The following is a 57,671-nucleotide window of genomic DNA, read 5'->3' on the forward strand; positions in this document are numbered from 1 at the left end:
TCTCTAGTGAAGGTGCTTTTAAATACTTTGGAAAAGCATATGATATGAAGACGGGATACATTTGGGAAATTAACTCAGAAAACCAAGGTACGCCAGACCAAATTAGAGATGTTGTAAGTGTAATTCAAACAAACAAAGTGCCAGCGTTATTTGTTGAAACAAGTGTAGATCGACGTAGCATGGAAACTGTTTCAAAAGAAACAAACGTGCCGATTGCAGGGACAATTTTTACAGACTCACTAGGTAAATCAGGTGAGGACGGAGATACGTATTTGAAAATGATGAAATGGAATATAGATACAATTATTAATGGGTTACAAAAGTAAATAAAATGGTTTTGTTAGATGGTGGTTATCATCATGGTAAAATGAATGCAAAATATTTTGCGGAGCTATATAAAGGTGAGAAAGAAGGAGAGTGCCCACCTCGGTCATTAGAAGAAGAAATCACCCATTATGAGAAAGATTTTGATGAATATATTTTTGACAGTAAAGAAGCGTTCATCCAATCAGAAAAAATGGTTTACACTAGATGGTCGCCATTAATAGAGCGTGCGGTTTATGATTTAATGAGAGAAGAAGATAATAAAGTGAAATGGCATGCTACTGGCGATACCGCTAGAAGTGTAATTAAGTTTCAATATACGGTGTATAAGACATTGAAATCGCATAAAATTAAAAACGATATTTTACTATTGTATTGTGATCTTCCAGATAATTATTTAGAAATAAGAGAATTGTAGATCGCGGAATTTAGGAAGCATATTGATATTACGCCTAAGCTTTATACAAATACAGGGCACTTAATGCATTGGGATAGACCGGAAGAGATTGCCGAGGATGTTTTACATTGGTTCATATAAAGAAGGTCCGTTGTTCGAATTTGAGCAACGGATTTCCTTTTGAAAGACCTAATGTAGTTGTTATAGCCAGTTCCTTGTAAATAGACATAATAAAACCTAGTGATAAGTTCAAAAGGTTGTAAGCCTAATATTCATGTATCTCGGCTGTACCTCATCACCATCAAGCTAATATTTTAAAGTACCCACTAAACAAAAATAGCACCAAAGTTCACTTTTACCGTTTTAGGGGTAACCTGTTCTGTTAAATTGATGGATATGTGACGCTACCCCAATTCATTTTTTTACTTTTGTTTAATGTTTTTATTTAATTTTTCTTTTATTATCATCATGGAAATACGAATCTCATTAATCTCACTATCACTTAGTCCGTTAAACAATTGATTTATTTGTTCATCTGACTGAATATGAATTATATCTAGTAGTTCCTCTCCTTTTTTTGTCAAAAAGAGCAAGTTTTTTCTGCTGTCTTTTAGTGAGCTTCGTTTCTCTATTAATTCTTCCTTCTCAAATCTACGTAAAATTCTACTCATATAGCTTCTGTCAATATTAAGTTCTTGCACAAGAGTATTCGCAATACACTCTGTTCTTTCGCTTATTTCAAATAGTATTCGTGTTTCGGTTAATGAATAATCTGTATCTAGAATTTGATTATTAAATAAACCAAGTACCTTTGTATAAAATCGGTTGAATTGCCTGATGTCATAAATAATTTTTTTATCCATGGAGTCTCCTTTAGTTGACTAAGTCCACATTTAATATTAATATAACTGTACCTTTAAAACGTGGACTTAGTCAACATTTAGAGGGGCCATTTTCAAAAATCTGTCGTAATCTTTAATAAAACTTAATTGAAGGAGATTGTATATGATGATTCGAGAAATGAAAAAAGAAGACAATGCAAGAGTAAAAGAAATTATACAAGATTCATTAAAATCACTTGGATTAGCGCTTCCTGGAACAGCTTATTTTGACCCTCAACTTAATGACCTACACCAATATTATAATAATCTAAAACATGCGAACTATTGGGTAGTGGAAATGGAAGGAGAAGTTGTTGGTGGAATTGGTATAGCACCGTTTAACGAACATGATAAAGTTTGCGAATTACAAAAGCTATACTTAAGTCCAAAAGCACAAGGTTTAGGGCTTTCCAAGAAACTAATGGAAACAGCTTTGTCATTTGCCGCTACACATTATGGAAAGTGCTATTTAGAAACAATGCATGAATTAAAAACTGCATGTCTATTATATGAAAAATTTGAATTTATACTTTTAAATGAACCCCTACCAGGTTCTGAACACTCTACTATGGATGCATGGTATATAAAATCTTTAAACGCCTCTATTTGAAAAGATAGAGCAGGAGTTGAGCGAATACAAAGCGATTTTTATAATTAAAGATTACTTTCCGTTACTGTTTCAAGCGAAAAAATCACGTTTTAATAGGCTTCTTTAGTATGCCTACTTTTCTATAAATTATTAGATGCGAAACAAGGATCGTTTCATATCTAGTAATTTACTTTGTTAGCTTGATGAGCATGCGGCTGTACCTATTATTAGAAAAAACGATATTTTGATGCAAAGTTATGGTGCAGGCAAGAGCATTAAAGTTCTATCGCCAATTCTTTTTTTGATATAATAGATGTGAAGCAGAAAATAGATAGAAAGATACTGCTAGTCATTTATATTTAAAATGTTGGGAGATTGAACAGAGTTATGGGGACAGAAAAAGAAATTAGTTCCGCTAAATTAATATGGAAGATGACGCGCCCGCATACATTAACGGCGACGTTTTCTCCTGTAATTTTAGGAACAGTAGCATCACTTTATGTTACAGACATTCATTGGCTTTTATTTATTGCGATGATGGTTGCATGTTTAGCATTGCAAATCGCAACGAACTTATTTAATGAGTACTATGATTTCAAACGTGGATTAGATACCGCTGATTCTGTTGGTATCGGTGGTGGAATTGTCCGTCATGGATTGAAACCGAAAAATGTGTTAACAGTTGCGCTTTTATTGTATGTAGTAGCAGCAATTATTGGAGTTTATATTTGTATGAATAGCAGCTGGTGGTTAGTCGTTATCGGTTTAATCGGGATGGCGGTTGGCTATTTATATACAGGTGGTCCATTACCAATTGCGTACACTCCGTTTGGAGAATTAGTTTCTGGATTGTTGATGGGGACATGTTTTGTACTCATTGCTTTCTTTATTCAAACGAATACGATAACAATTGAAAGTGTATTGATTTCCGTTCCAATTGGAATTTTAGTCGGTGCAATCAACATGTCGAATAACATCCGAGATATTGAAGAAGATATTAAAGGTGGAAGAAAGACATTAGTAATCCTCCTTGGGAGAGAGAAAGCAATCGTAACACTAGCTGTAGCATTTTTCATTGCTTATGTATGGATCGCTGTAATTGTATTGATGGGTTATATAAGCCCTTGGGCATTAGTTATGTTCCTAGGTTTGAGAAAGCCAATCTCTGCCATTCGAAGTTTCCAAAAAGGAGCAAAGGATCCGGGATATATGCGCATCGCAATGAAATCAACAGCGATGACAAATACGATTTTCGGCTTCTTATTATCAGCAGGATTATTAATTAGTTATTTGTTTTAAATAAAAATATGATGAAATAAATTAACCCCAATTTCTCGATTTTAATATGGAGAGATGGGGGTTTTTATTTTGTTTTTGTTTAACGGTAAGAACATTTTCATTTGAAATGAAAATACCAATAAATTGCAACTTCATCACTTGTTATATCCAAAGCTCTATAAACAAGAAAATCAAACCCACCAATTACAAATTCGCATTTTTCATAAAATTTACATGCTGCGACATTATTATTTTGCGTTTCAAGCATGATACCTGGCAAGTTGCCTTCTTTTGCCCACTGCTTTGCTTGATCAACTAATCTTTTACCAACTCCGAGTGTACGATATTTTTTATCCACCGCTATATCTTCTATGTAAGCATAGTCATTCCAATTCTTTTTCAATACTATGAGTCCAATGATTTGGTTATGTAACAGTGCTATGTAAATTACTTGATTGGGCTTATCTATATATTCATTGTAGGCCAGTTCTTCATTATCATTTTGTAAATAACTTTTTTCATAACTCGGAACGTCTTCTACTGTATATTCTATGCGTCCATTTAATTTTGAAAGAGAAAGAATTAACCGAGCATTCACTATGAAACTGTCATCAATTTCCGGGAGATTGTCTAAATCATTTGTTTCTAACGCTCTAATGAAAAGGCTCATCGTGATACCTCCAAATAATAGTATTTCTTCTGGTTCTTTATGTGATTCAAATTCATTCCAATTACAAAATTATAATAGAATTTCAATAGTAAGGCTATCTCTGCATTTTATCTTTATACCGTCATGCTATTATCTTGATGTAACTATGTTGTATGTAGTAGCGACGGAAATAGTGAAAGATTTCTAATTGGTTAACATATAAAATGAACTATTTCTTCCTAACAATAAAGTGAAACTTTAATCAGTGGGGGTTTTCTTCATCCCCCACTGATTATTAGTTGAACCAATCGGACTTTTATGGGCAGTTGATCCCCAGCTAAATTTTTTGCTTTCGCTGCATTTTGAGGTGGGGGTCTTACTGCCCATTAAAGCGGGATAAAATAAATCGTGGAGAAGATAAAAGATGCAAAGAACAATATTAATTGTAGAAGATGAAGATATTTTACGTGAAATTATGAAGGATTACTTATTAAACGAAGGATATAACGTCTTAGAGGCGATAGATGGGAAAGAAGCGTTATCTATATTTGAAGAGCATGAGGTGCATTTAATTATTTTAGATATTATGTTACCGGAATTAGATGGTTGGGCGGTCTGTCGGCGAATTCGGAAGAAATCTAATGTACCTATTATTATGCTAACGGCTCGGGTGGATGAGGATGATCGCACTATTAATAGTCATATCCGTAATTTGCGTCATAAATTAGGACAAAAAGCAGCTTGTATTGTAACTGTTGTACGAGCTGGTTATAAATTTGAGGGACAAGCATGAAAAAAGGAATTGTATTAAAGTTATTTATATTAACAACAGCAATATGCACACTTATTTTAGTAACTATTTTTATTGGACAAACTATATTTTTTAAGCAATACTACGCAAATCGAAAAGTTAATGATATTAAAATGAATATTCAATCCTTTGAAAAAGCATATGTAAAAGCTGGAGATGATGCGAAAGCAATTCAAGAATTGGAACAAAATTTCTATCAACAGAATGCAACATGGATTACAACGTTAGATCGTGCAGGTAATATAAAATATGCAAATGATTTCTCTTTAGAAATTCAATTAGATCCTAACGAAAACAAGAGATTTTCTGAACGTTCCATTCATATACCGTTGTATAGTTTTATCAATTTAGAAGATATAGAAAGGATGAAATATAGTTTAGAACAAGGGAGTCATATTATTATCGATGGAGTACAGAAGGGGGATATAGTAGTCCCTGCAATGTTAACAATAAAAGAGAAGAATGTTGGGTTAGAGAACAAGCAACTGTCAGAAAGATTGTATGGGCCAAAAGCTGTATCTTCAAAAGAAAGTTCACAATTATATTTAGCAGGAATCATTCAAAACGTGCAATTACCGGAGGGGACTGTAGGAACGAACTTTATATATGGAAATCGTGTGCTTATAGATAGAATAAAACAATTTCAGGTTGATTTATTATTGGAACAAAAATCTAATGATGTTACTTCTATAGAAATAATGGATTACGAAGAAAATGATATTAAATATAAACTATTAATCAAGCCAACAAAAGACGCAGAGGGTAAGACAAACTATATATTTGCTATGACATCATTGCAACCAGTTGATGAAGCAGTGCAAATGATTAAGGATTATTATGTATATTTAATTATCTTTGTACTGATTTTAATTGTTTTGATATCGTTCTATTACTCAAAAAAATCGCCAAGCCATTATTACAAATTAATGATACTACAAAAAAAATTGCGGATTTAGATTTCTCAGAGACGATACCTATTACGACAAAGGATGAAATAGGTGATTTATCACAAAATATTAATACACTTTCTATATCTTGCTGCATTCGTATATTTATCAATTGCAGCAAGATATAGAAAAAGAAAAGCAATTAGAAAATACACGTAAAGAATTTATTGCGGGTGTTTCACATGAGTTAAAAACACCTTTAAGTATAATGAAGAGCTGTATTTCAATTTTGGAGGATGGTGTTGCTAGTAATAAAAAGGAGTATTACTTTAAAGCAATGTCAAAAGAAGTAGATAAAATGGATATGCTCATTATTGATATGCTGGAGTTAGCAAAATTCGAATCTGGTACGTATAAAATGGAAATGGATGTCTTTCATATTGATGAGATGATTGATTATATATGTGAGCAATTAACCTCGGATATAACAGCTAAGCAATTACATGTTCATAAACAACTTTCTAAAATTGCAGTTGTTGCAAACCAACATCGCATAGAACAAGTTATAACGAATTTTATTACGAATGCGATTCGCTATACACCAGAGCAGGAGAATATTATTATTTCTACAATAGAAGAGAATGAACGTGTAAAAGTATGTGTAGAAAATAAAGGTGCACATATTGAACTAGAACATTTAGAAAAAATATGGGATCGTTTTTATCGTGGAGATACGTCTCGTCAACGCTCCAAAGGTGGAACAGGATTAGGCCTTGCTATTTCAAAGAATATATTAGAGTTGCATGGTGCGGAATATGGTGTTTCGAATACAGAAGATGGAGTATTATTTTATTTCTATTTAAATAAAAACGTGTAGAATTTTTGTTCTACACGTTTTTGTCATTTTTAAATAAAATCGACATTATCTGCATTTTATCTTTATGAGCATTCATTACTATTTTCATTAGAAACGGAATGAAAAGCTGATAAGGAGATTGTTAAAATGAAAAATAGAGCGATATTGCTTTTGCTTATTATAATAATAATGGGTACAGGCGTTAGTTTCATATATGCTAAGGGGCACAAAAATATATCAAAAGAGGATTTACGATTAGAAGGAAAAACAATTGTAATTGATCCGGGGCACGGTGGAGGAGATAGAGGGACGAAAGGAAAGAAATTTGGAACGGTTGAAAAAGAACTTAATTTAAAAGTAGCACAAAATATAAAGAAAGAATTAGAAGGAAGAACGGATGCAAAAGTTATATTAACACGCGAAAAAGATATGAGTTTACTTCCAGAAACAAAACAAAAAGAAGAATTACAAGCGCGTGTCAAAGTAGCAAAAGACCATTCGGCGGATCTTTATATTAGCATTCATCATGATGCTTTTGAGGATACAAATGTAAAAGGAATAACAACTCATTATGGATCTAATAAAAGGAAAGATAAAAAATTAGCTAAGATTGTACAAGAAGCTATTTTTAATCAAAATATAGACAGCCGAGATCGAGGCATTCATGGTAGTGATTTTCTTGTCTTACGAGAAAACCCTTCTCCAGCGATCTTAATTGAGTTAGGATTTACATCTAATGTGAGTGATGAAAAAAGAATGAATTCAGAAGAATTCCAGGCAAAGTCGCAACAAGGTATTGTGGATGGCATTATTAATTATTTTATTATGTAATAAAATAGCCAAGTAGAAAAATACTATTCTTTCTAAATCTTAATTAGAAAGAATAGTATTTTTTATTTTAGGTGTATATTTATTTTTCAAATTTAACTGTATTAGTGAAACAAATTCTTTTTTAAAAAGTAAACACAATACGCTATTCTTTAACTGATTTCGACGTTATCTGCATTTTATCTTTACCTCTTTCTATTAATCTATTTATTGTAAACACCGGTTGAAACTAATGATTCAATCGAATAAAGGCTCAGCCTTATAAATAATGAATATAAAAATTAATAGGGAAAGGATTGAAAAATAATGAAAGAATCGCAAAGTAAGAAAAAAACAAGTGTAGTAACGAAGGCAATAATATCTCTAGGAGTTGTTTTAGCGACGACCTTTTTCACATTCTTCTTAATTGGAAATTGGAACTCTACCCCAGCGAAGGGAGTAGCTAATGAAAGTAGTAAACAAGTTAATACGCAACAACAAGAAAAGAAAAAGGAAACATCACCGGCAAAGCAGAAAAGACCTGATGGAAAACCGGTAGGAAAGGTTGTGTATTTAACATTCGATGACGGTCCTAGCGAATTAACTGGGAAATTTTTAGATGTACTAAAAGAGCAAAATGTTGCTTCAACATTTTTTATGCAAGGTAGCAATTTACAAAATACAGGTTTTCAGGAAAATGTAAAACGAGCGGTAAAAGAAGGACATTATATTGGTGCTCATAGTATGACACATAATAGTGATAAGCTATACAAAAAAGGACAATTCGTACCGGAGATGAAAGAAACGTTAGCTCTTATCCATAATATTACGGGTACAACTCCTAAACTAGTTCGTCCGCCATATGGATCTGCACCAGGATTAAAGGGTGAGGAAATTCGTAATCAAATTGTAGAAGCAGCAATAAAAGTTTGGGATTGGACAATAGACTCAAATGATTGGAAATTAAAAGATAATCCAACTCAGATTATCGAAAATGTAAAGAAACAAACAACAGAAGAAGTAGAAGTTGTTTTAATGCATGAAAAGGCGCAAACATTACAAGCTCTTCCTGAAATTATTAAATTTTATAAAGAGCAAGGATATGAATTTGGGGTATATAACGATGAGGATCATTTTCGTTTAAACTTCCAGAAAGATCAACGTCTATAGTATGAACCTAGTTATCTTAAAAAGGTGTTTTTATTACTAAATCAATAATTAAAAAAAAGCCGATTTCTTATACGATAAAGAAATCGGCTTTTTTTTAAAAGTTTTATTTAGAGTATGCAACCTGCGTTTTAGGCTGAATATATTGACCTTAGTTTAAAACGGCATTTGAGGTGCTCGTAGTATTTTTTCTAAACATATTAGTTAAGATTATTCGACAACCATATTAATAATAATTAAAGTATAGAATATACACATCTTAGGGAGGGCATAAATGTGAAGAAGTGGATGAAGATTGTTCTGTACTCTTTACTAGGTATTTTACTTATGGGAAGTATTAGTTTTTTTGTTTGGTCTCAGTTTACGTATAAACCAACGAAAGAGGCTTTGTCGTTAGTGGAATATAAAAAAGAAGAAGATAATATAGTTTTTGGGCAGAAAGATGCTAAAGTGGGGGTTATTTTTTACCAAGGAGCTAAAGTAGAAGCTGAGGCTTATAGTTACTTAGGGGAAGCTCTTGCAAAAGATGGGCACTTTGTAGTGATGCCTAAGTTACCACTAAACTTAGCGATATTTGGAATCAATGTGGTAGACAGTGTAATGGAACAGTATCCTGAAGTTCAGAAGTGGTATGTTGCGGGGCATTCAATGGGGGGAGCTATGATTTCTAAGTATGCCTTTCAACATGAAGACAAGATAGACGGGATCATTTTTTTAGGTTCTTATCCTGCAGATGACTTCTCTACGAAATCGATTCCGATGTTATCGATTTATGGGGAAGTAGATGCTTTAGCAACTGTAGAAAAAATAGAAAACTATAAAAAGTTAATGTCAAAGAATACAACTATGCACATGATAAAAGGCGGAAACCATGCTTATTTTGGCATGTATGGTGAGCAAAAAGGTGATAATGCAAGCTTAATTACGCCAAAAGCACAACGAGATGAAACTGTGAAAGTAATTGAACAATGGCTAGTAAAACAATGATAACGCATTTAATAAGTTTACTGAAAGAATTTCTCTTTCTCAAAGGAGAGGTAATCAAGAGCCGGCTCATACGAGTAGGCTCTTTTATTTATCTGCTATCTCCAATTGTCCCTTTACTTTCCCTAGTATATCTTTTTCTGAAATTATGTTGAATTATCTACGGTGAAAGTTTATTTAGTATACATTTTTAAACGGAGACACTAAAGTGGATACTTTTTCACATACATACAGACAACAACCAAGTGGGTACTTTTTAAAACTAGCTGCAAACACAATGAAATTTTAACTACTATACGTTGAATTTTTAGGAGCTGGTTTCAATTTTAATATCTAACTCTTATATCAGAGCTATTAATATAAATTTGAAATAAAAAGGGATTAGATAAGTTTTTGTAGAACATATAAAGGTTGAATTTCTAATTTTCAATAAAGCTGCTTAACAGTAGACTAAATAAATGAAAAACAATATATTTATAGGTTAGTAACCAGATCTTGTTAAGGCGTATGTACTATTTTTAGTTTAGCGTTGCCCAGAATGTACACCAATTAATCTCGCGAATTACAAGAAAACTATTATTGAAATGAGGCGTGCATTGTGAAGTTGGACGTGAATGAGTTAGCAGAGTATCTTGCCAATACTCCTTTCCGAGTAGAAGGAGTATATCGTTATGCTAAAAATCCAGGTGTGCCTTGTGCTGAGTTTACAGATTATTTCCCTGGATTTGTATTTCCGCTTACAGGGAAGACGCAATTTCAATTTAATGGTACGCCGTATACCCTTTCCCCAGGAAAAGTTATACATGGGGGCGCAAAAATGACATTAGCCCATAAAATGTTTGGTGAAATAAACTGGGAATATATTCTTGTTTTATATCGGATAAGCAATTCAGAACGAGAAGACTCTGGCTTTACTCATCAGCATTTTGAATTATTCACAGGACAATCTCCTCGTCTTGTCGAATTACTTATGCGTCTTTGGGATGTGTATAATCAGCGTGGAGGCATTTCGATGTTTCAGACAGAAATGCTTTTTCGCGAAGCGTTGAATGAAGCTTTATTAAGTGTTGTCAATAGAGAAAACAACCATGATTCGCATACTTTATTCGAACGAATATCTAGTTACGTTCGTAAATACTATTATAAAGATATTACAATACATGAGCTTACAGAACAAAATAATGTTAATCGAAATCGTCTTTCTTACGTGTTTAGAAAGCATGCAGGTATAGGGCCAGCAGAATATTTATTGAACTATCGTATAAAGATGGCTCAAAAAATGTTATGTACAAGTGGTGTGCCTGTACAACAAATTGCGCAGGCTGTTGGAATCGCAGACCCTTTTTATTTTAGTAGAGTTTTCAAGAATCGAGTTGGCATTTCGCCTACTAAATATCGCGAGAAGTTCATCAATAATCCATACTAATGTCAACAGGGGTCCATTCTTATTTGAAAATCACTGTTCTATACTTATGGAGAGTTAAAGGAAACATTGGATTGAAAGAACTTTCATTGAAATCACTCTTTTGTACTATCTGAATGAAAAGTTCTGGCCTGAGCATTTTCTTTTTAAGCGTAATGACGACTTTTTCACTTAGGTTACTGTAATATAGTGGAAGTTAAAAATGAGGAGGGATTATTATCCATTACCAACCTATTAAACTAAATGACGAGTTATCTAAAATTAACGATTATTGGTATCCACGAGTGATTGGTGAAATGAATGATGATCAAATTCAGCTTTTTAAGGCTAATGGAGATTTTATATGGCATGAGCATCCTAATACGGATAAGCTATTTATCGTGCTTGAAGGGGAGATGTTCATCGATTTTCGTGATGGACAGGTGAAAATTTCTAAGGGCGAGATGTTTATTGTCCCGAGAGGCGTTGAGCATAAACCTTTCACTGAAAAGGAATCCCACATCATGTTGGTAGAGCCTAAAAGGGAAATGGATTGATAATTGTATCTAATGTTTCGTTGGCAGATAAGAAAGTGTAGATAAAACTGAGAAGTTAGGATTTAAATGCTCTATTATGGAATAAAGCATGCATCTTTAATTGATACCCTATTATAGAAATATTATGCAGTAACCTTTTCCTTATTAATTCGCCCGTATTCCTATTCTAATATCTAACATCTAACATAAAAATACATCACTATTAAATAGTGATGTATTTTTATGTTAGAAAGAATCGTAATACGCAACTGTACCTTTTAATTAACAGATTTGCTATTAAAAATCATGGTAAAGATGTACGTAGATATATATATAACTAAAGTAATTTCTTTATAAAAAAGTATCCATTTTCATGTCTTTGTACAACGGTAGGAGGGGATAGCATCTTCACATAATCAAGAGTTCGTTAAATTCTAATTTAACGAATACTTGGCAAAAGAAAAATAGGTTTACTATACCAACCTTAAATTAGGGTAATATTTACCACATGAAACCACTCTAAAATAAGGGTGATAATGTTAAAATTAGTAACTTTTATCAATAGTATCAACTACTTTTGTTATAACAGGAGAAATAAAGGAAGTAATGTTTAAAATGCAAAGAAAGTGTTCATTAAGCAAGTGTAAAAAATCTATTTCCTTACATTAGTTATTCTATTAATGGCGGAGATGCATTAACTTTAGAAACAAGTATCCTAGGATTAATTTTAAAAACAGAAGATGGATTGAAAGGGATTATTACAACTGTAAAAAGGAAGATCATAGATTTCATGTTAGCGGGACATTTAGACGCAAATGGTGAACCACAAGCGTCTAAAAAATCAAACGCAGCCTATAAAGAGGTTAGAAGTATCGGATGTGAAGCTTCAAAGCCTAATTGGGAAGAAGGCGGCAGTGGACATTTGAAAAACGGAGAAGGGTTTCAACCCGTAGTTGTTGGAAAAACAACCATACAAAAACAAAATTACATATTATTGGGGCTAATGAATCTGTAACACTAGCCACAATAGAATTAATGTTTTATCTTAAGGATAATAAGGAAGAAATAGAATATAAATAAGGGCATTTACTTAACGTACTTATTTTCTATCATTATATAAAAGAGTAGTTTTTATTTCTCAATTAACATTTGAATATTTTAATAATTCATTTTTATACTTTTATTATAGGATTTATCCAATTTAAATAAATATAGGAGAATGAAATATTAATGAATATACAAAATATAAGAAATATGTAGAATAATGTATGATTACCTATGCTTTTTTCTCCGTATATTCCAATTAACCTATTAGGTGAGAAGTATAAATTCTTACAAAAGAATATAGGAGAAGAAATTTATTATTGGTTCATTAACGTTAGGTGTCATGCTAGGATCGGGTGGTAGTCTTGCTTCTGCAGATGAAATTGGTAGTGTTTTTCAAAAGGGAAATACAATACAAACTATATCAGCTTCCACTACTAGATCAATAACTGCCAGCCAATTTAATAAAGTCTATGCAGAAATGAAAAAACATGAAGGTAAACCATATAAATATGGTGGAAATAGTCCTAAAACTGGATTTGATGGTTCGGGATTAATGCAATGGGGATATGGAACACAAGGGATTAAATTACCACGTACATCACAAGATCAATACAATCAAACAACACGTGTTGAAAGAAAGGCACTTCAACCAGGAGATTTAGTTTTCTTTAAAGGAACGGTTCCGGGCAAATCAGGTATTACTCATGTTGGTATGTATATTGGTAATAACAAGTTTTATAATGCTAGTAATTCCGGAATAGGTGAAGATAGCTTAGATAGTACATATTGGAGTAAATATATTGCAGGATATGGTCGAGTTAAATAAAAAATGTATTCTTCTGAAGTATCTGGTGGACAAAAGCAACGTTCCGCCGCAGCACGTGCGTTAGTTCATGAACCAGCAATTATTTTAGGAGACGAGCGGCCTGGAGCTCTTGATTCTAAAAATGCAACGAGTTTACTGGATGCCATGACAAACTTAAATACAGAACAAGATTGCATTAGCTGAACATATTTCTAAGAGTGAAAAGAATTTTACACTGCTTATGAATGAAAAAGCAAAGCAATTGCAATTATCAAATCAGACGAGCTTTGTTAATGCAACGGGCCTTGCTGATGAAAAAAATGAAGAATCCCAAATGACTGCATTAGATGCAGCAAAATTAGCACAACATTTGATAAAAAATTATCCGAATATCTTAGAAATATCCAAACTTACATCTTTTAACTTACGTGGAACCACTGTAAATACAACTAATAAAATGCTTCATCCATCTAACAAAATATTATATTTTCAAGGGGTTGATGGATTTAAAACTGGATTTACAGATGCAGCAGGTTACTGTTTTACAGGAACAGCAAAACAAGATGGGAAAAGGATGATTTCTGTTGTAATGGGGACTAGTAATAGTTCTCAGCGTTTTATAGAAACTAAGAAACTATTCTCATATGGATTTGATAAATTTTATATACCTTTCCTTTGATAGGGTATCACTATATGCGGTGCACAATGGCTTGATTTTTTTGTAAATGAGGAACAAATGTATTACTTAGATTGTCTATTAATTGTAATCTTGAAAAATATGAAATTACGGATTATTTGGAAAGGAGCAAGGGTATTAAAAATAGGGATGTGTGTAGAAATACAGATTGTTAGTCTTACAAGTATAAAACTTTTAAAGGGAAATTATTACAGGTAAACGCAAGAAAGCTGAGAAAACTAAACTTGCAAATCATACGATTCATCTAGAATTCGCTCAATTCAAGAAAAAGTTTGACGCCGGACTGGGTGCCTATACTATTGATAACGATACCGTACAAATCGGTAAGCGACTGTCCGATTTAATAAGCATTTTCACCTATATGGTTTTGGTTTCAGGAGTAGTAATAAAGTGAAATTCAATTGACAAACTTGATGAATTTATAACCTTTACGAAAGATGACTCAGTTGGATATTCACTTATCACAAAAAATATGTGGATATTGGTATGACTCTTGAAGAATTTGCAGGGACTGCTATTCGTTAAGTTGATAAAACTGCAGGAGTCTAACTGATTCGTGTCAGCGCTTAAAAAATTGAGATGGTTTATCTAAAAACGATTCTAATGTCTAATATATATAGGATTTGATAACATTGTCTATTTTTGGGCGGATTATGTTAGAATAACGTTTTTTTGAATACCAGATATTGGAGGTAACAGAAGTGAAAGGTGTGTTTTGCAAGAAATTCATTGCAATAGTAACTGTGCTTACACTATTTTTTAGCATGTTTGTTACATATGAAAGTGTATCAGCAGAAACAGGATCTACTTTAAATATTAAAGCAGGTGCAGCAATATTAGTAGAAGCAGATTCCGGGAAAATTTTGTATCAAAAAAATGCGGATGAACTATTAGCGATTGCTAGTATGACAAAAATGATGAGTGAGTACTTAGTTAGTGAAGCTATAGCTAAAGGGAAACTTAAGTAGGATCAGAAAATTAAAGTTTCTAAATACGCACACGAAGTTTCACAAGATCGCTCATTATCAAATGTGCCCCTAGAAAACGGTGGTTATTATACGGTAAAACTATACGAGGCAATGGCAATTTGCTCTGCCAATGGTGCGACAATTGCTTTAGCTGAAGCAATTGCTGGAAAAGAAGTTGATTTCGTAAAAATGATGAACGATAAGTCGAAAGAATTTAGATTGAAAAATTATAAATTTGTAAACTCTACAGGCTTAACAAACATTGATTTAAAAGGACAGCATCCTGAAGGGACCACTCCAGATGGCAAAAATAAAATGTCTGCAAGAGATTGTGCGATTTTAGCACAACGTCTGATTCAAGATTTCCCGCAAATATTAGAAACAGCAAAAATCCCGAAAAAAACATTCCAAAAGGGCGGCGAGTATCCAATTGATATGGCGAACTCGAACTGGATGTTAAAAGGTTTAATTAAGCAATACGAAGGTGTAGATGGCTTGAAAACAGGAACAACTCCAGAAGCCGGGGACTGTTTCACTGGCACAGTAGAAAGAAACGGTATGCGTCTTATCTCTGTAGTGATTAAAACAAAATCTCATACAGCACGTTTTGATGAAACAAAGAAATTATATGATTATGGATTTGCGAATTTTGAATTGAAGAAGGTCTATGAAAAAGTTTCAGCAGTAAAAGGGCATGAAACAGTACGGGGAGAAAATGCAAAAGATAAAGATGTAGCAGTTCAAACGAAGCAAGCTGTTTCACTTCCGATGCCAAAGGGCAGCATAGACGTTTATAAAAAAGAATTTAAAGTATCGAATAAAGAACAAGAAGCTCCTATTAAAAAAGGTGTAACAATTAGCCAAATGATTATAGCGTCTAATGATAGTACAAATCCTGGATTCTTATCAGGTAAATCATTACAAGTAGACCTTGTAACAAAATCTGAAGTAGAGCAAGCTAATTGGTTTACACGTTTTATGCGCGAAATCGGTTCTTTCTTTAGCGGGAAATAAAGACAACTCTTATTTTTAATGCATATTCATAAGAAGCACGTCACCCTCTCTTTTTAATGTTAAAAAACGGTACAATACTTTTGGTTTTAAGAACAAAATCAATTTTCGTTCAAATAAACTACAACACTCTTAAAACACTTCTTATCCTTAAAGATGAGCATGCCAAATAAACCTAAATAGGTATCGTTTTTAAAGATTATGCAGCCTTCTTTTGTTTTCTAAGTTCACTATACTCATAGACAACACCTATGAATATCCAAGACTGTTTTTTTCTCATATCGATGAGATTTTCGCTCGTTTTTTTGTAGTAGGTGGAATAGAAGGATTAGAATCTCTGTTAAATCAAGGGTTGCATCCTTAGCGTACAGAGCGCACAAAACCATTCATATAGTTTATTAATATGTACTTGTAGGAACGAAAAAATTGAATATATTTAAATACGAATAGAAGTATTATAGAGAAATGCTATTAAAGAAAGGAATTTCATGGAATGGGAAATGTATTAAATGTAAAAAGAATAATAGTCACAATAGTGGCTATTATTGCAATCGCAATTGGGTATTTTATGTTTCAATCAATTACTTCACCTGCTAGAGCAGTAGCCAGCCAAGTGAATGCAGTACATCTTGCAGGTGAACAGTCGAAGGTGAAGATGAATAAGACTGCACCAGATCAATTTAATGGTCAAGTGAGGAAAATTGCTTATCTTACATTTGATGATGGTCCAGGAAAATATACAGCTGAATTGTTAAATCTATTAAAACAAAATGATACGAAAGCAACTTTTTTCTTAATTGGTGCAAATGTAAAGCAGTATCCGGATTTAGTAAAACGTGAAAAAGCAGAAGGGCACTATGTAGGTATGCATAGTATGACACACAATTCCAAGAAGTTATATACAAATGGCGAGTATGTCAATGAAATGAAAGAAGACCAGGGGTTAATAGCAAATATTATTGGTGAATCGCCAAAACTAACACGCCCTCCATATGGTTCTTCGCCTGGATTAAATGAAGCACTTCGAAATAAGGTTGTAGAAAGTGGTTTAAGAGTTTGGGATTGGACGATAGATACTTCAGACTGGAGATATGGTAACATGCCAGTGGATGCTGCAGCGGCAAAAATTGCTGAAAGTGTAATTACAGGTGCAACAAAGCCAAAAGAGATTATTTTAATGCATGATATTCATCCACAATCTGTTGCAGCAATACCAGTAATTATAAAAGGATTAAAAGAAAAGGGGTATGAATTTGAAGCTTATGATGAGAATAATCATTTTCCAATAAACTTCTGGCATGATAATCGTATGTAGCATAGGAATAAATGAAGTTGACTTATAAAAAAGAGTTCTGTTGCAAATATTTCAAAAACACTTGTAAAATTCGAGTTTTCTTGCACCTTTTTTTGAAAATACAGGTGTAATATATAATTGTATTTTTGGGGGAATGGTTGTAATTTATCTTGAATCATGGGGTTCATAAAAGACGTTATTCTTTCTAATCTAGCTTATTTAGAAAGAATAACGTTTTTTAATACTTAGGCGTAGTTAATATTCTTAAGTTTATGGGCATGGGGTCCTGCCACATATCCATAAACTTAAGGTATATTTTTATACAAAATGCGTTCTTTCCATGTATTTTTTTATTATCTTTTATGGATTTTATAAAAGTCGGCATATCAAATAAACCCTGACGAGCCGCAACCTTTTTACTATGATACCTGATGAGTAGAAGTGGTGTACTCATAGACAACACCCAATATATCAAAGATTGTCTTTTTCTCATATCGATGAGATTTTCGTCCGTTGTAGTGTAGGGGGGGTTAAACAGACGAAGGAGAACCTTTGGTGATTATTGAGTGTTTTTGTGTAATTACCGTAATAATAATTGGCTTTTGGTTAAAATATTTCCGTTGATGAACGTATGCTGCTGCCCCATATATCAAGTTATATATATTCAAGTGGATTTTTTTACAAAAGAATAATAAAAAACTCTATCTATAGATAGAGGGTATTCAAAATAATCATCTTTCAGATAGATGTTCTAGAATATTAGGGATGTTACAATCCTCCAGTAAGTAAGCAAATAAACAATAAATTTTTACTTTATGGGGGTTTTAATTTGAATACTCAAGCTTGGATAATGATTGGTGCCTTTTTAACAATTGTATTATTAACACAAATCGGAAGGAAAGTATTTACAACCACAAAGGCTGTATTGCCATTTATTCTTTGTGGTATAAGTGTTTATTTATTCGTCGAGGAAATACCAACCTCAGGTTCAGATATGATCGCACTCATAATCATGACAATGGTCGGCATGATTATGGGAGGGCTAATGCTTTTTACAGTGAAAGTAGAATATGGTTCTGATAATAAAGGGTATGTAACAGCTGGTATTCCTTATTTATGTTTATGGATTATTGCACTTGGATGGCGTGTCGTATTAGCTTATGTAGCGACAGACTGGTATCCAAAACAATTTATAGATTTCATGGTATCGAATCACTTGGATTTTAATGTTATAGCTCCTGCTTTCGTATTTTTTACAATTGCGATGGTAGTTATTCGTACTATTGGAATTGTGATTAGGATACAAAGATATAGAAAAAATCTAAAAGCAAATTAAAGAAATAGGTTAAGGAAAACAACTTCTTTTGTGTAATGAAGTAGGTAAAGCAAACAAACTATAATAACTACTTCATTATTCTTTTAATTTCAGATTTTAGATGATATGCATTACAGGAATTTAACTCAACGATGAACTATTATAATTGGAAATTGTAAATTTCCAGCCCGTAAATCAAGAAATGGATATTCATCTATAGCCAAGAAATATAGAAACTAAACAGTGAGTTTGCGAGGGAATAAGTATATGGAAAAAGTATTTTTAAAAATGATGGATAGTCATGCAGGAAATGCGATAGGAAGCATCTTATTATGCATATTTTTTTATAAAGGGTTCGCACCTCATGGTACCTTTGCAATATGGGTTTGTAGCGTTTTTGTAACAGTTTATCTATGGATGTTGTATTCACCAAAATCTTGGTGGAATGCAAGGAAGTATGCTTTGTTTACGAGTATATTAATAAGCATATCATGTGTATTATATTTTTCTCATCCGAATTTTCCAAATTATGCGTTATGGCCACTCATAGTTTTTCTTGCCGCTGCAGAACCCAAGTGGACACGAGTAACGACAATTTTAGCTGCTATAACGGGGATAGTTATTATTCTATTTATACATGCGAATACGTTTCCTTATCAAGAAACATTAATTATTATCGGCCTCTATGTCTCGATCCGAAGTACATCCAAGCTAAGAGACGCATATCAAAAAAATCAAAAACAACTAAAAGAATTAGACGAAGCACATGCTGAACTACAAGAAACAACGGTATTTTCTATGCGATATGCAGCTTTTACGGAAAGAGCAAAATTAGCAAGAGAGATCCATGATGGACTTGGGCATCAAATGACCTCACTTATTATTCAATTACAGGCTCTTAAGATTATGATAAGGAAAGATCCTGTTGCTGCCCAAGATCATGTCGAAGAACTCTTAAAGGTGGCACGAAAAGGAATGGAAGAAATCCGAGTTGCTGTTAGAGAATGGACAAGTGATGAAAAAGATCTCGGGCTTACTTCATTAAAAGGATTGATTTCACAGATTCAAGCCAATTCTTTATTACAAATTGAGTTCATTCAAGATGGAAATATAACAGAGTGGACGATAGAGGAAAGTACAATTCTTTACCGGATCTTACAAGAGTCTTTAACAAACGTTTTACGACATTCTTATGCAAATTCTGTCATTGTAAACGTAACAGAAATAAATGGAGTAGTAAAACTTACAATTGATGATAATGGTATATATACAGGGGATCAGCCATTAGAATATGGATTTGGCCTCAGTGGTATGATTAAACGCTGTCAATCAGTTGGAGGTAATTGTTCTTTCTCTTTAAATAAGCCAAAAGGACTTAGAGTTGAAGCCACTGTACCATCAGGGAAAAATGGAGGAGAAGTATGACGGAAAAAATTCGTATTGTGCTAGCAGATGATGAACCATTTGTTCGGAAAGGTCTATGCTATATTATTGAAATGCAAAATGACATGGAGATAGTTGGGGAATGTAAAGATGGTAAGGAAGCAATTAAAGTGGCTTTAGAAACGGCGCCAGATATGGTAATTATGGACATTCAAATGCCTGAATTATCAGGCATTATGGCTACTAAAAACATTATGAATATATTACCAAACACAAAGGTTGTCCTTTTAACAACATTTGATGTACAACAATATGTGTTAGATGGTATTCGAGCTGGTGCAGTGGGTTATATATTAAAAGATACTGAAACGGAGGAAATGCTAGATAGTATTCGATATATGAATAGAGGGGCAATGATTTATAATAGCACGACAGCAAATCAAGCTTTTACACAATTAATAAAACACGATAATAATGATTATAATTTAGCTGGCGAAGTACTTGAATATACGGAAACTCTAACTAAGCGGGAGATTGATGTTTTACAATTATTAGCTTATGGAAAACAAAACCATGAAATAGCTAAAATCCTTTATGTGTCCGAAGGGACAGTCAAAACTCATATCCACAATATTCTACAAAAGCTAGATGTAACAGATCGTACACAAGCAGCTGTAATGGCAATTCGAAAAAAAATTGTAAAGTGATCTCTGCTGTATGTAGTAAAAAGAATAAAATTTAAAATTAACATAGTGTTTTCTAATTGAAATTAAACAGATCATAATAAAAAAGAAAGAGAGTATAGTATGGACAATACAACTGGTCTTATTATTTTTATTCTTATAATTCTCCTTCAACTAAAAGAAAGAGAATTGAAAGTTCAACGAATGTGGATTGCTCCTGTTTTGATCGCATACTATACATTTACTCATGTATTTAACAATCTCACATTAATAGAAACAGGTCTATTTGTAGTATTACTTGCTCTTGGAGGAATTGTAGGAGCTGTGCGTGGTTCTACAACTATAATACGAATCGATAAAAATAATGGGAAGGTTTATACTAAAAATTCTTATATCGCCTTAGGTATATGGATTGTTGTATTTATTTTACGTTTTATCGTAACATATATTTTTAAAGGTTCAAGTCAGTATGCGCTAGGTTTAGTAACAAATGGTGTTTTTTGCTTTATTGCGGCGAGTGAGTGTATAAGAAGAGTGATTCTATATTTCAAAGCAAAAAGTTTGATGCATTCAAAACATTAAGTATTTCTAAGGATAATTTTTGTAGTGTAGCAAATTTCAGTTTAGAATTTTATGTCTTAATTACTAACCAAAAGTAAAAGTTTAGACTTTCTTATCTTTTTACATACATCTAAGATTGTACAAAAACATGAATCTCTAAACTAAAATTCCCAGAATAAATGTTGATAAATCGCCATTATAAAAAATAAAGTTTAGACTTTCATGTTTTATCAAAAGGACATGAAAGTCTAAACTTTTTAACTATGAGACAAGAAAGTTAATACTTCTTAAACAGTAATATAAAAAATTCTTATGACAAAATGCTGTAGAAAGCTTAAGAACTTTTGCCCCTTTTTCTTAAGGTTTGAACTATAGAGTATGATTATGAGCTCAAATCTGTGGGATGATTAGCTATGAAAACAATTGGCTTTCTTATCTCTGTATATAATACACTAAAAATCAATTGGTGCAGCCATTCCAAGTTCAAGGTTTCTTGGAGACAAAATAATTGAAGAAATTGATTTGAAGAAAGAAAATTACATTGTCAAATATGGGCTGAGTACAGTTGTATTCACAGAAAAATTAATTAAAAGAAGAAATCTCAAGACAATTATTTTATTAGTGGAAAATAATAAGGAATTTTATTTTTTTACTAAAAGTAAAATTTAAAGAAAAAAGGAACTTATTAATTATATATGCTTCAGCAGTAAATATTGAAAAATATATTAGGGGAACGATATTACTTATATCTATTATGTTATTTCTTGTCTTCCATTTGCAAGTTTACAATAAAGAAAAGATAAAAATGTCTCACCTGCTTATGTCTTTAGCTGTTTAATACGAGAAAAAATATGGGGGAATCCTATGGAGTCAAAAATTCTTATTGTTGATGATGATAAAGAAATTAGAAATCTTATCTCTGTTTATTTGGAAAACGAAGGTCTGAAAACTCAAAAGGCAGAAGATGCTATGGAAGCTTTACAACTGTTAGAAGAAAAGGAGTTTGATTTGATTGTTTTAGATATTATGATGCCTAATATGGATGGTATTGAAGCGTGTATGAAGATTAGGGAAGACCGCAATATACCTATCATCATGCTATCTGCAAAATCTGAGGATATAGACAAAATTCAGGGTCTAGCCTCTGGTGCAGGCGATTATTTATCAAAACCGTTTAACCCATTGGAATTAATCGCTAGGGTAAAATCACAATTAAGAAGGTTTAAAAAATACAATTCATCAATAGAACATAATAAAAGCATTCTAGAAATTGGTGACTTAACCGTGAATACAGATACACGTCAAGTATGGATAAGAGGAAAAGAAACAAGGTTAACTCCAAAAGAGTTTGCTATTCTCGAACTACTTGCCCGCAACAAAGGGATTGTCCTGAGTGTAGCAAAAATATATGAAGCAGTTTGGGAAGAGGTTTTTTATAAATCAGACAATACCGTCATGGTGCATATTACAAAAATAAGAGATAAGTGGTATGAAAATGAGATGGAAGCAGTTAAGCAACGATATGAGTGGTTAGAAGAAACTTGCCGACTTGAAATGAAATCGTTTGAAGAATTGCAATATAAACGAATTACTGGAACGGATGGAGAAAAAAGATTCATTAATGACATTGGTGATTATTTTAAACATTATGGTATAGAAACTTATGATATGGATTGGGTGGAAAAAGAATGTGTAAACGTGGCGTTCTTCTTCATTTTAGATGAAGCTAAACAGTATCAAAAATATTATCCTCATAATCTTGGGAAATCAAGAATCTATACATATTTAGCTGGATACGACAATAGAGGAGACTTCACTCATTTCCGTAGTTTGTTATTGAAAATGGGACAAGAGTTAAATAAAGAAACAGTAACTTTATAACAAAATAGTTATTTGAATTGAAAAGAGCACCATTTGCCCTAACAGTGCTCTTTGAGCAAGTACTATATTTTGTATTTTTAATAGTCCATATAAATATATGGAAGTTGAAAATCAAGAGTATCTTGTACAGCTCTCCTTATACCTAATTATAAATGTTTATGTTCAATCTTAGATTTCCTGCTTGGAGAAATAAAATGATCTTGAACAAAGTTTATATAAATAATCAAACAAACCATTGCAATATAAAACACTGCACAAAAGAAGATTAAAATGTATTTAAATGTCTTGTTCATATTAGTACCGTCCTAAAAGGAACTAATTTGGATTTTAATATTGTATGTAAAAAGGAAAGGATAGATGAACAGGAGAGTATACCTGTTTACATCTATCCTTTTTTACAACAATATGACCACATTTACTACTACAACAAATTTTCATATAGTTATTGAACTATTTTTTGAATAACTAAATTAATCTCTTCGTTAACTTTAATTACGAATAAATGGTCCCCTTCACCTTCAATTGGATCAACTACATCTTCATTAAAAGATTCAGCATGTTGTCTACCATATCTATTAAACTAGCAGTTTTTATTTTCCCTGATTCCTTTCCATACCTAAGGTACCCAAAAGTTCGCTGGATTCCCGAGGCTACCATCCACATTTGTGTCTCTGAAAAGACATTTTGTGTAACTAAACGTAACTGTAGATTCCTGAACAAGCAAAATCATGAAAATACACACAAAGATAGATTATCATCCATTAAATTACTGTTTTGCTTCGTTCGAATAGAAAAACTCGGAAGAACGCCACTTGTTTGATATCTCCTCAATGTGATAAGGTGTCGTTCTGCAGCATCCACCTATTAAACGTGCACCTGCTTGGTACCATTCTTCAGATTGAATATCCAACGAGTTACATTGTTCATGACCATGCCATGTTTTTGTTTCTGGATTATAAGTTTCACCAGAGTTTGGATAAACAATAATCGGTTTTTTGGTGTTTGCCCTCAACTCTTGGATTGCACCAGTCACAACGGTTACTGGCGCACAATTGATGCCTATCGCTACAATTTGTTCACTTTTCTCAAAAGCTTGTGCACACTCCACGAGTTTCATACCTTCACTAATCTCTTTCTCATTTTTTAGCGAAAAGGAAAGCCACGCATATGTTTCTGGAAACTCACGCAATAATGTATCTAATACTCTTGCTTCTTGCAGAGAAGGAATCGTTTCAAATGCCAATAGATCTGCACCTGCTTCGATTAACGCAGACATTCTCGAACGGTGAAAGTCTGCTAATGTTTTATCTGTCACACCATAGTTGCCTACATACTCTGAACCATCTGCAAGGTAAGCCCCGTACGGCCCAACTGATGCAACAACCAATGGTTTAGGCCTATTCGTTTGCGTATTTTCCTTCCAAAAATCATCTCTTGCCCTTCTTGCAAGTAACACCGTTTTCTTAATTAATTCCAAAGCTTCCTGTTCTTGTATTCCACGTGCGGAAAAACCACTAATAGTAGCTTGATAGCTTGCTGTTATGGCACAGTCCGCTCCAGCACGAAAATAGTCCGAATGAACCTGATAAATTAGTTCCGGATTTTCTAGTAACACACGTGCCGACCAAAGGGGATCGTCCAAATTACATCCATGCGCCTCCAATTCTGTAGCTAATGCTCCGTCAAGAAGCATAATGGAATGTTGGGATAAAATAGCATCAATTGGGTTGGTTTTGTTCGACATAATCTACGCCCCTCTTTTTTAGATTTTTTGTTAGATAATAACTTCCATAGCAAAACAAAATAAACGGTATGCCGCAATATAAGGCAATTCTCTGTGTTGGATCGAATGCAATTCCAATACACGATGCCAGACAAAGGCTAAAAGAAGCAATTGGTACTAATGGATATAGTGGTGTGCGATAAATCAAGTCCTTTTCAGAATTCCCTTCTTTCAAAAATTGTCTGCGAAATAGGAACTGAGAAGCACTAATACTCATCCAAACTACAACTACTGCTAGACCGGAAATGGAAACAAGTACGATATAGACAGTATCTGGTGCCACAATACTTGAGAGCAAAGCCAAAGCTCCACCCACCATGCTGAAAATGACGGCGTTGATTGGAACACCTTGCTTCGTCATTTTTCTAAAAATCGGGGATATCGTATTCTTATTAGCAAGCGACCAAAGCATTCTAGAAGAGGCATAAAGGCCTGAGTTTGCCGCAGATAAAATGGCTATTAAGATAACGAAATTCATTATGTCAGCTGAATATGGCACCTCAATTCGTTCTAGAACTGCAACAAAGGGGCTCTCTAATACCCCTGCATCGGAAATAGGCAATAACGCAGATAAAACAACAATTGTTCCTACAAAAAAGATGATCAATCTCCACAGAGTAGTTCGAATGGCCTTCGGTATCATTTTTTCCGGGTTCGCTGTTTCTCCAGCTGCAATACCTATTAATTCTGTTCCCGAAAAAGCAAAATTAACCGCAAGCATGGTCATTATAATGGCCGTAGCACCATGAGGAAATAAACCTCCACTTGTAAAATTAGAAAAGAATGGTGCTGCTTTTGAATGAGTCATCGGAAGAAACCCTAGCATTGCCGCTACTCCTAAAACAATAAAAATCACAATAGCTATAACCTTTATCAATGAAAACCAAAATTCGGATTCGGCGAAAAATTTAACAGTCAGGACATTTAATAAAAAGATCAAAATGGCAAAAAGAGCACTCCATACCCAAACATTAATCGATGGAAACCATCGCTTCATAAGTAATCCTGCAGCTGTAAATTCAGAACCTAAAGCAACAGTCCAAGTTAACCAATACAACCAGGCTACTGTATACCCTGTACCCGGTCCAATGTATTTAACTGCATAACTATGAAATGCGCCCGTTTCGGGCATATGTACGGAAAGCTCTCCTAAACATAGCATAACTAGATAAACCACTAGCGCACCAATCAGATAGGATAGAATTGTTCCAAAGGGGCCAGCTTGTTGAATAGTGTAACCCGAGCTTAAGAATAAGCCAGTTCCAATCACCCCACCAAGTGATAGCATGACTAAATGACGTGCTTGCATTTTCCGTTGAAATTCTTGCCCATTTTTGTTCTCCATTTCTACTCTCCTTTAGTTACTATCCAGAAAAAACAAAAACGCACTCTAAAAAAGAGGGCGCTACTGACAAATAAAAACGGAAGCTCTCATCTATCAGGATTATCACCCGCTGGAATTAGCACAGTGTCTACTTAAGCAGACCTGTTGCTGAGGTTTCATAAGGCCAGTCCCTCCACCTCTCTGGATAAGAAATATTTTTTTATAACCTTATCAATCCATTCAATAACTGTCAAGATAATTCTGTTTTTTAAAAAAATATCTTTTATAGAAATACAAAAAATAGAGTATTACTATAACTGCAACCCACTCCTTCTTGGGTATTATTTAAAAATCGAACATATAAAACCTCATTTATTTATGATACGGTTCACAAGCACTTCCTCAAAATTTGATGCACTTCTAAATATCTTCTTATTTCTTTGGCTATGGGGTCACCATACATAACCAGCAACTCAGGAGATTTTAATACCCTCAAATATCAAAAAACGTTATCTTTTCTAAACAAGCTAAATTAGTAAGGATGATGTTTTCTTATGAATCTCTCGATTCAAGATGAATTACTACCATTTGCAGAAGAATTACAACGATATGTTAAACCTGTATTCTTAGAAGAACTTGCAAGAGAAATAGGGTTTATAAAGCGAAAACGTAAGTTTTCTGGATCAGACTTAGCTGCTATTTGCATTTGGATTAGTCAACGGGTGGCAGTGATTCCTTGGTTCGATTATGTAGTAGGCTTCATGCAGCGACAGGCACTTTACTTAGCCCTGAGGGCTTAAATATACGTTTAAATGCTAAAGCAGTTTTGTTTTTAAAACATATTTTTTTTACTGTTAGAACAAAAGATATGTGAACAAACACAAATTTCTAACCACCTTTCTCTTATTTTCAACGAGTCCGTATCCTAGATGACACCGTATTTCAATTGCCAAATGCTTTAGAGAATGTATATCTAGGCTCAGGAGGGTGTGCCCAAACAGCTGGAACCAAAATACAATATAGAATATGATCTGCACAGTGGAGAATTTCTTAATTTTCAAGTTGGACCAGGAAAAAAATAAAAGAGCCTACATCTCCAATTACTTAGTAATTGGAGATGTAGGCTTTATTTTTCAATGTCTATTTATAGTTATTTATATTTAACGTTCCGGGTAAAGTTATGGTTTAAATTGTAACAGATGTATGCTACAAATCACATTTATAGAAAGACGTGAAAATAGTAATTAATTTTATAGTGTTAGGGGTCTTGTCACACATCCTTAAGTTGATGGATATGTGACAAGATCTCATGACCCCATGACCATCAAGATAAGTTCCTATAATACCCTAAAAACGAAAAACTTATCTCTCCACAGTCATTCTTCTTTTTTCAACGCTAATTAATTTTAGGAAATTATACTTAAAAGTGGGGATGTTAAAAAATTTAATGACTATTAATACTTCATAAAAGTAATTGTAAATTTTGTAAATGAATGTTTTTGGCTTTCTACTTTAATAAATCCGTGATGAGCTTCGATAATTGATTTTGCTAGTGCTAAGCCAATTCCAATAGATCCTTCTTTTTTAGAATTTTTTGCTTTGTAAAATCTATCGAATATATATGGAAAATCTTCTGATGCAATACCTTCACCAAAATCTTGAATTATAATTTCAGTATGAATAGGAGAGTTTGTGACTTCAATATAAATAGAACTATTATCATTTGAATGCTCAATGGAATTCTTTAAAATATTTAATAAAGCTTCTTGCATCCAAATACTGTCATGGGAAAGTGATATTTTTTCATTGGTTTTTAAATGTATGTTCATATTTTTTTTATTTAATTTACTGTTCAAACTAGCAATGACCTCATAAATTGTATCAATAATATCAGAATTTTCTTTTTCAAATAGTATTGCCCTAGCATCTATTTTTGAAACTTTTAATAAATTATGTATTAAAAAGCTGATTCTTGAAATTTGAACTTCATTATTGTGTAAAAAATGATATTGCTGTTCATTTAATTTACCTTGTAATAAGATATCGTTGTTCACTGTTAGTGTTGAGAGTGGTGTTTTTAGTTGATGAGAAATATCTTGTAAAGTTTGAATTAAAAATTGTTTCTCTTCCAATAAATTATACATACTTTTTCTAATAACATTTTTCAGTTTATGAAAAGAATTAGCGAGTTTTGCTAGATCTCCCTCTCTATTTTCCTTTATATCAATGGTGTAATCACCTTCAATAATTTTATTCGCTGCAGCTGTTACATTTCTAATTTTTAAGAAAAAAGATTTATATTGTAAGTAATTTAGAAAAATTAGGATTAAACTGAACCCTATTGCTCCAAGGAACATGTATATATTGTTTTGGGATATATGTTTATTTAAATAAGGAAAAAGTCTTGAATCCAATTCAGCAGATAGACCATATTGATTTAATAGCATTTCTCCATCACTGGAATAATCTTTTTTATTCGCTGTATCATTTGTAAGTGCTTGTATTATTTCGTATTCATTTTCTGGGTTTTGTGTAATTAGTTTTCCGGTAATTTCACTCCAAATAGTAATATAATCATTTTTTAAATGGTCATATAGAATATGAACTGTGATAACTTGATATATAATAAATAAAAAAGAGATTAATGCTAATGTAAGTATATTAATTTTTATTTCTCTATTTATCATTAAATTACTCCTTACTGACGTCTTTATTCCAGAAATATCCGACACCTCTTTTTGTAATTATACAGTTAGGATTTTGTGGAGTATCCTCAATTTTACTTCTTAATCTTTTTACATAAACAGAAAGAGTATTTTCATCGAAAAACACTTCACTTTCATCTACTATTTTTTTCAATATCTCATTTCTTTGTAACACTTTATGAGGATTTAGCATTAGCGTTAATAAAAGTTTGTATTCTAAATGTGTTAAATTTATACTTTTCTCATGCTTAAAAGCTCTGGCCGCCTCAACTTCAAGCTGTATATTTCCAGACCTCAATATAGTATTAGAAGCTGTTTTAATTTTTTTTCTTAATTGTACCTTTACTCTAGATAATAGCTCTTTTACCCTGAAGGGTTTTGTTATATAATCATCTCCACCAATTTCAAGGCCCATTACTACATTTGCCTCCTCATCTAGTGCTGTGAGAAAAATAATAGGTATATCACCTTTTCTTTTAAGATAGGTACATAAATCATACCCATTTCCATCTGGGAGTCCAACATCTAATATGGCTAAGTCAAATTTATTATTTTCGTATTGGTCTTTTGCATCTTGTACAGTAGAAACTCTTATAACCTCAAGTCCTTCTCCTTTTAGAGTAAACTCAATAGCCATTCCTAGATCGTTATCGTCTTCAACGAATAATACTCTATCCACAGTATCTCTCCTCATTTGTCTTTGATTAGGGCAGTATTTTAGATTATGACAGTTATTTTACACGTTGATTGGCTAATTTAAAATAGTTTAGTATGGAAATGGACTTTTAGAGGCTTTTCTGAGTATAAGCATAATACCCAAATTGCCTTTCAGCTTTTCAACACATAATGAGATACAACAATTATTTAAAGCAGAATATTCACGTAATTCATACGTGTTCTTGCTTATATTTTGAAAAACCTTGTAATAGAATCTTGTTGAAATTGTCCGTTTTTATAAAATCAGTAATGTTTTATTTAAGTTAACTTAACTTATACAGAAATGTTAAATGAAAATTGGATTCGCATTAATTATGTAAATGAATTAAAAAAACAGCTCATTGAGAATAAGAGCTGAATGGGAGCGGATTTTCGAGAATTTGAAAAGTATGTGTGTACTTAAATAAGTGTATAAAAGCCATTTAAGTGTACAATTTTAAAATATATCTTGAGCAGAGTTACGAGTATATGAAAAGTTAGATTTAGTAATCTTACTAAACTGTAAGATTAAAGTATATATAGTAAGACAAGAGTTATTCAATTAGCAATTAAAGACGTCTATACTGGAGGTAATCATTCTTTATTAAGACTTGTAGCATTTTAGTCACTGTTTTATTTAAAGAAGAAAACCACTGTTCTAATCCCAGATTAAACATAGTATATGAGGAGGAAGAAAATGAAAAAGGTAATAGGATTTCTAGCAGTAACAGCAATTTTTATAGGTATAGGGTTTGCTGTAAATCGTTATATAAATGGTCCCTCACAACAGGTAAACGGTATCATGGTATCTGGAACGAAAGAAAATATATCTGCTGTTAAAAATCTGTATAAAGATCAAAACGTACAAACAGCAGATTATAGTTATAAATTGGTCACAGAAATAATAAAACAAGAACTCACTACCGAACAGAAAGAAGATATTAAGAAAAAATGGAAAGAAAAAGGAGAAAATATGACTGAAGAAGAGATGGACAAAGAACTTGATAAATCATCTGTTAGAAAGAAACAATACGCGGTTATTACAAAATCTACAGCAGAAAAATTCTTGAAAAAAGGAATTGTAAGAACACCCTTATCTAAAGAAGATAGTTCAATAACTTCAACCCCGGTAAAAGAAATAAAAGAATTAGCGAGTGAAAAAAATTTATTTTATAGAAAAAAAGCGGAAGATGAGGAAGTTAAGGATGGAAATTTAAATTTAAATGGACAAATGATACCTGTTCAACATATTGAACAAAATAATTGGATTGGCTATTTTTCATCACCGATAGTAATTGTTAATGAGGACACATATAAACAATTAAAAGAAAAAGAAGTAAACCTTTCGTTAATTCAGTTTGCAAAAGAAAATTTTGATTATAAAAATAAAAACAAGGTAAATAAGGTGATCGAAAACATTTCAAAAGTGTATGAAGTGAAAGACGAGAATAGTGAATACGATAGGGATAAAATCTATTTTGTAGAGATTCAAAATTAATCTGTGAAAAGGATGAGTTGTATGGAGGTTGTTAGATTAGAAAATGTAGAAAAAACATATGGAGAGGGAGAAACGCGAGTACAGGCGTTAATAGGAATTAATCTTTCCATTCATAGGGGAGAATTCGTAACCATAGTTGGAGCGTCAGGTTCTGGTAAAAGTACATTATTACATATTTTAGGAGGGTTGGATCGTCCGAGTTCAGGAAATGTGTTTATAGGTGGTGAAAATATCTATAATTATAAAGATAATGAACTTTCTATTTTTCGCCGAAGAAAAGTTGGCTTTATATTTCAGTTTTTTAATTTGATACCTGTCTTGAATGTACAAGAAAATATTGCTTTGCCAGCTCTACTGGACGAGGAACAGGTAGATGATCATTACCTGGATGAAATTATACGAACTCTAGGATTAAATGAAAGACGAGATCATTTGCCTTCTGAATTATCGGGTGGTCAACAACAAAGGGTATCTATTGGTAGATCTCTTATAAATAAACCCGATATCATCTTAGCAGATGAACCAACCGGAAATCTAGATACAAAAAATACAAAAGAAGTTCTGAATTTATTAAAAGTAACAGCTAAAAAATATAATCAGACGGTGATTTTAATTACCCATGACCCTGCTATCGCATCAAACTCTGATCGAATTATAACCATTGCAGATGGCATGATTATTTCAGATAAACAATTAGTGCAAAATCAAGCAAAATGTGGAGGGGAGGAGTATTGATTCGTAGTTACAAACAGTTAAGTCAAAAATATCTCAGAAGTAATATAAAACGTACTCTGCTAACATTAACAGGCATTATTTTAGCATTGGCGCTAATAACAACGATTGGTTTGTTTTTTAATAGCGGATACACTTCGGGAATTGAAAATGCTAAAAAAGGTTCTATGGGTTCCGCAAATATTTCAGTTGAAAATTATAATCAAAAGCTTTTCAATAGGATAAAAAGTAATCCGAATATATCTTCTTATGGCATCATAGCTCCAGGAGAGACGCTCAATGTTGATGAAATAGCTGTCTCTTATATGTATGCAGACCAACAAGCATTAAAGCTGTTAAATTCTAGTATGCCTGTACAAGGTAAGCTACCTTCAAATGAAAACGAGGCTGTTTTGGAAAAATGGATGCTACCTTACTTCGGACCCAATCTTAAATTAGGTGGTATGTTTACTATTCATGATAAAAAATATAAACTTGTTGGTTTGCTAAATAAGTCTAATAGCACTCAGGAAAATAAAACAGGTCAATTATTGACATATAAAAATAAGTTTAAAGTTGGAGAAGGTAGCGTATTGATTGAATTGCATAAGTACGCAAACTTTGATGAAGTTGAAAATCAATTTAAATTATTAACGAATAAAGAAAATATAAGAGTGAATGACGGATTAAAGAGAGCCTTAAAGCCTAGTGTGGAGATAATGATGGCAGCCGCTATTAGTATTGGGATTGTTGTGATTTCTACGATTGTTATTATTTACAATGCATTTCAAATTAGTATAGTAGAGCGAATGAAACAGTTTGGGCTATTGAGGAGTATAGGAGCTACAAAAAAACAAATCAGAAAAATTGTGATAAGGGAAGCAACATTTCTTTCAATTATTGCTATCTTTTTTGGGATTATGTGCAGTATATTAGTAGTCTTTTTACTTAATCAAGTACTGATAAACGTACTTAAAAACTCTATGGGATATACAATTAAATTAGATTGGTTAATTATATGTGTAAGTTCTCTAATTACATTGATAACTGTCTATATTTCAAGCTATTTTCCTGCTTTTTTTGCAGGTAGAATTTCACCGTTACTGGCCGTAAGTAGCCGATTAGCTATAAAAAAAGAAAAAATAAAGAAAAAAAAGAGAACAAAGTTAAAGAAACCACTATCTTTTCCCTTAAGTATGGCATTAAAAAATATCCAAAGGAATCCCAATAGATATACAGTTACAATCTTGTCTATTATTATAAGTAGTGTACTGTATATTACGTTTACGTTTCTCATAGATACTGTCATTCAGCGTAAACAACCGGAAATTCAAGCTCTAAAATCGGACATATCAGTTACGCTTAATTCAAATTTAGACAAGCCTAGCATAGATCGTATGAGTCGAAATATTTATAAAGTCAATAATGTAGAGAAGCTGTACAAGCAATATCAGGCAAATGATTTTTATACGAAAGTACCAAAAAATAAACAAATTAAAGAATTGCAAGGAAATGAATCGCTGTATCAAAAAGTAAAATATAATAATCAAACTGTAGAAATTATGAAAACACAAATAAAAGCATACGATGAAAATAGTTTAAAGAAACTAGCTGAAAAAGTAACTAGTGGAAGAATTGATATTTCAAAATTAAATCGTGAAAAAGAGGTTATTTTAGTAAAACAAGCTGCAACGAATGATATGAATACAAGTAAAAAATATATAGGTTCTCTAAGCACTTTTCAGGTAGGGGATGAAATCCAAATAACAAGTCAGCAGGAAAGAAAATCTACAGAGGAAATCTCCTACAATGAAGAAAAACTGGAAACTTTAAAAATAGCTGCAATTGTAGAATTGGATATTTTTAATATGAGCAGAGTGATGGATACCATAACTTTTATTACTAGTGAACAAATAGCTGAATATATTACACCATCTCCACAAAAATTATCAGGTTTTGAAATTGATTTAGAGAATCAATCTCAGGCTGATGCTACAATTTTAGATATACAAAAGAAACTGGGTGGAGATGCATCTATAGATGTACAAAATAATATTGTTCAAAGTAATTTTCATACAGACAATGTACTTTATATAAAAATATTAGGGTACGGATTTATAGCTGTTATTACACTGATTGGTTGTGTGAATATTTTAAATACCATTACAGTCAGCATCATTATGAGAAGAAAAGAACTAGCTGCTTTAAAATCGATTGGTATGTCGCAAAAGGATTTAAAAAAGATGATTACTTATGAAGGGCTCCTGTACGGTCTCTTTGGAAGTATACAAGGAATCTTTTTCGGCTGTATGCTTTCATATATTCTTTATATAGCGCTTTCGAATATGGTGTCTTTTGAATTGATTATTCCTTATCAATCTATCTTTACCACATTTATAACTGCACTGTTGATTAGTTATGTAGCGGTACTAATACCACTTCGGAAAATTCAAAAGGATAATGTTATAGATGTAATTAGAGAAGAATAACAGTAGTCATAACAATATATTGTTCGTGAAATACAATGCCTGTAATTTTTAGAGTGGAATATAAAGGGTTTGTAAAAGAAGGTTAGACAAAGTTAAAGTTTTATCAAGGGAAGGTAATTTCTTCTCTTGGTAAGCTTTTTTTTGAGATAAGGGATAGTTTTAAAATGTATAAAATAGAAAAAGCTTCAGAAAAAGATAAAGAATAGTTAAATGAAATCAAAAGAATTAGAACTAAATGAAAGGTGAAAGTGGACACATTGTTAATGTTAGTTCATAAAAGTGTATCACCACATGTTTATCAAGCTAATATTTTAAAGAGTCTCCGAAATAAAAAATTTCTTCGTTTTGAGGAGCTATCAAATTCTTTAAAGAGCGACGTGACCATAAGAACGACTACAATAGAGAATGGTAAAGCTGCTATGATCGCTGCAATTTGCAGTGCATTTAACCCACCTGCTTGCAAGAGAATGGCTGCAATAGCTGCAATTGTTAAACCCAAAATAAGCTTCAAACTGTTTTTCGGTGATAAGTTACCATTGCTTGTTTGCATAGCAACAACAAATGTTGCGGAGTCAGCAGAGGTAACGAAGGATGTTGCGACTAAAGTTAGTCCAATAATGGTCAAAAATGTTGAGAATGGTAAATGCGAAATGACAGCGAATAAACCAATTTCGGTACCATTTTTCGCAATTTCATCAGCAATTCCAAGTGGTTGGAACATTTCCATATGAATAGCTGTACCACCAAAAACAGCGAACCAAAATGTACAGATGAATGTTGGGATTAATACGACGCCGATAATAAATTCACGAATTGTACGCCCGCGAGAAACACGGGCAATGAATGTACCGACGAATGGAAACCAAGAAATCCACCAACCCCAGTAAAAAATAGTTCAATTTTCAATCCAAGAAGAAGATTCTTTGCTAAAAGCAACTAAATTTAATACCATGCTTGGTAATGCTCCAATTTTGGCTTTTTTGGGGTAACCTGTTCTGTTAGGTTTATAGTAATGTGGTAATATCTCTTTATGGCGAAAGCCTGTTACAATAGTTAATAATAACTTCGGTACAAATTGATAATGAAATGGGGAAAGAGACTAGATGAAAGCAACCGGAGTAACTAGAAAAGTAGATGAATTAGGGCGTGTAGTAATTCCAAAGGAACTTAGAAATACGCTTGGTATTAAAAAAAATCACTATTAGAGATTTTTGTAGAAGGGGAAGACATTGTTTTACAGAAGTATCAGCCTGGTGGTGTTTGTGCATTAACAGGAGAAGTGTTAAATCATAACATAGCATTAGCAAATGGTAAGGTAACATTAAGTCCAGAAGGTGCAGAATTATTACTAAAAGAAATAGAACAGTATCTTGTAAAATAAATGCTCCTTTCAAGGGGCTTTTTTTATAGGGGAAATATAAAATTTCACGTATCATAATGTTTAATAAAAAACTAAATACCTAATTAATAGTCTACATATAATCTTATGTTGAATTAATCCGCTAAATAGATACTGTATTGTTTGTTTTGAGAAGATTAGCAAATAATTTAGTACGAGATGCTGAATTATAGGGTAAAAAAGAAAAAGGACGCTTAGCTTTAAAGGTCTAAACGCCAAAATGAATAGATAAAATATAAGTACATAGAGGGGAGAGTGATTCCCCGACTCATTATGAAAAAATCGTATAATCAGATTATGAAGAAAAACAAATAATAATTAGGCTTGTTAAGTGGTGGGGGAATTTTGAAGAAACTTACAAATGAAAAAATTGTACTGTTAAAGGTAAATATAGGGGTACTGCCAAGATACATGTAATTTTGAGTCATAGGCTTACTTTTATTTTGAAACATAATCAAATCGGGGTTTTTTCTATAATTTTTAAACTTATTATCATACATCCTAATCATACAATTGAAACAAAGTATTTTCAGTAGCTAACTAATGAATGATTAAGGTTGCTTGTGCTTTATTTGGATAGATACGAAATTCATATGCTTTATTGATCATCATTCCTTTCACACCCATTTTGATATATACCTATTATACAACAAACGTACATTCGAATGATATTGAAGTAACAATGTAAGTATGTCGAACAATTAAGATGATTTCCTGCCATCCCTTGTCCAAAGCCAATTCATCTCCCACCTACTCACTTCACGTTCCTTGAGGAAGGAGTCTTCTTGGCTAAAATGATAAAATATAAAAACTACGCTACCTTTTCTGTGGAATCCTAGGAAAAGATGACGCTTTCATCTCCCGATAACTTAAAAACTTAAACTATAAGAGAAAAAAGAATGAAGTATTCTGATGGTAGTAAATGACTTAGCGGTGTCAATGTATATATGACAAATCCGCCTATAGCTATTCACTTTTTTGAATTTTACATAATATTAATTTTTTGTGAATTATTACTCTGTAATTAATTAGATTTAATGTATTATTCACACGAAATGACTACCTTTGTGTAATTTATTTGATTTGTAAGACAGTTAGGGATACTAGATTAAAACATAAATACACGTTTTTGATAGATATTTTATAAAGTTGTATTTATATGTGTCATAAAATAACATCTAAATATAATTATAAACAGAGTAAAGGGAGGGCTATGTAAAAAGTAATAAATACAAGTTCATGAACTGTTTTTGCACGTAAACACATGCTAAAGAAATGAAAACTTTTAAATTTATCAAGGAAATGAGAGGGAGATACTATGGGGAATAATTCAAAATATAAAACTAGAAAAATACTTGCAACTACTGCTACAGTAACTATGCTTGCGACTGGAATGATTTCTTCATCAGATGTCTTTGCAGAGGAAAGGCAGCAGCAAAAAAAAATATCGACATCACTGCAAGGTGAAAATTCGGTTAAATCAGAAAATAGAACGTATACAGTCCCAGGGAAAGGGGATGTCGAGGTACTAAAACAACAGGAAAGAAAAAGTATGGCATTTAGTCCATATGAACCAACTGGTTTATATGCAAAGCAAAATGAACAAATAACAATTAATGTAGAAGGAAATCAAGATATTCAAGCATACATTGGAACGTATTCGTATGATGCTTCTTGGAGAGAAGATTCTAAAATAAAATCATTTACATTAAAACCGGGTATAAACACAATCCAATCTCCAAATGGGGGAATGATTTATTTTTATAATAAACAACAAGGTGGTACCATTCGAACAACAGTCACAACAGGTGGGACGACTACTCCTTTCTTTGAACTAGGAAAGCATACGAAACAAGATTTAATAAACATGCTGGACCAATATCCAAATGCACATGCAGTGGAGTTAAAGGGAGAACGTGTATTAATTACGGCTAGCCCTGCACGTGTTAAGAAATATTTGTTGGGTTCTAATACAGATCCTGTACAACTCTTAAAAAAGTTGGATGAAGCTACTCGAATTCAGGACAAAGTAGCTGGGTTATCCGAGGAACAAGCAGATAAACATTATATTCATTACGTAGAAGAAAATCATTCGCCTGATTATTATATGTATGCGTATCCTTATCGAACCGCTTATGTAGGAGATGCAATCCAATACGTGTTAGATATTAATAAATTTATAAAAGATGGCTGGGGTCCATGGCATGAGGCAGGGCATTTGAGACAACAATGGCCCTGGAATTTTTATAATATGACAGAAGTACAAAATAATATATACAGCCTTTCTGTAGAAAAAGCATTTAATCAACCATCCAATTTAGAGAAAAGTGGAATTTATCCAAAAGCGTTTCAATATCTAGAACAAACGAATAAAAATTATGACGAAATTAGTGATGTTTTTGTTAAGCTTGTTATGCTTTGGCAACTACAGTTAGCATATGGAGAGGATTTCCATCCTAAATTACATCAATTGTATAGAGACATGCCTTCAAGTGAACTTCCACAAACTGATGAAACGAAAAAACAATTATTTATGATTTCAGCATCAAAAGTAGCCAAACAAAATTTGATTCCTTTCTTTGAGAAGTGGGGATTACGTCCAAATAACGATACCATCCAAAAAGTGGCTGCATTAGGATATCCAATTTTAACAGCAGAGATTTGGAAGGGTACGGATTCTAATCCAATTAAACCAGATATGCATAATGGAAATAATATTTTAGAAGGAAACAAGTTTGCATGGTCATTAAAAGGAATTAGTGATTTTGAGTTTGCTAAAGTCAATTTCAATAAGTCGATAGAAGAAATGCAAATCGACTTAAAAGAAGGCATACCGCATCATTATTTTAATGAAACATATGCGAGTATTAAAGTACAAAATGCATCAGGAAAAGTAGTATATAAGAAAGACATTTATGGAAACAAACAACAAAATGCTGAACTGCAAAAAGTTCCAGTCAAAGTAGGAGATTATATTGAGTTAACACATCTAGAAGGTGTGCATAGAGCAACTTTTATGAATGTCGATAATAGTAAACAAGAGAGCTTTGGAAAAAAAGCCATATACGAAGTTACAAAGGATGGCCTGAAAACAGTAAATCAAATTGTTAATCCGAAACCAGATACAGAGGCTCCGACACAGCCACAAGGATTATATGCAAGCAACGTTTCTTCTAACAGTGTAGAGCTAAAATGGAACCCTTCTACAGATAATGTAGGTGTAAAAGAATATCAGGTACTACGCGATGGACAATTGATTCAAACGGTACAAGGAACGACGTGTACTGATCAAAACTTAACAGCTAATAAGGAATATAAATATGCAGTGAAGGCTGTAGATGCAGCTGGAAATACATCAATTCAAAGTAACATTCTTCCGATAAAAACAAAAGATCAAAATGTATCTTATGAAAAATGGGATCCGAAGAAGGCATATACAAAGGGTGACAAAGTAGAACATCAAGGGAAAGTGTATGAAGCTGTTCAAAATCATCAAGGAAATGGTGACACGAATTGGATATTTGCTTTATCGTTATGGAAACCAATTACAATCAAGTAATATGTAAGAATCAGATGTGAAGATAGAACAACATCCAGTATGTTAAAGAATTACTGGATGTTGCTTGAATTTTGATAGATTTCTCTATTAAGTTAGTATTCAAAAATAAAAATAAGAAAAGGAAGTAGATTAGTGATTAGTCAGAAAACAAAGAAAAGGTTTAATAAAGTTATTATAATTACCGCAGCATGTAGCATGTTTTCTATGTTTGGAACGTCTATTTCGCACACTAAAGCTGCAACACATTCAGCTGCTCCAGCAGTTTATGTCAGTCCCAAAAATATACCTGCCTCAGATATTATTAGTATAGACTGGTCACCAGTTCAGACTCCACCTTATACGTACTGGGCTGTACACAACTGGAATGCGGGTGGTGAAGCTGGAGGATATGCTGGTTTTCAACAACAAAGTGGATTTGATGAAAATGGAAAACGTACTTTACATTTTGCTTTATGGGATCCAATTTCCTCTAAAGAAGCAATAAAGGCCGAATACTTATCTCCGAATTCGCAAGCTGGACCCTTTGGAGGAGAAGGAACAGGAATGAAGGTTCAAACAACTTATGGTTGGAAAGACTCCAATTGGTACAGAATGACAATGCGTTCATGGCAAGAAAATGGTCATACTAAATTTGGACAATGGCTGAAAGATGTAACAAATAATAAATGGCATCAAATTGCAATTATGGATTTTCCTGTTGCTAATGTTGTATTTAATCATGGATTAGGAATGTTTCAAGAAGACTGGGCTGATAGTGGACAGAATGTTCGAGAAGCGCGCCTGAAAAATGGTTATAGCCGAAAGTTAGTAGATAAACAATGGAGTTCTTGGAATAATCAAAATATCTCAGGGACGCATGATAATACTTATCAATATGATGGAGGAGCCACTTCAGAATATGTATGGGTCAAAGCAGGAGGTAATACGCAGTCTACCATTGGATCAGGAAAAATATTTACGCTAAATCAACCTACTCAACCTGAAATAGGAAAACTAGATTTTGATATTCAATCTATATATTATGAAAATGAAAAATTAAATGTATCTTGGAAACTAAAAGAAAATAGTACACCGCAATTTAAGGGGAAAATTGAAATTTATAATAATGAAAATATGACGGGCCAACCTATTAACGTCATTGATGATATTAAATCTTATCAAAATGGAATCAGTCAATCTATATCATTATCAACAAATGCTTATGCAAAAATTGTATTAACGGATTTATTTGATCAAACTGTTGAGAAAAAGGTACAAATCAAAAATGAATCTCCAAACATTTTTGAAGGTAAAGGATTTGCATGGTCGCTGAAAGGGATTGGAGATTTTGAATTTGCGAAAGTAAATTTAAATAAATCAACAGAAGAAATGCAAATTGATCTAAAAGCAGGTGTACCACATGACTACTTTGATAGTACATATGCAAGTATTAAAGTGCAAAATACATCAGGTAAAGTGATCTATAACAAAGAGATTTATGGAAACAAACAGCAAAATGCTGAATCACAAAAGGTACCAGTCAAAGTAGGAGATTATATCGAGTTAACACATTTAGAAGGTGTGCATAGAGCTACTTTCACAAATGTCGATAATAGTAAGCAAGAGAGTTTTGGAAAAAAAGCCATATACGAAGTTACAAAAGAAGGTCTGAAGAAAGTAGAAAAAATGCCAGAAGCAACAATCTTAGATGGAAATCAATTTGGATGGTCATTAAAAGGATATAGTGATAGAGAAATTGCAAAAGTAGATTACGATAAAACGGCAGAAGAGATGAAGATAAAACTAGAAGCAGGTGTACCACATTCCTACTTTGCTAGTACGTATGCGAGTATTAAGGTTCAGAATTCTTCTGGAAATGTTCTGTACAATAAGGGAATCGTGGGAAATAAACAACAAAATGCTGAAAGCCAAACTGTGCCAGTCAAGGTAGGGGATTACATTGAATTTACCCATATAGAAGGAGAAGCAACAAAGGAGAAAACGCGAGCAACTTTAACTAACCTTGAAAATAACAAAAATGAAACCATTGGAAAGACAGCAAGGTATCGAGTTACAAAAGAAGGCCTGAAGAAAGTAGAGAAAATGCCAGAAACAACGGTTTTAGATGGAAATCAATTCGCCTGGTCATTAAAGGGATATAATGATCGAGAAATCGCGAAAATAGAATATAACAAAGCAACAGAGAAAATGCAGATTAAATTAGAAGCGGGAGTACCCCATTCCTATTTTACTAGTACGTATGCAAGCATTAAAGTTCAAAACTCATTGGGCAATATCTTGTACAATAAAGAAATTGTAGCAAATAGACAACAAGCTGCTGAAAGCCAAACCGTTTCAGTCAAAGTAGGGGATTATATTGAGTTTACTCATATAGAGGGAGAAGCACAAAAGGAAAAGATACGCGCCACACTTACTAATCTTGAGAATAGTAAACAGGAATATATAGGAAATAAAAGAATATATCAGGTTACCTCTATGGGATTATTAATAAAGTCATAGATTTTACTACAAAACTTAAATTATTGATTTATATATAATATAAAAATATTAACTATTATACGCATTAAAAAATGCTTAAGAGAAAATAGATTGGCGGGTATAATATGAACATATTCAAAGGGTTTCTAATTTCATCAATTGCAATGACAACATTTGTAGGAACAGATCTAATACTACAAAATGATAGAATTCATAATAAAGTTTACGCTGAATCTTATAATGTCACATACAAAGAAATAGATTCTAATAAAAGAGATTCACAGGAAGAACAATTAATTGTAAAGTTTAAAAATGAAATTGACTTACCTTATGAAGATGGTATTGAGAAACGAATAAAAAATGGGGATTATGATAACAATTTAAAGAAGTTATTTTCCGAAAATACGGAACTTACTTTAAATCGCCTGTTCTTATCTGTAAATCCGATAGAGATTGAAAAGTTATCATTACACTCTACATCATTTGCTAATCAATCAGCTAACAATTTATTAAATTATTATATTGTACAAGCTCCTAATAACATAGAAATAGAATTATTATTGAAAAAACTTGAAACATCATCTCTTGTAGAGGAGGCTTATATACAAGAAAAGCAAATTTTGACACCCCCTGAAATAAAGTTACCAGATTTATCTGTTAATCCGTATGATGATCCTAGATTTAAAAATCAAGGATATCTTGAAGCGGCACCAAAAGGAATTAATGCCTCGCATGCTTGGAGCATTAAAGGTGGTGACGGAAAGGGTACAACTTTTGTTGATATGGAATATGGATGGTTATTGAACCATGAGGATTTAGTCAATAAAAATATAAAGCTTATGTCTGGACAAAATATAAGCCAGCATAGGGCTCATGGTACTTCTGTATTAGGAATTGTTTCATCTGAAGATAATCAAATTGGAAATATTGGAATTGCACCAAAAGCAAATGTAAAAGTAATATCTCAAATCAGGGATAATGGAATTTATAATACAGCGGATGCCATTTTAAGCGCTGTACATAATTTACAAGCAGGAGATATTCTTTTATTAGAGGCACAAGCTTCGTATGATGGGTATGGGGATAAATATTTACCTGTAGAAGTACATCCAGATATTTTTGATGCGATTCGTGTTGGTACAGATAAAGGGATTATTATTATAGAAGCTGGCGCAAATGGTTCAAACGACTTAGATGATTTTAAAGATCGTAATGGAAAAAAAATCTTAAATCGAAATAGTCCAGACTTTAAGGATTCGGGTGCTATTATGGTTGGGGCGGGATCATCAACTGTTCCACATAAACGTTTATGGTTTTCAAATTATGGAAGTCGAGTAGATGTATATGGATGGGGAGAAAATGTTGATACAACATCAGCAAATCCAAGTCAAAATACTACAAATTTATATACATCAACATTTAGTGGAACATCAAGTGCTTCACCAATTATTGCTGGAGCAGCAACTTCGATTCAAGGTATTGCTAAAGAACATCGAAGTTCTCCTTATACCCCAGCAGAATTAAGAAATATCTTAAGTAATCCAAATACAGGAACAAAATCTCAAGATCCGTGGAATGATAGAATAGGCGTCTTACCTGATTTAAAATCTATCTTAGATAACTTAGGTTTTAATTCAGATATACCGAATTCTTCTAATATTTTAGAAGGAAAGCAGTTTGCATGGTCACTAAAAGGAATTAGTGATTTTGAGTTTGCTAAAATTAATTTCAATAAATTAACAGAAGAAATGCAAGTGAACTTAAAAGCAGGCGTACCGCATCATTATTTTAATGAAACATACGCGAGTATTAAAGTACAAAATGCATCAGGGAAAGTAGTATACAAGAAAGATATTTATGGAAACAAACAGCAAAATGCTGAATCACAAAAGGTACCAGTCAAAGTAGGAGATTATATCGAGTTAACACATTTAGAAGGTGTGCATAGAGCTAATTTTACGAATGTCGATAATAGTAAACAAGAGAGCTTTGGAAAAAAATCCATATACGAAGTTACCAAAGAAGGTCTGAAGAAAGTAGAAAAAATACCAGAAGCAACAATTTTAGATGGAAAGCAGTTTGCATGGTCATTAAAAGGATATAGTGATAGAGAAATTGCAAAAGTAGATTATGATAAAACGGCAGAACAGATGAAGGTAAAACTAGAAGCAGGTGTACCACATTCCTACTTTGCTAGTACGTATGCGAGTATTAAGGTCCAGAATTCTTCTGGCAACGTTCTGTACAATAAAGAAATTGTAGGAAATAAACAACAAAATGCTGAAAGCCAAACTGTGCCTGTTAAAATAGGGGATTACATTGAACTTACTCATATAGAAGGGGAAGCAACAAAGGAAAAAACGCGAGCGACTTTAATTAACCTTGAAAATAACAAAAATGAAACCATTGGAAAAACAGCAAGATATCAAGTTACAAAAGAAGGCCTGAAGAAAGTAGAGAAAATGCCAGAAACAACGGTTTTAGATGGAAATCAATTCGCCTGGTCATTAAAGGGATATAATGATCGGGAAATCGCGAAAGTAGAATATAACAAAACAACAGAGAAAATGCAGATTAAATTAGAAGCGGGTATACCCCATTCCTATTTTACTAGTACGTATGCAAGCATTAAGGTTCAAAACTCATGGGGCAATATCTTGTACAATAAAGAAATTGTAGGAAATAGACAACAAGCTTCTGAAAGCCAAACCGTTTCAGTCAAAGTAGGGGATTATATTGAATTTACTCATATAGAGGGAGAAGCACAAAAGGAAAAGACACGTGCCACACTTACTAATCTTGAGAATAGTAAACAGGAATTTGTGGGTAAGAAAAAAACATATCAAGTTACTCCTACGGGATTATTAATAAAATAGATTAAAAGGATGTCTAAAAAAATAGAATTTTTTTGGACATCTTTTTTATTATTAAAAAGTGTTAATTATTGATGGAAAGACCGCATTTTGTATTGTTTTTGTTGAGGAAAGAGTACAGGTAGTATGAAGAGAAAATAGATTTTCCCAATTAAAAGAATATGTTATTAAAAGTAATGATTTATAGTTAATTTTAATAAATAGATATATTGTAATAATATATCCATTCGGTTTAAAAGATGTAAGGGGGAAACGGTATGCTATTAATTAGGTATAGGGAATCGGAAGCGGATATTTTAAACGTACATGAAGTAAGAGCAGATTTTGAATTAACGGAAATGGGTAGATGACAAGTGGGAGGTTTAGTACATAAAGTCAAAAATGACTTTCCACCAGATTTTATATGGGCAAGTACATTAAAGAGGGCGCGAGAAACTGATGAAACATTTATAAAAGTTTAAAGGGCAATGGATGTACCTGTAACGTATTTTTGATTCGAAAGGCAACACAATTGATTTTTGTCTAAACAAAACAAGAAATCAAAAGGCTGCAAAGCGCTTTTTTAGGAAAGCTTTGCGGCCTTTTTATGTTTCAAAGCCACGTGTAATAACAGTCGATAAGAATCCGGCTTATTCTATAGCAATTGAGCAGTTGAAAAAAGAAAGAGCATACCTGATGGTATGCAACTTAGACAACAAAAGTACTTGAATAATATAGTAGATGGACTTGTAACATAAAATACGACTCTGTTAGGAATATATATTTTATTCTCTTTTACTTTGTTTTTGCACCAGAAACAAAATACAAAGGGATTAAGAAGAGCTAAATAACCATCAAGAAAAAATAAAGAAAGAGGAAGAAGAACGACAACGTATTCAAATACAGAAAGAGCAGTTATATAGAAAAAAGAGCTATGGAACAAATAAGACTTGTATCATGTCTATCTATTGAAACTATATTAAAAGTGAGGGCAGTTTTATGTTTATTCAAATAAGTTTGAGGTGTGGAAATGGAACAGAAGTTTATTGGAAAATGTAATCATGATGAGCTTGACTATGTTATTAAAGACTATTGGCAAGATGTATGGAATTATTCATTTATTATTACGAAAGATCCACACTTATCAGATGACATCACACAAGATGTCTTTATAAAGATTTTTAAACATTGGCATTCGTTTCGAAAGGAGTCATCTATTAAAACGTGGATATTAAAAATCACAAGAAATACAGCGGTAAACTATTTGAAATCCTCTTATTTTAAAAGGATATCTTTAGTGGGGTTTTTTAGTGACGACAAGCAGTCTTCCTCGGCAGAACAAGAGTTTTTTAAGCAAGAGGAACTAAATGAAGTGTGGGATGTTGTATTAAAACTACCTAAACAACACCGTGAAATACTAATATTGGACGCGAAATATGAATTATCTTATGAAGAAATGGCTGAAACATTAGGTGTATCAATTGGAACAGTCAAATTTAGATTAAGTCGAGCGAGAAGTAAAGTTTCAAAACTAATAGGGGAGGGTAGAAGTGATGAACAGTAAAAAAAATCCTGACTGGTATAGTAAATTGAAAAAAGGCCCAATGGAGCATCCGAAAGATGAAGAAGAATTTATTTATAAAATCAAGCAATCTATATACCAAAATAGTGAAGTAGATTCTATAACATATAAGAGACCATCTAGTAAAAAAGCATTGCCTGTTGCAGTTGTGTTGGTTTGTACAATGTTATTATTTATTGTTCAACAACCTGGGCTTGATAATAATAAATCACCGGTACAAAGTAGTACACAAATTAAACTGAAAACAAAAGATGAGTCTGCTCAAGAGCCATCATTAAAACAGTTTATGAATGATTTATCTCGAATTACAAATTCAAAAAATGAAAATGATTTGTATAGGGCATTAAATGATGAAGTTTTATTTAAAGGGAAGAGTTATAAGAAGGATGAATTGAAATTTGATGAGGATTTGTTTCATGAGTTGCAAGTCGCTCTTACAATGGGGGGGGAATTTGTAAATGATACAAAGAAAGTATATAAAGTACCAAGTGGAATGACAGAAAGTAAACAATCAAAGCGAGAACATTTTATATATGTAACTGTTACTGGAAATAAAACGAAAATTTTAGCTGAACCAAAACGAGAATCACAAGTTTTATATGAAGTATCTAATGAAATGGTAAAAGCTTGGATTCTAGAAAAAGAGCAGAATGATGGATATATAAAAATATCGACATTTAACGGTAATACTGGGTATGTACAAAAAGAGTATGTTTTAACTGATATTAAATATTTATTTGTGTTCGAAAAGGATCATGAAGGGATTTGGAAAATAATAGATATAGATTCTATATGGTAAAAGAGGAAGGTTCACTTTAATGAACCTTCCTCTTTGTTTTTATTTTCTTATTGAAGTGTATGCCAGAACTCTAAAACTTCTGCTGTAACGAGAGCAGCGATGTTTTTTTCTGAATTACTACCAGGAATAACGACAGAAATGGCGATTTGTGGATCTTCGGTAGGAGCATATGAAATGAAAAGAGAATGATTTATCATTCTTTCTTGCTCATTCGGAGAACCGGTATTACCCGTTTTACCTGCGACATGAAAGGGTAAATTTTTAATCTCCTCTATATTTTGACTCATTCCACCTTGCACAACACTCCAAAATTCCATAGGATAACGATTTGAACTTTCTAAAATTGGTTTAAACTTTTTTGTTTCCTTACCGTCCTGACTCATAATAGCACTTACGATTTGAGGTTTATACTTATCACCTTTACTTGCCAAAGTTGCTGCATATTGAGCCAGTTGAAGAGGGGTATGCACTTCATTTCCTCCCCAAGAGGCATTTAATAAAGCGGAGATTCCCTTTTCAAACTTATTAGATGGATGGAATTCATATTGTCCGTCTTCTTCAAAGGGTAAATCAATACCGGTTTTAGAACGTAGGCCGAATTGCATTAAATAATCTGTCCATATATGTGCCACTTTTTCTATATTCCCATTATTTTGGTTGAATAAGGGCAGAGCTACTTTTGCTGTCATAAATGTGTTAGATGAATTAATAATAGCCTGCCTTGGTGTAATCTCACCTGTTGGCGTTCCAGGTGCATTCGTAATGTTATTTTGATTATCATACTGAAAAGTCCCCTTATCTAAATAAGTATCTTCAGGTTGAAAAAGCTTTTCGTTTAATCCAATTAGAATAGTAAGTGGCTTTATAGTAGAGGCCATATTTACATAAGATTCACCATACTTTAATTTTTGAATTGCTTTATTTTGCGAAAGTGATTTAAAGTTTTCATCTTTAGATGATACATGTGTATGTAATGTATTTGGATTAAATACTGCCGAGTTGGCCATAGTTAAAATTGCGCCAGTTTTCACATCAGTTACTACAACATAACCAGCTTTAGCATCAGGTATTTTCTTAATTTGAGATCTTAATGCTTCCTCTGTTTTTTGCTGCAATCTCGAGTCTAAAGCTAGCCGGATATCTTTTCCTCTTTGTACTTTTTGAATGTTCCATGAGAACTTTTTATTATTCATTTTAAAAATCAGAGTTTTTCCGGGTTTTCCTTTTAAATCATTTTCATATTGAAGCTCAACCCCACTTTTTCCAACAGGTCCATACTTAGAATTAAGGTCATTTTCTACATATCCAATTAGCTGTGAACCAATTTCTTGTTTTGGATAATATCGAATCCATTCATCTTTAATTATTACATTATTGGGTTTGTTCTTGTTTATGAATATAAGTTCACTCTCATTTATGTCAGAGTATAACGGTATATCATTCATAGTCTGCTTTTTATCAGATTGTTGTAATTGTGATTTTATGTCCTCTGCAGAAATGTCATGTTGAAACTCGTTTGAAAATTGATTGAAAAAAGCTAATGTGTCTGATGTATCTTGATTCGATAGCTTTTCATCATTAGAAGTGCAATATAGAGACTTCACTTTCTTATTTGTAGCTAGTATGACCCCATTTTGATCGGAAATTTTTCCTCTTTCAGCTGAAGAAGTTGCGATAGTAATTGAAATGAAGTTGATTTTTACTAAAAGTAGTAAAATCAGACCTACAATAGAAAGAACCGCAAAAAATTTCCATCTTTTTATATGTAACATATAACCCTCCCTTATGTAGTCTATTTCATCTTATAGTTAATTATTTTTTTTGTAAATGTGGAACAATTTTATTATTTAGGTTATCTATTAAGTATTACAGCATGAAGAAAGGAATAATTAGTATGAAAAATTGCTAGCAAGTCTATTTATAAGTTTAATATGAGTCATTATACAATTTAGCATTTCTAATGTAAGCAAGAAAAAATAGAGAGAAAAACAAGATAGGAGATTTATCAATTACTCGGCTGTACCCCATGCCCATCAAGCTAATATTTTAAAGTACCCCCTAAACAAAAATTTGTGTTTTTTATAGCATCAAAGTTCATTTTTATCGTTTTAGGGGTAACCTGTTCTGTTAAGTTGATTAATGTGAGACGCTACTCCAATTAGTTCTTTAAAATCATTCATGTTTTTACTTTTGTTTAATATTTTTATCTAATTTGTCTTTTATTACCATCATAGAAACACGAATTTCATTAATATCACTATCACTTAGTCCATTAAACAATTGATTTATTTGTTCATCTGACTGAATATGAATTATATCTAGTAGTTCCTCTCCTTTTTTTGTCAAAAAGAGAAAGTTTTTTCTGCTGTCTTTTATTGAGCTTCTTTTTTCTATTAATTCTTCCTTCTCAAATCTACGTAAAATTCTGCTCATATAGCTTCTATCAATATTAAGTTCTTGTACTAGATTATTCGCAATACACTCTGTTCTTTCGCTTATTTCAAATAGTATTCGTGTTTCGGTTAATGAATAATCTGTATCTAGAATCTGGTTATTAAATAAATCAAGTACCTTTGTATAAAATCGGTTGAATTGTCTGATTTCATAAATAATTTTTTTATTCATAGATCCTCCTTTTGTTGACTAAGTCCACATTTAATATTAATATAACTGTACCCTTGAAATATGTACTTAGTCAACATTTTAGGGTTGCCATTTTCAAAAATCTATCGCAATCTTTATTAAAACCTAATTGAAGGAGATCGTATATGATTATTCGAGAAATGAAAAAAGAAGACAATGCAAAAGTAAAAGAAATTATACAAGATTCATTAAAATTACTTGGATTAGCGCTTCCTGGAACAGCTTATTTTGACCCTCAGCTTAACGACCTACACCAATATTATAATATTCTAAAACATGCGAACTATTGGGTAGTAGAAATGGAAGGAGAAGTTGTTGGTGGAATTGGTATAGCACCGTTTAACGAACATGAAAAAGTTTGCGAATTACAAAAGTTATACTTAAGTCCAAAAGCACAAGGTTTAGGGATTTCCAAGAAACTAATGGAAACAGGTTTGTCATTTGCCTCTAAACATTATGAAAAGTGTTATTTAGAAACAATGCATGAATTAAAAACTGCATGTCTATTATATGAAAAATTTGGATTTATACTTTTAAATGAACCACTACCAGGTTCTGAACACTCCACTATGAATGCATGGTATATAAAAGCCTTTTAACATTAGGTGTAGTAAACGCATCTATTAAAAGAAAAGTATTGAAGGAACTTTATTTTGACACAAATACATACATGAATTTCAACTAAGCAATAAGCAATCAATTGTTTCTCTTAAATTGGCTATTTAAAAGTGATGAAAAAAAGCTCAAATGTAGCGATAAAAGTTTCGATAAGTCTACAAAATGTAGTGATAAAACGAAGGGAAAACCATAAAAAATAGGCGTATCAAGCACAGTGTTGATACGCCTAGCATCTAAAAATAAATTCTATGATTAGAAGAGTTTGAAGGGTATGGAAATCGTGAAAATGATAAAAAACTAGTTAATTATTTTCCGAAAAAAATATATGATTAATCTAAAAAAGAATGGAGATAAAAATCTCCATTCTTTTTTAGATAGATAATTTAAGCCTTATTTAACAGCTTCTTTCAAAGCCTTTCCAGCTTTAAATGCAGGTGCTTTTCCTCCTGGGATATGCATTTCTTCGCCCGTTTGGGGATTGTGCCCAGTACGTGCAGAACGCTCACGTACTTCAAATGTACCAAATCCAATTAACTGTACGGATTCCTCTTTTTGAAGAGATTGTGTAATTTGATCTAGGACAGCTTGTACAGATGCGGTAGCATCTTTTTTAGTAAGTGATGTTTTCTCGGATACTTGGTTAATTAGTTCTGTTTTATTCATTATGAACCTTCATTAAATGATATTTATTAATTTAATTTTATAGTATGTTTTCAAGAAAGGAGCGAATTCTATATAAATATAATATTAAAAAGTTGAAGATACCCTTCCAGTTTTGGAAAAGGGGATTAGGTATTTTTACTGTAAAATCTCAACTATATAGATAGTTAAATAAAGGGAATTGTATTGTAGAGAAGTTACAAGTTACCTGGCAAAGAAAAAGCGAAGAATATACATAACTATTTAAAGTAAAATGATTTACTTAAAAAATATGGAGATGTTGTATTAGGGGGATATTAAATGAGATTGACAAATCGAGACTACAAATGTAATCTAAACATAAGATTACATTTGTAGTCTTATGTTTATTTAATGATATCCCTATTTCAAGTGATTTATTCCGATATTAAAATAGGGATTGCAAATTTAAGATTACAAATGTAGTATAAACTTCAGGATTACATTCGTAATCAAAGGGAGGAGGAAATTGGAAACGTGAAAAAAATACCTAAGATATCTGAAGCTGAGTTAGAAGTAATGAAAGTCCTTTGGTCAAAATCTCCACAAACAGCAAATGAAATAATTCAAGCTCTTGAAGGACAAATGGATTGGAATCCAAAAACAGTTAGAACATTAATCAATAGGTTAGTTCAAAAACAAGTTGTTTTTTCTCAGCAGAAAATAGGAAGAACGTACATGTATGGTCCTTTAATCTCACAAGATGAATATTTACAGGTAGAAACTAAATCTTTTATTAAGCGTTTTTACGGTGCTGCTTTGAAACCGTTGCTTGTTAATTTTTTACAAGATGAAAAGCTATCTTCAAAAGAGATCGATGAGCTCAAACGTATTCTAGATGATAAAAGTAATCAAAAAGAGGGATCATAATTATGATAAATGTGTTAATACAAACGTATCTCTCTACTTTTTTTGATTGGCTGTTAGAAACTACTATTATGGCTAGTATATTGGTTGGTTTTATCTTATGTATCAAAGTTCTACTAAGGAATCAATTAACGGCAAGGTGGCATTACGCACTATGGTTAATTCTGATTGTAAGATTACTTTTACCTTGGTCACCGGATAGTTCTTATAGCCTATACTCCATACTTTCACATGGATATGTAACTTCTACTTCTCTAATTCAGAAGGAAGCGAATGTTTCTGGTTTAAAAGTGATGAATGAACCTGCGAAGTATACTGTTAATTCAAGTGATTACAATAAATCACCAGTTGAATCGGGTTCCAAACACATATCAATATATGAAATCTGTTTATATGTATGGATGCTAGGTGTTTTTTGTTTAGGGACTTTAACACTAATTGCAAATAGACGTTTATACTTATACATACAAAAGCAACCAATTATAACAGATGAAAGAATTTTAAATATTTTCAAAAGTTGTAAAGAAACGATGTCTATAAAAGAGGATATTCCTTTGCAATTAGCCGGCAAGATTGCTAGTCCGACACTCCTTGGATTTAGAAAACCTAGAATATTATTATGTGAACAGCATATACAACGATTAAATGATAATCAGCTACGGTTTATTTTCTATCATGAATTAGCTCATTTTAAACGTAAAGATGTTGGGGTTAATTGGCTTATGCATCATTTGCTTATACTAAATTGGTTTAATCCAATCCTTTGGTATGCCTATTATTCAATGCGCGAAGATCAAGAAATTGCATGTGATGCATTGGCTCTTACCTTTATTAATTCGGAAGAAAAAATCGAATATGGGCATACAATTATTACATTATTAGAACACTATTCAAATTATTATCAAATGCCTAGTTTAGCAAATCTAAGTAAAAATAAAAAAGCATTGAAAAGGAGAATTGTTATGATTAAAAAATTCAATAAAAAATCGTATCGTTGGTCAGCTTTAGGATTGACAGCTGTATTAGGTATATCTACTTTTTCTTTAATGAATGCAAGTGCTGAGGAGCTTAAAAGTGAATCACAGGCTACAAAAAATAAAATTGAACAAGCCGCTAAACCAGAAGAAATGAATAATCTTGAAAAAAGTAAGGCAGAAGAAGTCACAAAACAATTAGAAATGGACAATCTTGAGCAAAGCAAAAAGAACACAGATATTTCAGAAGCAGCAGTACTTAAACTTACCGAGAAACAAAAGCAATATCTTAAATCTAAAGGTCTTCCATTGAAGCAAACTTCTAAAGAATCTGAAGTTACGGGGCTTATGCTAGTTTCTCTAGTGAAACCTATTGATAATGGAGATGGAACAGGATTTCAGCCAGACCATGTTGGAGAAGTTGATATAATTCACGCAGATGAATATCAAAACAAATATGGTAAAGAAGATTATGTAGCATTTGCTGCATGGGAATAAGTCTAGTTATATTACCAACAATCTAAGATGAATTTATGCTTATAATTAATAGAAAGCGTCATTCTTTTTATAGAAATCTATAGAAAGGATGGCGTTTTTATTTAAAAATGAGTTTCATTTGTTTGCTAAAAAATTTCGGTGAGATATATTTATCCATCAAGAATTATTTGGCAAGCGTATCAAAATATTAATTCTGTAGGAAAAAGTTCATAGAACACCAAAACTTGGCTTGATGGGGATAGTAAGGCAGGTTCTACTTTCATTTGTTAGATACATCATAGAATTTTATACTAAGAGGATGTTTTTCTGTACCCTATTATGTTTATTAATAAAATGTTGTCATACATGCTTTTACAGTTATAATCCGTGGTGATGAGCTTAGCCTTTAATTGTGTTGTAAGCAGTTATTAAACCTTAATCAACTATTATTTTCAATTGAATACTAAGTAATAAAATATTATGGAAATTGGTTAAAGAGTGGCTATATATCCTTATGACAAAATGCTGTAGAAAGCTTAAGAATTCTTAAGAACTTTTCCCTCTTTTTTTAAGATTTGGACGCTAGTGTATAATTATGAATTCAAACCTGTGGGTGGATTAAGTATGAAAATAATTCATTTTCTTATTTTTGTATATAATGAACCAGAAATCAGTTGGTGCAGCCCTTCCAATTTCAAGGTTTATTGGAGTCAAAAGAATTTAAGGAATTAATTTGAAGAAAGTAAGATAGAAATGTTTCAACTGTTTATGTCTTTAGTTGTCCAATACGAGAAAAAATGTGGAGGAATAATATGGAGTTAAAAATTCTTATTGTTGAGGATGATAAAGAGATTAGAAATCTTATCTCTGTTTATTTGGAAAATGAAGGTCTGAAAACTCAAAAAGCTGAAGATGCTATGGAAGCATTACAATTGTTAGAAGAAAAGGAATTTGATCTTATTATTTTAGATATTATGATGCCAAATATGGATGGTATTGAAGCTTGCATGAAGATTAGAGAGAATCGCAATATGTCTATCATTATGCTATCTGCAAAACCTGAGGATATAGACAAAAGGGTCTAGCCTCTGGTGCAGACGATTATTTATCAAAACCGTTTAACCCATTAGAATTAATTGCTAGGGTAAAATCGCAATTAAGAAGGTTTAAAAAATACAATACGTCAATAGAACATAATAAAAGCATTCTAGAAATTGGTGACTTAACCGTGAATACAGATACTCGTCAAGTATGGGTAAGGGAAAAGGAAACAAGGCTAACTCCAAAAGAGTTTGATATTTTCGAACTATTTGCCCGTAACAAAGGGATTGTCTTGAGTGTAGCAAAAATATATGAATCAGTTTGGAAAGAGATTTTTTATAAATCAGATAATACCGTCATGGTGCATATTACAAAAATAAGAGACAAAATTGAAGAAGATTCTAAACATCCCATTTATATTAAAACTGTTTGGTGAATTGGGTATAAAATATGAAGAATGTTAGTTTCAGAAATAAGATCATTATAAAACTTCTTGGTGCTGTTGCAGTTAGTTTTTTTATTTCATTTGGTTTAACAATCCTCATTTTGGTAGATGTCGTAGATCCATTATTTGTAAAATATGAAGAGTTTGGTATGTTTGAATTCAATTTAGCATTGTTGTTCTTATTCGCGTTCGCAATCATTAACTTTATAATAATTTTTTTAATATTGGTTCGAAAGAAAATAGCCTATTTGAAGCTCATTTCGGATAATGTAAATGTTATTGCAAATGGAAAACTGGGTTTGACAATTGGGATTAAGGGGAAGGACGAATTGACCCAACTTGCTCAAAATATCAACTATATGTCCAAGGAATTGGAAAATACATTTGAACAAGAAAGAAGATTAGAACGTACAAAAAATGAACTCATAACCAATGTATCTCATGACTTACGCACACCGTTAACATCTATTATTGGCTATATAGATTTATTAAAAAGAGGGCAATACAACAGTAACACACAATTACAGGAATATCTTGAAACCACGTATTTAAAATCAAAGAGATTGAAATATTTAATTGATGAACTGTTTGAATATACTCGTTTATCAGGCATCGATGCTAAGTTAAACTTTAATGAAGTCGATTTATCAGGTTTGTTGGAGCAAATAGTTGGAGAATATACTCCTATATTTGAAAAGGAAAGTTTAATTGTTCAAAAATCAATAACGGAAGAAACAATACCTATTTTCATGGATGTAGAAAAAATGGTACGTGTTTATGAAAATCTGTTTATGAATGCGATAAAGTACAGCATAAAACCTTCGAAATTATGCGTATGTCTTGAACTAATAGGTAATAAGGCAATTTTGAATGTATCGAATAAAGTCGAGAAGCCACCTGTTAGCGACCCTAATAAATTGTTTGAAAGATTTTTCAGGGGTGATAAGGCAAGAAAAAGTGATCAAGGAAATGGACTGGGACTTGCTATCTCAAAAAGAATTGTTGAACTTCATCATGGTAATATATATGCAGAATATAAAGAAGGTTGGATATCCTTTATTGTTGAACATCCAATCAAATAGATTGGCTTATGGAATTACACGTTCCATAAGCTTTTTTTTAAAACCTTAAGAATTCTTAAGGTTTTTTTCAGGGTGTTTCCTAATTTTTATAGTTTATCATGTATGTATTCAAAGCGATGTGGTGAGTGGAGAAATTAAAATAAAATTTTCTTTACAGCTTTCAATTGGATACATCGTGACAGCCTTATGGAAAAGGTAGATGCAACATGACTATTTTGTTAGTAGCAAATATGAACAGCAACTTATTTTAAAGAAATGAAAAAACAAACGTAGGAGGATATATATGACGAAACCAGTTGTAGACGTGAAAAACGTTCAAAAAGTGTACGGTAAAAAAGGTGAGAACCAATCACACGCGTTAAAAGGCGTATCATTCTCAATTCAAGAGGGGGAGTTTGTAGGAATTATGGGACCATCTGGTTCTGGTAAAACGACATTATTAAATGTAATTTCAACGTTAGATAAAGCAACGGGCGGCGTTGTTGAAATTGCGGGTACGGATATTACGAAAATGAAGCAAGGTGAGCTTTCAGATTTCCGTTCACAAAAGTTAGGATTCATCTTCCAAGACTTTAATTTATTTGAAAACTTATCTATTTATGAAAACATTGCACTTCCACTTTCACTTCAAGGTGCTTCATCACGTAACATTGGACCGAAAGTAGAAAAAGTGGCAGGTATGTTAGGAATCACAAAAATACTTCAAAAGTATCCATCTGAAGCATCTGGTGGACAGAAACAACGTTCAGCAGCAGCGCGTGCTTTAGTACATGAGCCTGCAATTATTTTAGGGGACGAGCCAACAGGAGCTCTTGATTCTAAAAATGCAGCAAGTTTACTGGATGCGATGACAAACTTAAATAAAGAACAAGGCGTATCTATTATGATGGTTACGCACGATCCATATAGTGCAAGTTACTGTCAGCGTATTTTATTCATTCAGGATGGTGAGCTATATAAAGAAATTCACCGTGGTGGTACACGTGAAGAGTTTTATAAAGAAATTTTAGATGTGCTTGCAAACTTAGGCACACAAAAAGCGTAAGGAAGGAAGTTCAATCATGTTATTTAAGCTTTCCATGTCAGGCCTAAAAAGTAAGTTGCGAGATTATATTGTTTTACTTGTTGGTCTTATTGTCTCTATTTCGACTTTTTATATGTTTCAAACGCTAGCATCCAATAAAACGTTCCTTGAATCTAACTCTTCTATTAGGGATATTGTGTCTGTATTTAAAATTGGTTCCTTTTTGTTAGCGGTTATCACATTTTTCTATATTTTATATGCAAACTCTTTCTTATCAGCTCTTCGCCAAAAAGAATTTGGTATGTATATGATGTTAGGAGCAAAAAAGCATAAAGTTACCTTACTTATGTTTATCGAAACAATCATATTAGGTGCCACATCTCTTTTGATTGGAATTACAATTGGTGTAGGACTTGCAGAAGGTATCGGTCAGTTATTAATGAAACAACTCGAGTTTACTGGTGAAGGTTATAAAGCATTTTATCCGCCATCTATCGTTATTACTTGCGTCTTCTTCTTTGCACTATTTATATTATCAGCAATTATGAATAGTATTAAATTATCGCGTATTTCTGTACTGCAACTTGTACATGCAGATGCACAAACAGAACGTGTCGCCGTAAAAGGAAAAATGACAGTTGTAGTTGCATTCCTTGGTATTCTTTTATTAGGTATTGGTTATGCATCACTGATTTATATTTCTCATGCAAATTCGCTAATTGTTTTGGGATTAA

39 protein-coding genes, 13 pseudogenes and 1 riboswitch (2 of these 53 cut by a window edge) are annotated in these 57,671 nt (G+C 32.4%); of the genes and pseudogenes, 40 read left to right on the forward strand and 12 right to left on the reverse strand.

Annotation, left to right across the window (positions count from 1 at the left end; all coding sequences use genetic code 11):
- Together mntA and MR115_RS17270 are read left to right on the forward strand one after the other, a co-directional pair.
- Positions 1-326: the 3' end of a manganese ABC transporter substrate-binding protein/adhesin MntA gene (gene mntA, locus MR115_RS17265; protein WP_242242105.1), read on the forward strand. The gene continues 610 nt to the left of window position 1, outside the view; 326 of the gene's 936 nt are visible here — the last part of the coding sequence; the start codon falls outside the window, past its left edge; the stop codon is at positions 324-326.
- Positions 320-862, forward strand: a pseudogene (locus MR115_RS17270) (alpha/beta hydrolase); the annotation flags it as partial. The gene mntA and the pseudogene MR115_RS17270, both read left to right, overlap by 7 nt.
- A gap of 281 nt (positions 863-1,143) precedes the next feature.
- Here MR115_RS17270 and MR115_RS17275 read toward each other — a convergent pair.
- A complete protein-coding gene (locus MR115_RS17275) occupies positions 1,144-1,584 on the reverse strand; it encodes a MarR family winged helix-turn-helix transcriptional regulator (protein WP_242242106.1) in 441 nt (146 codons plus the stop codon).
- A gap of 142 nt (positions 1,585-1,726) precedes the next feature.
- On the opposite strand from MR115_RS17275, the gene MR115_RS17280 reads away from it, so the two are divergent.
- Together MR115_RS17280 and menA are read left to right on the forward strand one after the other, a co-directional pair.
- The gene (locus MR115_RS17280; RefSeq protein ID WP_071722886.1) at positions 1,727-2,212 is read left to right on the forward strand and encodes a GNAT family N-acetyltransferase; all 486 of its coding nucleotides are present in this window, start codon (positions 1,727-1,729) and stop codon (positions 2,210-2,212) included.
- A gap of 366 nt (positions 2,213-2,578) precedes the next feature.
- Positions 2,579-3,490, forward strand: a complete 912-nt coding sequence (menA, locus tag MR115_RS17285) for a 1,4-dihydroxy-2-naphthoate polyprenyltransferase (RefSeq protein WP_242242107.1) — start codon at positions 2,579-2,581, stop codon at positions 3,488-3,490.
- A 97-nt stretch (positions 3,491-3,587) separates the two neighbouring features.
- On the opposite strand, the gene satA is transcribed toward menA, so the two are convergent.
- Positions 3,588-4,139 (reverse strand): streptothricin N-acetyltransferase SatA, encoded by a 552-nt coding sequence (gene satA, locus MR115_RS17290; protein ID WP_242242108.1) that lies wholly within the window; start codon positions 4,137-4,139, stop codon positions 3,588-3,590.
- Between the two features lie 403 nt (positions 4,140-4,542).
- Between satA and MR115_RS17295 the strand changes: the two genes are divergently transcribed.
- The 12 genes and pseudogenes from MR115_RS17295 (at position 4,543) to MR115_RS17350 (ending at position 16,099) form a co-directional block, all read left to right on the forward strand.
- Positions 4,543-4,911 carry a response regulator gene (locus MR115_RS17295; RefSeq protein ID WP_242242109.1) on the forward strand — a complete coding sequence of 123 codons (369 nt, stop codon included), beginning with the start codon at positions 4,543-4,545 and terminating at the stop codon, positions 4,909-4,911.
- Positions 4,908-6,693 (forward strand): annotated as a pseudogene (locus MR115_RS17300) (sensor histidine kinase). Before MR115_RS17295 ends, MR115_RS17300 begins: the two are co-directional and overlap by 4 nt.
- Before the next feature lie 126 nt (positions 6,694-6,819).
- Positions 6,820-7,503 (forward strand): N-acetylmuramoyl-L-alanine amidase family protein, encoded by a 684-nt coding sequence (locus tag MR115_RS17305; RefSeq protein WP_242242110.1) that lies wholly within the window; start codon positions 6,820-6,822, stop codon positions 7,501-7,503.
- A gap of 303 nt (positions 7,504-7,806) precedes the next feature.
- The gene (locus MR115_RS17310; protein WP_098884531.1) at positions 7,807-8,649 is read left to right on the forward strand and encodes a polysaccharide deacetylase family protein; all 843 of its coding nucleotides are present in this window, start codon (positions 7,807-7,809) and stop codon (positions 8,647-8,649) included.
- A gap of 273 nt (positions 8,650-8,922) precedes the next feature.
- On the forward strand, positions 8,923-9,633 hold the full coding sequence (locus tag MR115_RS17315; protein ID WP_242242111.1) for an alpha/beta hydrolase: 711 nt from the start codon (positions 8,923-8,925) through the stop codon (positions 9,631-9,633).
- 595 nt (positions 9,634-10,228) lie between these two features.
- On the forward strand, positions 10,229-11,056 hold the full coding sequence (locus MR115_RS17320) for a helix-turn-helix transcriptional regulator (RefSeq protein ID WP_242242112.1): 828 nt from the start codon (positions 10,229-10,231) through the stop codon (positions 11,054-11,056).
- A gap of 293 nt (positions 11,057-11,349) precedes the next feature.
- Positions 11,350-11,589 (forward strand): cupin domain-containing protein, encoded by a 240-nt coding sequence (locus MR115_RS17325; RefSeq protein ID WP_000997182.1) that lies wholly within the window; start codon positions 11,350-11,352, stop codon positions 11,587-11,589.
- A 769-nt stretch (positions 11,590-12,358) separates the two neighbouring features.
- A complete protein-coding gene (locus MR115_RS17330; RefSeq protein WP_242242113.1) occupies positions 12,359-12,583 on the forward strand; it encodes a hypothetical protein in 225 nt (74 codons plus the stop codon).
- 372 nt (positions 12,584-12,955) lie between these two features.
- Complete coding sequence (locus MR115_RS17335) at positions 12,956-13,441, forward strand: C40 family peptidase (protein ID WP_242242114.1); 486 nt, start codon at positions 12,956-12,958, stop codon at positions 13,439-13,441.
- 6 nt (positions 13,442-13,447) lie between these two features.
- Positions 13,448-13,609 (forward strand): annotated as a pseudogene (locus MR115_RS17340) (bacitracin ABC transporter ATP-binding protein); the annotation flags it as partial.
- Position 13,610: 1 nt separating this feature from the next.
- Positions 13,611-14,099 (forward strand): annotated as a pseudogene (locus MR115_RS17345) (D-alanyl-D-alanine carboxypeptidase family protein); the annotation flags it as partial.
- A 719-nt stretch (positions 14,100-14,818) separates the two neighbouring features.
- Positions 14,819-16,099: pseudogene (locus tag MR115_RS17350) on the forward strand (D-alanyl-D-alanine carboxypeptidase family protein).
- A gap of 196 nt (positions 16,100-16,295) precedes the next feature.
- Here the strand turns inward: MR115_RS17350 and MR115_RS17355 are convergent.
- A pseudogene (locus MR115_RS17355) lies at positions 16,296-16,449 on the reverse strand (IS4 family transposase); the annotation flags it as partial.
- 140 nt (positions 16,450-16,589) lie between these two features.
- On the opposite strand from MR115_RS17355, the gene MR115_RS17360 reads away from it, so the two are divergent.
- From MR115_RS17360 to MR115_RS17390, 6 genes and pseudogenes are all read left to right on the forward strand, one after another.
- Positions 16,590-17,411: a peptidoglycan-N-acetylglucosamine deacetylase gene (locus MR115_RS17360; RefSeq protein WP_242242115.1), complete on the forward strand. Its 822-nt coding sequence runs from the start codon at positions 16,590-16,592 to the stop codon at positions 17,409-17,411.
- A gap of 808 nt (positions 17,412-18,219) precedes the next feature.
- On the forward strand, positions 18,220-18,726 hold the full coding sequence (locus MR115_RS17370) for a hypothetical protein (RefSeq protein WP_242242116.1): 507 nt from the start codon (positions 18,220-18,222) through the stop codon (positions 18,724-18,726).
- Between the two features lie 246 nt (positions 18,727-18,972).
- On the forward strand, positions 18,973-20,130 hold the full coding sequence (locus MR115_RS17375) for a sensor histidine kinase (RefSeq protein ID WP_242242117.1): 1,158 nt from the start codon (positions 18,973-18,975) through the stop codon (positions 20,128-20,130).
- Positions 20,127-20,795, forward strand: a complete 669-nt coding sequence (locus MR115_RS17380; RefSeq protein WP_242242118.1) for a response regulator — start codon at positions 20,127-20,129, stop codon at positions 20,793-20,795. The genes MR115_RS17375 and MR115_RS17380 overlap by 4 nt, the downstream gene beginning before the upstream one ends.
- Before the next feature lie 99 nt (positions 20,796-20,894).
- Positions 20,895-21,353 (forward strand): CcdC protein domain-containing protein, encoded by a 459-nt coding sequence (locus tag MR115_RS17385; RefSeq protein ID WP_242242119.1) that lies wholly within the window; start codon positions 20,895-20,897, stop codon positions 21,351-21,353.
- Positions 21,354-22,196: 843 nt separating this feature from the next.
- Positions 22,197-22,862 (forward strand): annotated as a pseudogene (locus MR115_RS17390) (response regulator transcription factor); the annotation flags it as partial.
- Positions 22,863-23,979: 1,117 nt separating this feature from the next.
- On the opposite strand, the gene mmuM reads toward MR115_RS17390, so the two are convergent.
- Both mmuM and mmuP read right to left on the reverse strand, forming a co-directional pair.
- On the reverse strand, positions 23,980-24,957 hold the full coding sequence (gene mmuM / locus MR115_RS17395) for a homocysteine S-methyltransferase (RefSeq protein WP_242242120.1): 978 nt from the start codon (positions 24,955-24,957) through the stop codon (positions 23,980-23,982).
- Positions 24,932-26,341 carry an S-methylmethionine permease gene (gene mmuP / locus MR115_RS17400; RefSeq protein ID WP_242242121.1) on the reverse strand — a complete coding sequence of 470 codons (1,410 nt, stop codon included), beginning with the start codon at positions 26,339-26,341 and terminating at the stop codon, positions 24,932-24,934. Before mmuP ends, mmuM begins: the two co-directional genes overlap by 26 nt.
- An 83-nt stretch (positions 26,342-26,424) precedes the next feature.
- Positions 26,425-26,532: riboswitch (SAM riboswitch) on the reverse strand.
- Between the two features lie 342 nt (positions 26,533-26,874).
- Between mmuP and MR115_RS17405 the strand changes: the two are divergent.
- Positions 26,875-27,396 (forward strand): annotated as a pseudogene (locus MR115_RS17405) (IS4 family transposase); the annotation flags it as partial.
- 378 nt (positions 27,397-27,774) lie between these two features.
- On the opposite strand, the gene MR115_RS17410 reads toward MR115_RS17405, so the two are convergent.
- Positions 27,775-29,007 carry a HAMP domain-containing sensor histidine kinase gene (locus MR115_RS17410; protein ID WP_242242122.1) on the reverse strand — a complete coding sequence of 411 codons (1,233 nt, stop codon included), beginning with the start codon at positions 29,005-29,007 and terminating at the stop codon, positions 27,775-27,777.
- A gap of 4 nt (positions 29,008-29,011) precedes the next feature.
- Complete coding sequence (locus MR115_RS17415) at positions 29,012-29,704, reverse strand: response regulator transcription factor (RefSeq protein WP_088047590.1); 693 nt, start codon at positions 29,702-29,704, stop codon at positions 29,012-29,014.
- A gap of 714 nt (positions 29,705-30,418) precedes the next feature.
- On the opposite strand from MR115_RS17415, the gene MR115_RS17420 reads away from it, so the two are divergent.
- The 3 genes from MR115_RS17420 to MR115_RS17430 are packed head-to-tail and all read left to right on the forward strand — an operon-like array spanning position 30,419 to position 34,419.
- Positions 30,419-31,219 (forward strand): lipoprotein BA_5634 family protein, encoded by an 801-nt coding sequence (locus MR115_RS17420; protein ID WP_242242123.1) that lies wholly within the window; start codon positions 30,419-30,421, stop codon positions 31,217-31,219.
- Between the two features lie 21 nt (positions 31,220-31,240).
- The gene (locus tag MR115_RS17425; RefSeq protein ID WP_242242124.1) at positions 31,241-31,954 is read left to right on the forward strand and encodes an ABC transporter ATP-binding protein; all 714 of its coding nucleotides are present in this window, start codon (positions 31,241-31,243) and stop codon (positions 31,952-31,954) included.
- The gene (locus MR115_RS17430; protein ID WP_242242125.1) at positions 31,951-34,419 is read left to right on the forward strand and encodes an ABC transporter permease; all 2,469 of its coding nucleotides are present in this window, start codon (positions 31,951-31,953) and stop codon (positions 34,417-34,419) included. The genes MR115_RS17425 and MR115_RS17430 overlap by 4 nt, the downstream gene beginning before the upstream one ends.
- Positions 34,420-34,780: 361 nt before the next feature.
- Here MR115_RS17430 and opuD read toward each other — a convergent pair.
- Positions 34,781-35,389 (reverse strand): annotated as a pseudogene (gene opuD, locus MR115_RS17435) (glycine betaine transporter OpuD); the annotation flags it as partial.
- Between the two features lie 133 nt (positions 35,390-35,522).
- Between opuD and MR115_RS17440 the strand changes: the two are divergent.
- A pseudogene (locus MR115_RS17440) lies at positions 35,523-35,800 on the forward strand (AbrB/MazE/SpoVT family DNA-binding domain-containing protein).
- A gap of 567 nt (positions 35,801-36,367) precedes the next feature.
- On the opposite strand, the pseudogene MR115_RS17445 reads toward MR115_RS17440, so the two are convergent.
- Positions 36,368-36,430, reverse strand: a pseudogene (locus MR115_RS17445) (helix-turn-helix domain-containing protein); the annotation flags it as partial.
- Positions 36,431-37,136: 706 nt separating this feature from the next.
- On the opposite strand from MR115_RS17445, the gene MR115_RS17450 reads away from it, so the two are divergent.
- The 6 genes and pseudogenes from MR115_RS17450 to MR115_RS17480 all read left to right on the forward strand — a co-directional run bounded on the left by MR115_RS17450 (position 37,137) and on the right by MR115_RS17480 (position 47,088).
- The gene (locus MR115_RS17450) at positions 37,137-39,377 is read left to right on the forward strand and encodes a M60 family metallopeptidase (protein WP_242242126.1); all 2,241 of its coding nucleotides are present in this window, start codon (positions 37,137-37,139) and stop codon (positions 39,375-39,377) included.
- 132 nt (positions 39,378-39,509) lie between these two features.
- A complete protein-coding gene (locus MR115_RS17455; RefSeq protein ID WP_242242127.1) occupies positions 39,510-41,876 on the forward strand; it encodes a putative mucin/carbohydrate-binding domain-containing protein in 2,367 nt (788 codons plus the stop codon).
- A gap of 104 nt (positions 41,877-41,980) precedes the next feature.
- Positions 41,981-44,731 (forward strand): putative mucin/carbohydrate-binding domain-containing protein, encoded by a 2,751-nt coding sequence (locus MR115_RS17460; RefSeq protein WP_242242128.1) that lies wholly within the window; start codon positions 41,981-41,983, stop codon positions 44,729-44,731.
- 434 nt (positions 44,732-45,165) lie between these two features.
- Positions 45,166-45,450, forward strand: a pseudogene (locus MR115_RS17470) (DDE-type integrase/transposase/recombinase); the annotation flags it as partial.
- A gap of 287 nt (positions 45,451-45,737) precedes the next feature.
- On the forward strand, positions 45,738-46,271 hold the full coding sequence (locus MR115_RS17475; protein WP_242242129.1) for an RNA polymerase sigma factor: 534 nt from the start codon (positions 45,738-45,740) through the stop codon (positions 46,269-46,271).
- A complete protein-coding gene (locus tag MR115_RS17480) occupies positions 46,261-47,088 on the forward strand; it encodes an SH3 domain-containing protein (RefSeq protein ID WP_242242130.1) in 828 nt (275 codons plus the stop codon). Before MR115_RS17475 ends, MR115_RS17480 begins: the two co-directional genes overlap by 11 nt.
- Before the next feature lie 47 nt (positions 47,089-47,135).
- Here the strand turns inward: MR115_RS17480 and MR115_RS17485 are convergent, their stop codons facing one another.
- The gene (locus MR115_RS17485) at positions 47,136-48,860 is read right to left on the reverse strand and encodes a peptidoglycan D,D-transpeptidase FtsI family protein (protein ID WP_242242131.1); all 1,725 of its coding nucleotides are present in this window, start codon (positions 48,858-48,860) and stop codon (positions 47,136-47,138) included.
- Between the two features lie 412 nt (positions 48,861-49,272).
- Entirely contained in the window at positions 49,273-49,713 is a 441-nt protein-coding gene (locus tag MR115_RS17490; RefSeq protein WP_242242132.1) for a MarR family winged helix-turn-helix transcriptional regulator, read from the reverse strand.
- 143 nt (positions 49,714-49,856) lie between these two features.
- Here MR115_RS17490 and MR115_RS17495 point away from each other — a divergent pair, with 143 nt between their 5' ends.
- Entirely contained in the window at positions 49,857-50,330 is a 474-nt protein-coding gene (locus MR115_RS17495) for a GNAT family N-acetyltransferase (RefSeq protein WP_242242133.1), read from the forward strand.
- Between the two features lie 409 nt (positions 50,331-50,739).
- Here the strand turns inward: MR115_RS17495 and MR115_RS17500 are convergent, their stop codons facing one another.
- Positions 50,740-51,012 (reverse strand): HU family DNA-binding protein, encoded by a 273-nt coding sequence (locus MR115_RS17500; RefSeq protein ID WP_242242134.1) that lies wholly within the window; start codon positions 51,010-51,012, stop codon positions 50,740-50,742.
- Between the two features lie 492 nt (positions 51,013-51,504).
- On the opposite strand from MR115_RS17500, the gene MR115_RS17505 reads away from it, so the two are divergent.
- From MR115_RS17505 to MR115_RS17530, 6 genes and pseudogenes are all read left to right on the forward strand, one after another.
- The gene (locus MR115_RS17505) at positions 51,505-51,897 is read left to right on the forward strand and encodes a BlaI/MecI/CopY family transcriptional regulator (RefSeq protein WP_242242135.1); all 393 of its coding nucleotides are present in this window, start codon (positions 51,505-51,507) and stop codon (positions 51,895-51,897) included.
- A 2-nt stretch (positions 51,898-51,899) separates the two neighbouring features.
- The gene (locus tag MR115_RS17510; protein ID WP_242242136.1) at positions 51,900-53,366 is read left to right on the forward strand and encodes a M56 family metallopeptidase; all 1,467 of its coding nucleotides are present in this window, start codon (positions 51,900-51,902) and stop codon (positions 53,364-53,366) included.
- Positions 53,367-54,157: 791 nt separating this feature from the next.
- Positions 54,158-54,822, forward strand: a pseudogene (locus tag MR115_RS17515) (response regulator transcription factor).
- A 14-nt stretch (positions 54,823-54,836) separates the two neighbouring features.
- Positions 54,837-55,913, forward strand: coding sequence for a HAMP domain-containing sensor histidine kinase (locus tag MR115_RS17520; protein WP_242242137.1), 1,077 nt, complete (start codon positions 54,837-54,839; stop codon positions 55,911-55,913).
- A 283-nt stretch (positions 55,914-56,196) separates the two neighbouring features.
- Positions 56,197-56,958: an ABC transporter ATP-binding protein gene (locus MR115_RS17525; RefSeq protein ID WP_242242138.1), complete on the forward strand. Its 762-nt coding sequence runs from the start codon at positions 56,197-56,199 to the stop codon at positions 56,956-56,958.
- 16 nt (positions 56,959-56,974) lie between these two features.
- Positions 56,975-57,671, forward strand: partial view of an FtsX-like permease family protein gene (locus MR115_RS17530; protein ID WP_242242139.1) — the 5' portion only. 1,133 nt of this gene lie beyond the right edge of the window; the window shows 697 of its 1,830 coding nt (coding positions 1-697); its start codon is at positions 56,975-56,977; its stop codon lies off the right edge, out of view.

The sequence above is a fragment of the Bacillus cereus group sp. BfR-BA-01309 genome (assembly GCF_022664315.1).
GTDB lineage: Bacteria > Bacillota > Bacilli > Bacillales > Bacillaceae_G > Bacillus_A > Bacillus_A mobilis.

Excerpts from the sequence above, each read along its gene's own strand:
- MR115_RS17275 (WP_242242106.1), bottom strand. The coding sequence starts at position 1,584 with ATGGATAAAAAAATTATTTATGACATCAGGCAATTCAACCGATTTTAT.
- MR115_RS17280 (WP_071722886.1), top strand. The coding sequence starts at position 1,727 with ATGATGATTCGAGAAATGAAAAAAGAAGACAATGCAAGAGTAAAAGAA.
- menA (WP_242242107.1), top strand. The coding sequence starts at position 2,579 with ATGGGGACAGAAAAAGAAATTAGTTCCGCTAAATTAATATGGAAGATG.
- satA (WP_242242108.1), bottom strand. The coding sequence starts at position 4,139 with ATGAGCCTTTTCATTAGAGCGTTAGAAACAAATGATTTAGACAATCTC.
- MR115_RS17295 (WP_242242109.1), top strand. The coding sequence starts at position 4,543 with ATGCAAAGAACAATATTAATTGTAGAAGATGAAGATATTTTACGTGAA.
- MR115_RS17305 (WP_242242110.1), top strand. The coding sequence starts at position 6,820 with ATGAAAAATAGAGCGATATTGCTTTTGCTTATTATAATAATAATGGGT.
- MR115_RS17310 (WP_098884531.1), top strand. The coding sequence starts at position 7,807 with ATGAAAGAATCGCAAAGTAAGAAAAAAACAAGTGTAGTAACGAAGGCA.
- MR115_RS17325 (WP_000997182.1), top strand. The coding sequence starts at position 11,350 with ATGAATGATGATCAAATTCAGCTTTTTAAGGCTAATGGAGATTTTATA.
- MR115_RS17330 (WP_242242113.1), top strand. The coding sequence starts at position 12,359 with ATGTTAGCGGGACATTTAGACGCAAATGGTGAACCACAAGCGTCTAAA.
- MR115_RS17335 (WP_242242114.1), top strand. The coding sequence starts at position 12,956 with ATGCTAGGATCGGGTGGTAGTCTTGCTTCTGCAGATGAAATTGGTAGT.
- MR115_RS17360 (WP_242242115.1), top strand. The coding sequence starts at position 16,590 with ATGGGAAATGTATTAAATGTAAAAAGAATAATAGTCACAATAGTGGCT.
- MR115_RS17375 (WP_242242117.1), top strand. The coding sequence starts at position 18,973 with ATGGAAAAAGTATTTTTAAAAATGATGGATAGTCATGCAGGAAATGCG.
- MR115_RS17380 (WP_242242118.1), top strand. The coding sequence starts at position 20,127 with ATGACGGAAAAAATTCGTATTGTGCTAGCAGATGATGAACCATTTGTT.
- MR115_RS17385 (WP_242242119.1), top strand. The coding sequence starts at position 20,895 with ATGGACAATACAACTGGTCTTATTATTTTTATTCTTATAATTCTCCTT.
- mmuM (WP_242242120.1), bottom strand. The coding sequence starts at position 24,957 with ATGTCGAACAAAACCAACCCAATTGATGCTATTTTATCCCAACATTCC.
- mmuP (WP_242242121.1), bottom strand. The coding sequence starts at position 26,341 with ATGGAGAACAAAAATGGGCAAGAATTTCAACGGAAAATGCAAGCACGT.
- MR115_RS17410 (WP_242242122.1), bottom strand. The coding sequence starts at position 29,007 with ATGATAAATAGAGAAATAAAAATTAATATACTTACATTAGCATTAATC.
- MR115_RS17420 (WP_242242123.1), top strand. The coding sequence starts at position 30,419 with ATGAAAAAGGTAATAGGATTTCTAGCAGTAACAGCAATTTTTATAGGT.
- MR115_RS17425 (WP_242242124.1), top strand. The coding sequence starts at position 31,241 with ATGGAGGTTGTTAGATTAGAAAATGTAGAAAAAACATATGGAGAGGGA.
- MR115_RS17450 (WP_242242126.1), top strand. The coding sequence starts at position 37,137 with ATGGGGAATAATTCAAAATATAAAACTAGAAAAATACTTGCAACTACT.
- MR115_RS17460 (WP_242242128.1), top strand. The coding sequence starts at position 41,981 with ATGAACATATTCAAAGGGTTTCTAATTTCATCAATTGCAATGACAACA.
- MR115_RS17475 (WP_242242129.1), top strand. The coding sequence starts at position 45,738 with ATGGAACAGAAGTTTATTGGAAAATGTAATCATGATGAGCTTGACTAT.
- MR115_RS17480 (WP_242242130.1), top strand. The coding sequence starts at position 46,261 with ATGAACAGTAAAAAAAATCCTGACTGGTATAGTAAATTGAAAAAAGGC.
- MR115_RS17485 (WP_242242131.1), bottom strand. The coding sequence starts at position 48,860 with ATGTTACATATAAAAAGATGGAAATTTTTTGCGGTTCTTTCTATTGTA.
- MR115_RS17490 (WP_242242132.1), bottom strand. The coding sequence starts at position 49,713 with ATGAATAAAAAAATTATTTATGAAATCAGACAATTCAACCGATTTTAT.
- MR115_RS17495 (WP_242242133.1), top strand. The coding sequence starts at position 49,857 with ATGATTATTCGAGAAATGAAAAAAGAAGACAATGCAAAAGTAAAAGAA.
- MR115_RS17500 (WP_242242134.1), bottom strand. The coding sequence starts at position 51,012 with ATGAATAAAACAGAACTAATTAACCAAGTATCCGAGAAAACATCACTT.
- MR115_RS17510 (WP_242242136.1), top strand. The coding sequence starts at position 51,900 with ATGATAAATGTGTTAATACAAACGTATCTCTCTACTTTTTTTGATTGG.
- MR115_RS17520 (WP_242242137.1), top strand. The coding sequence starts at position 54,837 with ATGAAGAATGTTAGTTTCAGAAATAAGATCATTATAAAACTTCTTGGT.
- MR115_RS17525 (WP_242242138.1), top strand. The coding sequence starts at position 56,197 with ATGACGAAACCAGTTGTAGACGTGAAAAACGTTCAAAAAGTGTACGGT.